The sequence below is a fragment of the Corynebacterium sp. AOP12-C2-36 genome (assembly GCF_052379185.1).
Classification (GTDB): Bacteria; Actinomycetota; Actinomycetes; order Mycobacteriales; family Mycobacteriaceae; genus Corynebacterium.
Genome location: NZ_JBQSYJ010000004.1, coordinates 115344 through 173014 on the forward strand (window position 1 = coordinate 115344; position 57671 = coordinate 173014).

Annotated in this window: 49 protein-coding genes and 1 pseudogene (2 of these 50 cut by a window edge); 23 read left to right on the top strand and 27 right to left on the bottom strand. The window is 70.2% G+C overall.

Annotated features, from left to right (window positions below):
• From ACT3UN_RS04785 to ACT3UN_RS04815, 7 genes are all read right to left on the bottom strand, one after another.
• Window positions 1-342 carry the 5' portion of a hypothetical protein gene (locus ACT3UN_RS04785; RefSeq protein WP_444656533.1) on the bottom strand. The gene continues 51 nt to the left of window position 1, outside the view, so 342 of the gene's 393 nt are visible here — the first part of the coding sequence; the start codon lies at window positions 340-342; its stop codon lies beyond the left edge, outside the window.
• Window positions 343-365: 23 nt separating this feature from the next.
• A complete protein-coding gene (locus ACT3UN_RS04790; RefSeq protein WP_444656535.1) occupies window positions 366-806 on the bottom strand; it encodes a PTS sugar transporter subunit IIA in 441 nt (146 codons plus the stop codon).
• 207 nt (window positions 807-1013) lie between these two features.
• Window positions 1014-1922, bottom strand: a complete 909-nt coding sequence (locus tag ACT3UN_RS04795) for a sulfurtransferase (RefSeq protein WP_444656537.1) — start codon at window positions 1920-1922, stop codon at window positions 1014-1016.
• 80 nt (window positions 1923-2002) lie between these two features.
• Window positions 2003-2614, bottom strand: a complete 612-nt coding sequence (locus ACT3UN_RS04800) for a response regulator transcription factor (RefSeq protein WP_444656539.1) — start codon at window positions 2612-2614, stop codon at window positions 2003-2005.
• 16 nt (window positions 2615-2630) lie between these two features.
• Window positions 2631-3818 carry a histidine kinase gene (locus ACT3UN_RS04805; protein WP_444656541.1) on the bottom strand — a complete coding sequence of 396 codons (1188 nt, stop codon included), beginning with the start codon at window positions 3816-3818 and terminating at the stop codon, window positions 2631-2633.
• A 29-nt stretch (window positions 3819-3847) separates the two neighbouring features.
• Window positions 3848-4699, bottom strand: a complete 852-nt coding sequence (locus ACT3UN_RS04810; protein WP_444656543.1) for an ABC transporter permease — start codon at window positions 4697-4699, stop codon at window positions 3848-3850.
• A gap of 11 nt (window positions 4700-4710) precedes the next feature.
• Window positions 4711-5670 (bottom strand): ABC transporter ATP-binding protein, encoded by a 960-nt coding sequence (locus ACT3UN_RS04815; protein ID WP_444656545.1) that lies wholly within the window; start codon window positions 5668-5670, stop codon window positions 4711-4713.
• A gap of 144 nt (window positions 5671-5814) precedes the next feature.
• Here ACT3UN_RS04815 and ACT3UN_RS04820 point away from each other — a divergent pair, with 144 nt between their 5' ends.
• The 4 genes from ACT3UN_RS04820 to ACT3UN_RS04835 all read left to right on the top strand — a co-directional run bounded on the left by ACT3UN_RS04820 (window position 5815) and on the right by ACT3UN_RS04835 (window position 10326).
• A complete protein-coding gene (locus ACT3UN_RS04820; protein ID WP_444656547.1) occupies window positions 5815-6879 on the top strand; it encodes an iron-siderophore ABC transporter substrate-binding protein in 1065 nt (354 codons plus the stop codon).
• An 8-nt stretch (window positions 6880-6887) separates the two neighbouring features.
• Entirely contained in the window at window positions 6888-7709 is an 822-nt protein-coding gene (locus ACT3UN_RS04825) for an erythromycin esterase family protein (protein WP_444656549.1), read from the top strand.
• A gap of 140 nt (window positions 7710-7849) precedes the next feature.
• A complete protein-coding gene (locus ACT3UN_RS04830; RefSeq protein WP_444656551.1) occupies window positions 7850-9733 on the top strand; it encodes a DEAD/DEAH box helicase in 1884 nt (627 codons plus the stop codon).
• Window positions 9733-10326, top strand: a complete 594-nt coding sequence (locus ACT3UN_RS04835; RefSeq protein ID WP_444656553.1) for an SWIM zinc finger family protein — start codon at window positions 9733-9735, stop codon at window positions 10324-10326. Before ACT3UN_RS04830 ends, ACT3UN_RS04835 begins: the two co-directional genes overlap by 1 nt.
• A gap of 120 nt (window positions 10327-10446) precedes the next feature.
• On the opposite strand, the gene clpB is transcribed toward ACT3UN_RS04835, so the two are convergent.
• The 8 genes from clpB to ACT3UN_RS04875 form a co-directional block, all read right to left on the bottom strand.
• Window positions 10447-13041 (bottom strand): ATP-dependent chaperone ClpB, encoded by a 2595-nt coding sequence (clpB, locus tag ACT3UN_RS04840; protein WP_444656555.1) that lies wholly within the window; start codon window positions 13039-13041, stop codon window positions 10447-10449.
• 130 nt (window positions 13042-13171) lie between these two features.
• Window positions 13172-14998: an FAD/NAD(P)-binding protein gene (locus tag ACT3UN_RS04845; protein WP_444656557.1), complete on the bottom strand. Its 1827-nt coding sequence runs from the start codon at window positions 14996-14998 to the stop codon at window positions 13172-13174.
• Window positions 14995-15762, bottom strand: coding sequence for an LLM class flavin-dependent oxidoreductase (locus ACT3UN_RS04850; protein ID WP_444656559.1), 768 nt, complete (start codon window positions 15760-15762; stop codon window positions 14995-14997). The genes ACT3UN_RS04845 and ACT3UN_RS04850 overlap by 4 nt, the downstream gene beginning before the upstream one ends.
• A complete protein-coding gene (locus ACT3UN_RS04855; RefSeq protein WP_444656561.1) occupies window positions 15759-17105 on the bottom strand; it encodes an NtaA/DmoA family FMN-dependent monooxygenase in 1347 nt (448 codons plus the stop codon). Before ACT3UN_RS04855 ends, ACT3UN_RS04850 begins: the two co-directional genes overlap by 4 nt.
• Window positions 17098-18834 (bottom strand): nickel ABC transporter ATP-binding protein NikE, encoded by a 1737-nt coding sequence (nikE, locus tag ACT3UN_RS04860; RefSeq protein ID WP_444656563.1) that lies wholly within the window; start codon window positions 18832-18834, stop codon window positions 17098-17100. The genes ACT3UN_RS04855 and nikE overlap by 8 nt, the downstream gene beginning before the upstream one ends.
• Complete coding sequence (locus ACT3UN_RS04865) at window positions 18740-19627, bottom strand: ABC transporter permease (RefSeq protein WP_444656565.1); 888 nt, start codon at window positions 19625-19627, stop codon at window positions 18740-18742. Before ACT3UN_RS04865 ends, nikE begins: the two co-directional genes overlap by 95 nt.
• 63 nt (window positions 19628-19690) lie before the next feature.
• The gene (locus ACT3UN_RS04870) at window positions 19691-20686 is read right to left on the bottom strand and encodes an ABC transporter permease (protein ID WP_444656567.1); all 996 of its coding nucleotides are present in this window, start codon (window positions 20684-20686) and stop codon (window positions 19691-19693) included.
• Entirely contained in the window at window positions 20683-22329 is a 1647-nt protein-coding gene (locus ACT3UN_RS04875) for an ABC transporter substrate-binding protein (RefSeq protein ID WP_444656569.1), read from the bottom strand. Before ACT3UN_RS04875 ends, ACT3UN_RS04870 begins: the two co-directional genes overlap by 4 nt.
• A 150-nt stretch (window positions 22330-22479) precedes the next feature.
• Between ACT3UN_RS04875 and ACT3UN_RS04880 the strand changes: the two genes are divergently transcribed.
• The 5 genes from ACT3UN_RS04880 (at window position 22480) to ACT3UN_RS04900 (ending at window position 28753) form a co-directional block, all read left to right on the top strand.
• Window positions 22480-23703, top strand: coding sequence for a hypothetical protein (locus ACT3UN_RS04880; RefSeq protein ID WP_444656571.1), 1224 nt, complete (start codon window positions 22480-22482; stop codon window positions 23701-23703).
• A 10-nt stretch (window positions 23704-23713) separates the two neighbouring features.
• The gene (locus tag ACT3UN_RS04885; protein WP_444656573.1) at window positions 23714-24499 is read left to right on the top strand and encodes an AraC family transcriptional regulator; all 786 of its coding nucleotides are present in this window, start codon (window positions 23714-23716) and stop codon (window positions 24497-24499) included.
• A 99-nt stretch (window positions 24500-24598) separates the two neighbouring features.
• Window positions 24599-25510 (top strand): ABC transporter ATP-binding protein, encoded by a 912-nt coding sequence (locus ACT3UN_RS04890; protein ID WP_444656575.1) that lies wholly within the window; start codon window positions 24599-24601, stop codon window positions 25508-25510.
• 10 nt (window positions 25511-25520) lie between these two features.
• Window positions 25521-26636 (top strand): ABC transporter substrate-binding protein, encoded by a 1116-nt coding sequence (locus tag ACT3UN_RS04895; protein ID WP_444656577.1) that lies wholly within the window; start codon window positions 25521-25523, stop codon window positions 26634-26636.
• Window positions 26637-26644: 8 nt separating this feature from the next.
• Window positions 26645-28753, top strand: coding sequence for an iron ABC transporter permease (locus ACT3UN_RS04900; protein WP_444656579.1), 2109 nt, complete (start codon window positions 26645-26647; stop codon window positions 28751-28753).
• A gap of 30 nt (window positions 28754-28783) precedes the next feature.
• Here ACT3UN_RS04900 and ACT3UN_RS04905 read toward each other — a convergent pair whose 3' ends face one another.
• Window positions 28784-29683 carry a carbon-nitrogen hydrolase family protein gene (locus ACT3UN_RS04905; protein ID WP_441579085.1) on the bottom strand — a complete coding sequence of 300 codons (900 nt, stop codon included), beginning with the start codon at window positions 29681-29683 and terminating at the stop codon, window positions 28784-28786.
• Window positions 29684-29719: 36 nt separating this feature from the next.
• On the opposite strand from ACT3UN_RS04905, the gene ACT3UN_RS04910 reads away from it, so the two are divergent.
• The 5 genes and pseudogenes from ACT3UN_RS04910 to ACT3UN_RS04930 all read left to right on the top strand — a co-directional run.
• Complete coding sequence (locus tag ACT3UN_RS04910; protein WP_301442167.1) at window positions 29720-31195, top strand: SulP family inorganic anion transporter; 1476 nt, start codon at window positions 29720-29722, stop codon at window positions 31193-31195.
• A 183-nt stretch (window positions 31196-31378) separates the two neighbouring features.
• Window positions 31379-31684 (top strand): hypothetical protein, encoded by a 306-nt coding sequence (locus ACT3UN_RS04915; protein WP_301442168.1) that lies wholly within the window; start codon window positions 31379-31381, stop codon window positions 31682-31684.
• The gene (locus ACT3UN_RS04920; RefSeq protein WP_441582452.1) at window positions 31684-33087 is read left to right on the top strand and encodes an alpha/beta hydrolase; all 1404 of its coding nucleotides are present in this window, start codon (window positions 31684-31686) and stop codon (window positions 33085-33087) included. Before ACT3UN_RS04915 ends, ACT3UN_RS04920 begins: the two co-directional genes overlap by 1 nt.
• A complete protein-coding gene (locus tag ACT3UN_RS04925) occupies window positions 33088-34302 on the top strand; it encodes an NAD(P)-binding domain-containing protein (RefSeq protein ID WP_301442170.1) in 1215 nt (404 codons plus the stop codon).
• A 76-nt stretch (window positions 34303-34378) separates the two neighbouring features.
• Window positions 34379-34645, top strand: a pseudogene (locus tag ACT3UN_RS04930) (LLM class flavin-dependent oxidoreductase); the annotation flags it as partial.
• A gap of 143 nt (window positions 34646-34788) precedes the next feature.
• Here ACT3UN_RS04930 and ACT3UN_RS04935 read toward each other — a convergent pair.
• From ACT3UN_RS04935 to ACT3UN_RS04960, 6 genes are all read right to left on the bottom strand, one after another.
• Window positions 34789-35244, bottom strand: a complete 456-nt coding sequence (locus ACT3UN_RS04935) for a GNAT family N-acetyltransferase (RefSeq protein ID WP_096160856.1) — start codon at window positions 35242-35244, stop codon at window positions 34789-34791.
• Between the two features lie 98 nt (window positions 35245-35342).
• Window positions 35343-35867, bottom strand: coding sequence for a hypothetical protein (locus tag ACT3UN_RS04940; RefSeq protein ID WP_226829420.1), 525 nt, complete (start codon window positions 35865-35867; stop codon window positions 35343-35345).
• Window positions 35836-37035 carry a relaxase/mobilization nuclease domain-containing protein gene (locus ACT3UN_RS04945; protein WP_193078988.1) on the bottom strand — a complete coding sequence of 400 codons (1200 nt, stop codon included), beginning with the start codon at window positions 37033-37035 and terminating at the stop codon, window positions 35836-35838. The genes ACT3UN_RS04940 and ACT3UN_RS04945 overlap by 32 nt, the downstream gene beginning before the upstream one ends.
• A complete protein-coding gene (locus ACT3UN_RS04950) occupies window positions 37032-37562 on the bottom strand; it encodes a plasmid mobilization protein (RefSeq protein ID WP_205676990.1) in 531 nt (176 codons plus the stop codon). Before ACT3UN_RS04950 ends, ACT3UN_RS04945 begins: the two co-directional genes overlap by 4 nt.
• The gene (locus tag ACT3UN_RS04955) at window positions 37559-38974 is read right to left on the bottom strand and encodes a Rep family protein (RefSeq protein WP_240518051.1); all 1416 of its coding nucleotides are present in this window, start codon (window positions 38972-38974) and stop codon (window positions 37559-37561) included. Before ACT3UN_RS04955 ends, ACT3UN_RS04950 begins: the two co-directional genes overlap by 4 nt.
• 982 nt (window positions 38975-39956) lie before the next feature.
• Window positions 39957-41366 (bottom strand): recombinase family protein, encoded by a 1410-nt coding sequence (locus tag ACT3UN_RS04960; protein ID WP_096160824.1) that lies wholly within the window; start codon window positions 41364-41366, stop codon window positions 39957-39959.
• A gap of 23 nt (window positions 41367-41389) precedes the next feature.
• Between ACT3UN_RS04960 and ACT3UN_RS04965 the strand changes: the two genes are divergently transcribed.
• Complete coding sequence (locus ACT3UN_RS04965; protein WP_444656584.1) at window positions 41390-42211, top strand: LLM class flavin-dependent oxidoreductase; 822 nt, start codon at window positions 41390-41392, stop codon at window positions 42209-42211.
• On the opposite strand, the gene ACT3UN_RS04970 is transcribed toward ACT3UN_RS04965, so the two are convergent.
• A complete protein-coding gene (locus ACT3UN_RS04970) occupies window positions 42199-42702 on the bottom strand; it encodes a GNAT family N-acetyltransferase (RefSeq protein ID WP_301442172.1) in 504 nt (167 codons plus the stop codon). The two genes, ACT3UN_RS04965 and ACT3UN_RS04970, sit on opposite strands and share 13 nt — an antisense overlap.
• A 97-nt stretch (window positions 42703-42799) precedes the next feature.
• Here ACT3UN_RS04970 and ACT3UN_RS04975 point away from each other — a divergent pair, with 97 nt between their 5' ends.
• The 5 genes from ACT3UN_RS04975 (at window position 42800) to ACT3UN_RS04995 (ending at window position 48306) form a co-directional block, all read left to right on the top strand.
• On the top strand, window positions 42800-43276 hold the full coding sequence (locus ACT3UN_RS04975; RefSeq protein WP_301442173.1) for a GNAT family N-acetyltransferase: 477 nt from the start codon (window positions 42800-42802) through the stop codon (window positions 43274-43276).
• Window positions 43277-43358: 82 nt separating this feature from the next.
• Window positions 43359-44282, top strand: coding sequence for an exodeoxyribonuclease III (locus ACT3UN_RS04980; protein WP_301442180.1), 924 nt, complete (start codon window positions 43359-43361; stop codon window positions 44280-44282).
• A 99-nt stretch (window positions 44283-44381) separates the two neighbouring features.
• Window positions 44382-45731: an alpha/beta fold hydrolase gene (locus tag ACT3UN_RS04985; RefSeq protein WP_301442181.1), complete on the top strand. Its 1350-nt coding sequence runs from the start codon at window positions 44382-44384 to the stop codon at window positions 45729-45731.
• An 83-nt stretch (window positions 45732-45814) separates the two neighbouring features.
• Window positions 45815-47359 (top strand): amino acid permease, encoded by a 1545-nt coding sequence (locus ACT3UN_RS04990; protein ID WP_301442174.1) that lies wholly within the window; start codon window positions 45815-45817, stop codon window positions 47357-47359.
• Window positions 47360-47382: 23 nt separating this feature from the next.
• A complete protein-coding gene (locus ACT3UN_RS04995; protein WP_444656586.1) occupies window positions 47383-48306 on the top strand; it encodes a PhzF family phenazine biosynthesis protein in 924 nt (307 codons plus the stop codon).
• Here ACT3UN_RS04995 and ACT3UN_RS05000 read toward each other — a convergent pair.
• Together ACT3UN_RS05000 and dnaJ are read right to left on the bottom strand one after the other, a co-directional pair.
• Window positions 48297-48788: a heat shock protein transcriptional repressor HspR gene (locus tag ACT3UN_RS05000; RefSeq protein WP_301442176.1), complete on the bottom strand. Its 492-nt coding sequence runs from the start codon at window positions 48786-48788 to the stop codon at window positions 48297-48299. The genes ACT3UN_RS04995 and ACT3UN_RS05000 overlap by 10 nt on opposite strands.
• A gap of 20 nt (window positions 48789-48808) precedes the next feature.
• Window positions 48809-50026: a molecular chaperone DnaJ gene (dnaJ, locus tag ACT3UN_RS05005; protein ID WP_301442177.1), complete on the bottom strand. Its 1218-nt coding sequence runs from the start codon at window positions 50024-50026 to the stop codon at window positions 48809-48811.
• A 176-nt stretch (window positions 50027-50202) separates the two neighbouring features.
• Here dnaJ and ACT3UN_RS05010 point away from each other — a divergent pair, with 176 nt between their 5' ends.
• Genes ACT3UN_RS05010 through ACT3UN_RS05020 form a run of 3 tightly spaced genes read left to right on the top strand, consistent with a single transcriptional unit; the run spans window position 50203 to window position 55148 of the window.
• Entirely contained in the window at window positions 50203-51264 is a 1062-nt protein-coding gene (locus tag ACT3UN_RS05010; RefSeq protein WP_444656588.1) for a hypothetical protein, read from the top strand.
• Window positions 51264-54053 (top strand): hypothetical protein, encoded by a 2790-nt coding sequence (locus ACT3UN_RS05015; RefSeq protein ID WP_444614809.1) that lies wholly within the window; start codon window positions 51264-51266, stop codon window positions 54051-54053. The genes ACT3UN_RS05010 and ACT3UN_RS05015 overlap by 1 nt, the downstream gene beginning before the upstream one ends.
• A 27-nt stretch (window positions 54054-54080) precedes the next feature.
• A complete protein-coding gene (locus ACT3UN_RS05020; RefSeq protein ID WP_301444260.1) occupies window positions 54081-55148 on the top strand; it encodes a hypothetical protein in 1068 nt (355 codons plus the stop codon).
• A 252-nt stretch (window positions 55149-55400) separates the two neighbouring features.
• Here the strand turns inward: ACT3UN_RS05020 and grpE are convergent, their stop codons facing one another.
• Window positions 55401-56063 carry a nucleotide exchange factor GrpE gene (gene grpE / locus ACT3UN_RS05025; protein ID WP_301444224.1) on the bottom strand — a complete coding sequence of 221 codons (663 nt, stop codon included), beginning with the start codon at window positions 56061-56063 and terminating at the stop codon, window positions 55401-55403.
• A 2-nt stretch (window positions 56064-56065) separates the two neighbouring features.
• A protein-coding gene (gene dnaK / locus ACT3UN_RS05030; protein ID WP_444614810.1) for a molecular chaperone DnaK crosses the window boundary here: on the bottom strand, window positions 56066-57671 show its 3' portion. Its footprint extends 257 nt past the window's final position; 1606 of the gene's 1863 nt are visible here — the last part of the coding sequence; its start codon lies off the right edge, out of view; it ends in the stop codon at window positions 56066-56068.

A 57671-nucleotide genomic window follows, 5' to 3' on the forward strand; every position in this document is an offset into this window, starting at 1 on the left:
CACCACCGCGGCGCCGACGATGCCGGTGAACATGCTCGCGCTGGCGATCACGTTGACCCACAGCAACATGGCGTTGCCCAGCACCAGTTCGAGCATCAGCACCAGTGCGCCGATCGTGCCCGACCAACTCAGCCCCACGAACACGCGGTTGACGGGGTGCCGCGCCGGGCCGAAGTAGCCGCGTTCGGTGAACACGATACCGCCGAGCATCAGCAGGAACAGCACCCCGAAGTAGCCGTAGAAGAGCAGTTCCCCCCACTGCGGGTCCAGCCTGTCGCCGAGACGGGTGACTCCCAGGAGCATCAGGAGGACACACGACACGGTGGTGAAACGGCGGAGCATCCCCCCAGCATAGGGGTAAACCTTCAGAACCGGAACAACACGTCCCCTGGCTCGGACGGTTCGCCGGGCATGAGCCCCTCCTCGACGCCACCGTCCTGCTGCATCATCACCACCGCCACGATCGGGTCGAAGCCGAGCCGCCCGATGGACAAGGGTGCGTAGGTGGTGACCCGCTGGCCGACCTGCACGCGCGTGCCCTGTTCGACGTGGGTGGAGTAGCCCTGCCCGTCGAGCTGCGCGGTGTCGATCCCGATGTGCACGAGGACCGGCAGCCCGTCGTCGGTGGTGACGAGGAAGAGGTGCGGCATCAGCCGGGTGAGCACGCCGGCCACCGGCGAGCACACGGTCACGTACTCCACCCCGGGGTCCGGGACCACCGCCATGCCGGGCCCGACCGTGCCCGCGGCGAACAGCGGGTCCGGCACGGCCGACAGTGGCGCGACGGTGCCGGGCATGGGGGTCACCACGTCGAGCGTGCCGGTCCCCGCCCCGGCAACAGATCCCGAGACAGATCCCGAGACGGACCCGGTCACTGACTTCCCTGCGTCCTCCATGTTGCCTCCCGGTCCGTTGCGGTGATGAGCGTCGGTGGCCAAAGGATAGAACGTGCGGCACACGCGTCGGGGCATAACCGCGTTATTTCGTCCAGAAAAGTTCTTCCTTTCCCGAGACTACCCCAACGCCACCGGACGCGAACGGTCGGAGGACCACTGCGACCATCCACCCACGTAGTGGCGCGCCACCGGCAGCCCGGCGTGCTCCATCAGCGCGATGAACAGGGCCGAGCTCACGCCCGACCCGGAGTAGACCACGGTCTCCGCGGCGACGTCGTCGCCGGTGATGCCGTGTTCGGCGAGACGCCCACGCACGACCTCGGGGGACGGGACGCGGCCGTCGTCGAGCAGCTCGGCGACCGGGACGCCGATCGCGCCGGGGATGTGGCCGGCGCGACGGTCCAGCCGCTCGCGGCGTCCCTCGAAGCGGTCCGCCGGACGGGTGTCGATGAGCAGCGGTGCCGCCGCCCCGGTGGACGCCGCGGCAGAGATCTCCTTCACCTCGTCCAGCGACGTCGTCGGCATGGTCGGCGCGCCACCGGCGAGTACCTCGAACGTCCCGCGTCCACGCAGGCAGCCGATACCGGCGGCGATGTCGCCGCCGGCCGCCAGCCAGGCCGGCGTCCCGCCGTCGAGGACGCGCACGTCGGTGACGCCCGCCCACCGCAGGATCCACCACGCGCGGGCGGCGTAGATCAGCCCGCCGCGGTCGTAGATACGCACCGGGACGCCGGGCTGGATGCCCCAGTCGTCGACGAAGTGCTGCAGGACGGCCCGGCTGGGCAGCGGGTTACGCCCGGCGGTCGCCGACGGCGAGCCGGACAGCATGGTGCCGGGGTCGCAGAAGAAGGAACCGGGGATGTGCCTGGTCACGTACAGGTTCCAGGCGGCGTGCTCGCCCCACTCCCAGTCGGAGTCGAGGACGATCATCCGCTCGCCACGGCTGCTGCCCTCGAAGAGGTCGGTGGCGGAGATGAAGGGTTCGGCGGTCGTTGTCGCGGGGGTGTCGGGCTGGCTCAGGGTCATGCGGACCAGTTTACGAGGGAAAGCGTGCCGCCGCCGCCCCGCATAGCGAAGCTCACAACCAGCCCCCTACAACCGGCCCCCTACAACCAGCCACGGTCGCGGGCGATGCGCCAGGCCTCGAAACGCGTGGCCGCCCCCGTCTTCGACATCGCCGAGGACAGGTAGTTGCGGGTGGTGCCCGCCGCCAGGTGCACGGTCTCGGCGATCTGCTCGACGGAGCCGCCCTGCCCGGCGACCTCCAGCAGTTCGGTCTCGCGCTCGGTCAGCGGCGACTCGCCGGCGCCGATCGCCTGGGCGGCGAGCTCCGGGTCGAGGTAGCGGCGTCCGGCGTGCACGGTGCGCACCGCGGTGGCGAACTCCGCGGCGGAGGACGTCTTGGGCACGAAGCCGGCGACGCCGGCGGCCAGCGCCCGCTTGAGCTGGCGGGGACGCCCGTGGCTGGTGACGATCAGCACGGCGACGCCCTCGGGGAGGCCGGCGGCGGTCTCCACCCCGTCGATGCCGCCCATCTGCAGGTCGGTGACGGCGACGTCCGGCGGGTGGTGCGTCCGGCACCAGTCGAGCAGTTCCTCGCCGGAGCCGAGGGTGGCGACGACGTCGAGGTCGTCCTCCAGCGACAGCAGGGTCGACAGTGAGCTGGCGACGAGGGACTCGTCGTCGACGACGACCACCCGGACGGGTTCTGCACTCATGGTTGCTCCTTTTTCTCTACTCACCGGGCAGGCGAAGGGTCACGCGGAAGACGTTACCGTCGCGCTCGGCGACGAGTTCCGCGCCGATCGGCTCGGCGCGACGCCGGATCCCCGCCAGGCCCGACAGCCGTTCGATGCCGCGGGTCACGCCGTCGTTGCTCATCGTCACCGCCTCGGCCGACCCGGGCGTGAAGTCGAGCCGCACGCGCGTGGCCGAGGAGTGACGCACCACGTTCGTCGTCCCCTCGCGCACCAGCCACGCCGCCAGCTCGCGCATCGGCTCGGACAGCGTCGTGGGGTCGCCGTCGACGTCCAGGTGGACGCCGGCGCTGTGCAGCAGCTGCCGCGCGCCGTCGACCTCGGTGGACAGGTTGACCGCCCGGTAGCCGTCCACCACCTCGTGCATCTCGGTGACGGAGGTCCGGGCCAGCTCCTGGAGCTGCGCGAGTTCACCGTCGGCACGCTCGTCGCCGCGCGCGACCAGCGCACGCGCCAGCTCCGCCTTCAACGACATCGCCGCCAGACGCTGACCGAGGGTGTCGTGCAGCTCCTGGGAGAACCGCAGCCGTTCCTCGCTGACCTGCAGGGCGGCGTCCGTCAGGCGGGCGCGGTCGAGCTGCTTGGCGATGTTGACCGTCCACGCCGAGGCCACCACGGTGGTCATCAGGAACGTCCCGAAGAACAACGGCAGCCACTCCAGCTCGTCCCACATGAGCACCGACGTCGCCGCCGAGAGCACCAGGGTGAGCGTCCAGCGCCACGGCAGCCACGGCAGCACCGCCGTCGGGGCGACGATGATGGCGATGAACACCAGGCACAGCCCCGTCACCGCCGTGGTGGACGAACCCGCCACGTACAGCAGGACGCCGAGCGTCCAGACGATCGCGGTGGCCGCGCCCGTCGCGGCCACGAGCCGTCCGGTGGGACGCCGCGGCCGGGTGTTGAACTCCGGGCGCCGCTCCACGACCAGCAGGGCCGCGACGGTCAGCACCAGCCCCGACCCGGCCACCACCGCCTGCTGCCACAGGTTGAGCGCGGGCCCCTGGCCGGCGACGGCCAGCGGGAGAACGACGGCGAGGACGCCGAACATGGCGACCATCAACTGCATGGACAGGCGCGTGTACACGGCGAGCTTCGCGCCGCCGCCGAGCCCGCGCCACGTCCTGCGTGGGCGGGTGACGGACTCCAGCACGGTCGGGTTCATGGTCCCCATTTAAGCAGTGGTGCCGGACGTCAGCGCCGGACGTCCCAGCGGACGTAACGGGCACCGGCCCACACGCACACCGCCGCCCACGCCAGCAGGATCAGCATCATCGGCCACGTCTCGGCGAGGACCTCCCCGGAACTCAACGCGGCGACGCCGTCCATCCGGCCCACGGTGGTACTGCCCGCCCAGCCGTACTGGGCCAGGTCGAAGATCAGGGCGAACGGGGTGCGGGCGAGGACCTCGTCGACACCCTCCGGGTAGAGCTGACGGAAGTTGCCCATCGTGGCGAACATCAGCAGCATCACCGGCATCGAGGTGATCTGCGCGGCCTCCGGGTTCTTCGTGAACCCGCTGGTCACCAGGGCCAGCCCACTGGTGACCGCCAGGCCGAGCAGCACAGCGACGATGAGCGGCAGCACGTTCACCGGCCCCGGCGCGCCGAAGACCATGAGCAGCACCGACATCAGCACCGTGAACACGATGGTCAGCACCGCCCCGGGGAAGGAGGAGGCGCCGAGGATCTCGGCGTCGCGCGCCTCACCGGTGCGCAGGCGTTTGAGCACGCCCTCGTCCCGGCGCGTGGTCACCATGGAGAGCACGGTGTAGAACTGCACGAACATCAGGGCGAAGAGCAGGAAGTACTCCAGCGCCGTGGCCGCGGCCTCGACCTTGGACTGCTCGTCGTCGCCGGAGAGGATGAAGAACATCGCCAGGCCGAAGCCGATGGGGATGAGCGTGGCGTTGACGAGCAGGGTCTTGTTGCGGCGGAACTGGAGGGTCTCCGCGCGGGCCAGGGCGACGAAGCGCCGGAGGGAGGTTCCGGCGGTGCCGGTGGAGTGGACTTCTGTACGGGTGGTTTCACGTGCGGTGGTGGTCATGACGGGTCCTTTCAGACGGCGCTGTCGCGTCCGGCGATCTTGGCGAAGACGCGCTCGAGGCTGGCGGGGCGGGCGGAGAAGTGACCGAGGGTGACGTCGTTGGCGGCGGCCCAGTCGAGCAGGCGGTGGGTGTCCTCCTGCAGCCGGGAGGTCTCGATCCGCAGCCGCACCCCGTCACGGGTGACCTGCGCGCCGGGGAAGGACGGGAAGACGTCCTGCGGGCGTCCTGCGCGGTTCCCGCCGGCGGCGCCGGCGTCCGGCAGGGTGAAGCTGATCTCGGCGCCCTCGGTGGCGGCGAGGTCGTCCAGCCGGCCCTCGACGGCGATCACGCCGGCGTCCATGATGGCGATCCGGTCGGCCAGATGCTCCGCCTCCTCCAGGTAGTGGGTGGTCAGGATCATCGTCACGCCGCGGTCCTTCAACGCCGCGAGCAACTCCCAGGTGCGGGCGCGAGACTCCGGGTCCAGGCCCGTGGTCGGCTCGTCGAGGATCACGATGCCCGGGTCGTTGAGCAGTGCGCAGGCGAGGTCGAGGCGACGCTGCTCGCCACCGGACAGCGAACCGACGCGCACGTCGGTGCGGTGGTTCAGGTCCACCTCGCCGAGCACGTCGTCGACCGGCAACGGGGTGGAGCACGTGCCCGCCCACATGCGCATCGTCTCGGCGACGGTGAGCTCCTTGGGCAGCCCGCCGGACTGCAGCATGATGCCGAGTTCCGGACGGATCCGCGCGCGGTCGGCGACCGGGTCCATGCCCAGGACGCGCACGGTGCCCTGCGACGGGGCGGCGAGCCCCTCGACGATCTCGAGGGTGGAGGTCTTGCCCGCACCGTTGGTGCCGAGCAGGCCGTAGACCTCGCCCTTGTCCACGTCGAAGGAGATCCCCTTGACGGCGGTGTAGGCGTCCTTGGACTTCTTCGCCTGGTAGGTGCGGGTCAGGTCGGTGACGCTGATGACGGGTGCTGTACTCATACCCCTGATCCTGCCGGGACAGGGTCGGTGCAGGTAGAGGGGTTTGTCATGAGCTGGCGCGCGGATGTCACGGGATCGACGTGACAGATGTCATGTCCGCGGTGAAGTGTAGGCTATCCTCTTGACTATTCACCGTCCCGAACAATGAGGATCACCATGACCGTCAGCTTCGTCCCCCTGCGCCGCGTCTCCGCGGCCCTCTGCGCCACGGCGGTCGCCGTCTCGCTCGTCGCCTGCTCCGATGATTCAGACGACTCTGGCTCTTCAGGATCCTCGAGTTCCGCGAACGCCGACGCCTTCCCCGTCACCATCGACTCCGCCCTCGGCGCCGCCACCATCGAGGAGGAGCCCGAGCGAGTCGTCACCATCGGGTGGAGCAGCCAGGACGTGGCCCTCGCCCTCGGCGTGACCCCCGTCGGCATGCAGGACATGAGCGGCGACACCGGCGACGACACCGGCGTGCTGCCCTGGGACCGGGAGGCGCTCGACGGCAGCGACGACGCAGACGGCGCCGAGCCGGAACTGCTCGACGCGTCGTCCGACGACCTGCCCTTCGAGGACATCCTCAACCTCGAGCCGGACGTGATCCTCGCCGTGAACTCCGGCGTCACCGACGAGCAGTACTCACGCCTCAGCGACATCGCCCCCACCGTGGCCTACCCCGGTGAGGCGTGGCAGACCAGCTGGGAGGACCAGACCACCACCGTGGGCCAGGCCCTGGGACGCGGCGACGAGGCCGAGCAGCTCGTCGAGGACACCAACCAGCTCATCGCCGACGCCAAGGACGAGCACCCCGAGTTCGACGGGAAGACCATCGCCTTCGCCTCCGGGACCAGCACCGACGGCCTGAACACCTACCTCGCCACCGACTCCCGGGTGACGCTGCTCGAGCAGCTCGGTTTCAGCATCGCCCCGAGCGTGCCGACCTCCGGGGAGTCCTTCTCCGTGCCGGTGAGCAAGGAGAACTGGTCCTCCATCGACTCCGACGTCCTGGTCTCCTGGTACCTCAGCGAGGACATCCAGGAGGAGCTGGAGTCCGACGCCGGCTTCGCCCGCATCCCCGCCGTCGAACGCGGCGGCTACGTGCCCCTCGTCGACCCGCCGATGGTATACGCCACCAGCGCGATCTCGGTGCTGAGCCTGCCGTGGATGCTGGACAACTACCTGCCGCTGCTGCAGTCCGCCGCGCAGGGCGACTCCCCCCTGTGACGGACCCTGTGACGGACGCTGTGACGGACGGCGACCTGCTGCCCGTCGCTCACCCGGCCGGCGTGGCCGCCGTCGACGCACTCGTCGCCGACGCCCGCGTCATCGGCTGGGCCGAGGGCCTGCACAACTGCGCCGAGTATCTCGCCGCCCGCAACGCGGTGATCGTGCACGGCGTGACCTCCCGGGCGTTCCGCCTCATCGCCGCGGAGACCAACGCCGAACGGGCCCGCGACGTGGACCGCTACTTCGCCGGCGACGGGCCGGACGCACCGCCGGACGCTCCGCCGGACGCGCTGGTCACCGCGATGTGGTCCTGGTACCGCACGCCGCTGGCGCACAACGCCGCGCTGCTGCGGTGGTTACGCACCTACAACGCCGGCGTCGCGTCCTCACGCCGTGTCGTCTTCACCGGGCTCGACTCCTTCGACGGGGACCACCGCGACCTCGCCGCGCGCGACCGCGTGCAGTACGACAACCTGCGCCGTCTCGCCGACGGACACCCGGGAGAACGCATCCTGCTGTTCGAGCAGACCGAGCACCTCGACCCCACGCTCGACGGCTCCCTCGGCTCCCACCTGGTCGGCGGCGGTCTCGGCGCCTACCGGGTCGCCGGCGCACTGTGGACCCCGGGCGACCCACGCGCCCGCTACCCGCTGGGCCCCTACGCTCCGCTGGCGGAGGCGGCTGCGGCTACAGCTACGGACCCGACAGCGGCCGGCGACGGGCCGACACCGCTCGTCGACGGCATCACCGTGTTCCCTCAGTCCTGGGCCGGCCCGTTCGACCTCCTGCTGATGTCCGACCGTTTACACGACGCCCCCCACTCCTGACTGTCCTCCCCCGACTCCCCAGTCGTCGACGGCAGGCACCCCGCACCCCCGAAAGTGTTGTACCCAGCCGCGTCGCCATATGCGCGGCGTGCGGCGCGTCCCGTAGCCTTGCCCGGCACCCGCCCCCGCCTGCACGAAGGATGATCGTCCTGCCACGTCCTGTCTCTTCTGCCTCCCGCCTCCAGGCCACGTACCTCCCCGCAGAACACGGCTTCGCCTGGTGGGGCGTCGACGACCTTCCCGCCACGATGGACGCCGCAGGGCTTCCCACCGGGCGTGCGACGACCGCGCGTCTCGTCGTGCCGGACGGCGAGAGTCTGCAGGTGGAGGACGTGGAGGTGTGCGTCACCGACCTGCTCACCACCGCGCGGTGCCTGTCCACGCTCACGCGCGTGCGCCAACTGGACGCCTCGGCGCGGGCGTGGCGCACGGCGTCCCGCAACGTCCTGCGTCCCCGTGCGGGACGCGACACGGACGCCGCACTCGCCGAGGTCGCGGGCGTCCTTCCGCCCGCCGGGCACGCCGTCCCGGACGAGGACGCCGCGGCGATCCCGTCCGCCGCCGCCCACCTCGCCCGGTTCCGCGACGACCTGGACACCGCAGGACGCCTCGACGGGCAGGTCGTCGCCGACCTGCGCCCCTACCAGGCGCAGGGCGTGGCCTGGCTGCGCGCCCGCGTACGCGACGACGGCGGCGCGCTGCTCGCCGACGACATGGGTCTCGGCAAGACGCTGCAGGTCATCGCACTGCTCGCGACGTCCTACCCGACGCGCGCCCACCTGGTCGTCTGCCCGACCTCGCTGCTGGGCAACTGGGCACGCGAACTGCACCGCTTCGCGCCACAGCTGCCGGTGCTGCGCTACCACGGCAGCACCCGCGAGCTGCCCGACGACATCGCCGCCGGGACCGTGGTGCTCACCAGCTACCCGCTGGTGCGCTCCGACTCCGCGCTGCGCGCCCGGACGTGGGGCGTCGCCGTGTTCGACGAGGCCCAGCAGCTCAAGAACCCGTCCTCGCAGGTCACGCGCGCCGCCGTGTCGTTGGACGCCGAGGCACGGGTGCTGATGACCGGCACGCCGGTGGAGAACGACCTCGACGAACTGTGGTCGCTGTTCTCCGTCGCGGTGCCGCAGCTCCTGGGCACGCGCGCACGCTTCCGCACCCGCTTCGCCACCCCGATCCGGCAGCGGCAGTCGCGCACGGCGGCGGCGCGGCTGTCCACGACGATCGCGCCGCACATGCTGCGTCGGACGAAGGACGGCGTGGCGCTCGAACTCCCGCCGCGCCTCGACACCACCGTGTACTGCGGCCTCACCGCCGCGCAGCGCGGCCTCTACCGCGACGCGGTCACCGCCGCCTTCAGCACCGGCTTCCACCACGGCGCAGGACGCAGCGGGCAGATCCTCGCGCTGCTGACCTCCCTGAAGCAGATCTGCAACCACCCCGACCAGTACCTTCATTCCGAGGGCACGCCTGCGCCGGGACAGTCGGGCAAGTTCGACCGGGTCGCCGAGATGCTCGCCGAGATCACCGCCGGCGGCGAGCGCGCCCTGGTGTTCACCCAGTACCGGGCGATGGGCGAACTGCTGTCCGACGGGCTCGCCGACCACCTCGGCTGCGCTGCCCTGCCCTTCCTCCACGGCGGGATGTCCGCCGCCGACCGCGACGAGATGGTCCGACGCTTCCAGGAGGACGACGACGCGCCGCCCGTGCTCATCCTCAGCCTGCGCGCCGCCGGATTCGGCCTGAACCTGACCCGCGCCTCACACGTCATCCACTACGACCGGTGGTGGAACCCGGCGGTGGAGGAACAGGCCACCGCGCGAGCCCACCGCATCGGCCAGAAGAACCGGCTGAGCGTGCACACCATGGTCGTCGGCGGGACGTTCGAGGAGCACATCGAGAAGATGCACCGGGCGAAGAAGGGCCTGGCCGACGCCGTGACCGGCGACGACAGCGCCGAGCTGACCAGCATGTCCGACGAGGAACTGCGCGACGTGGTCGACCTGAAGGAGGAGTACTGATGGCCGAGGCCGAGTTCGGGGCGACGCTGTGGGGACGCGCCTGGCTACGCACCGTGGAACGCACCGACGGGACACCGCGCGCCCAGCTGCCCAAGGCCCGCAGCCTCTCCCGCAACCACAAGGTGGACCTGGTCCTGCCGGGCGCGGATGCGGCGGATGGGTCGCCTGCTGTGACTGCGGCGGTGCGCGACGGGTCCTCCACCCACACCGTGACGCTCGCCCCCTGCGGCTGGAGCGCCGCCGAGCAGGACGCTGCGGGGAACGTCCTGGCCGGCCTGCGTCCGGACCCCAGCGGCGACCTGCCGGACGACCTGATCGGTCGCTTCGGCGACGCCGGCGTCCCGGTCGTCCCCGCTGCACCGGACGAGACGGCGACCTGCACGTGCCGTGCCCGGTCGAGGCCGTGCGCGCACATTCTGGCGACGTTGTACACCCTGGTGTCGACCATCGACGAACGTCCGGTCACGGCACTGGAACTGCGCTGCCCCGACGGTGTCGGCAACGGTGGCGGGGCGGGTGCCGGTTCAGACGCCGACTGGATCGCGCTGGAGGACATCGACCCGGCGACCTTCTTCGACCCGCCGGTGCGCTGAGCCTGCTCCCTGCCCCCCCCTGCCCCCTAACGCCAACGACGGTTCCTGTCCGGAATGACCGGCGAAGTGGAGACTTCGTCAGTCAGACCAGACAGAAACCGTCGGTTCGTCCGGGTCGGACTACGCCTCGTGCGCGACCGACTCGATGGTGAGCGCGTCGGTGGTCGGGTCGGCGACCCCGGAGGCGTCGCGCGGCAGGTCCACCTTCACGGTGTCGCCGTCGCGGACCTCGCCGGCGAGCAGCTTCTTCGCCAACGCGTCGCCGATCGCCTTCTGGATCAGGCGGCGCAGCGGCCGGGCACCGTAGGCCGGTTCGTAGCCGCGCTCGGCGAGCCACGCCTTGGCGTCCTCGGTGACCTGCAGGTCGAGCCGTCGGGCGGCGAGCCGCTCGGCGAGCTGGGCGACCTGGATGTCCACGATGGAGGTCAGCTGCTCCTGCGACAGGGCATCGAAGATGACCACGTCGTCGAGCCGGTTGATGAACTCCGGCTTGAACGCCGCCTTCACCGCGTTCATCACCTGCTCGTCACTGCCACCGGCGCCCAGGTTGGAGGTCAGGATGAGGATGGTGTTGCGGAAGTCCACCGTCCTGCCCTGCCCGTCGGTCAGGCGTCCTTCGTCGAGGACCTGCAGCAGCACGTCGAAGACGTCCGGGTGCGCCTTCTCGACCTCGTCGAACAGCACCACCGTGTAGGGGCGGCGCCGGACGGCCTCGGTCAGCTGGCCACCGGCGTCGTAGCCGACGTATCCGGGGGGCGCGCCGACGAGACGGGCGACGGAGTGCTTCTCGCCGTACTCCGACATGTCGATGCGCACCATGGCGTGCTCGTCGTCGAAGAGGAACTCCGCCAGCGACTTCGCCAGCTCCGTCTTGCCGACACCGGTCGGCCCGAGGAACAGGAAGGAGCCGGTCGGACGGTCCGGGTCGGCGACGCCGGCGCGGGAGCGACGCACCGCGTCGGAGACGGCGGTGACCGCCTCGTCCTGCCCGACGACACGTCCACCGATGACCTTCTCCATGGCCAGCAGCTTCTCGGTCTCGCCCTCCAGCATCTTGCCGGCGGGCACACCGGTCCACGCGGAGACGACCTCGGCGATGGTGTCCGGGGTGACCTCCTCGGTGAGCATGCGCTGCTCCTCGGCCTGGGCGGCCTCGTACTCCGCCTCGCCGACCTGCTTCTCGAGCTCCGGGATGCGGCCGTAGCGCAGCTCGGCGACGCGGGCGTAGTCACCGTCGCGCTCGGCGATCTCGGACTCGGTGCGCAGGCCGTCGAGTTCCTCCTTCAGCTCGCGCAGCCGGTCGATGGAGCCACGCTCGTTCTCCCAGCGGGCCATGAGCCCGTTGAGCTTCTCGCGCTCGTCCTCGAGTTCGGCACGCAGCTTGACCAGGCGGTCCTTGGAGGCGTCGTCGGTCTCCTGGCTCAGGGCCATCTCCTCGATCTCGAGGCGTCGGACGATGCGCTCGGCGTCGTCGATCTCCTCGGGGCGCGAGTCGATCTCCATGCGCAGACGCGACGCGGCCTCGTCGACCAGGTCGATGGCCTTGTCCGGCAGGAACCGGCTGGTGATGTAGCGGTCCGACAGGGACGCGGCACTGACCAGCGCGGAGTCCTGGATCCGTACGCCGTGGTGGACCTCGTAGCGCTCCTTGAGCCCACGCAGGATGCCGACGGTGTCCTCCACGGTCGGCTCACCGACGTAGACCTGCTGGAAACGACGCTCCAGGGCGGCGTCCTTCTCGATGTACTTGCGGTACTCGTCGAGGGTGGTGGCGCCGACGAGGCGCAGTTCACCGCGGGCGAGCAGCGGCTTGATCATGTTGCCGGCGTCCATCGCGGACTCGCCGGTGGCACCGGCGCCGACGATGGTGTGCAGCTCGTCGATGAAGGTGACGACCTCGCCGTCGGCCTCCTTGATCTCGTCGAGGACGGCCTTGAGGCGCTCCTCGAACTCGCCGCGGTACTTCGCGCCGGCGACCATGGAGCCCAGGTCGAGGCTGATCAGCTTCTTTCCGCGCAGGGACTCGGGCACGTCGCCGGCGACAATGCGCCGGGCGAGGCCCTCGACGATGGCGGTCTTGCCCACACCGGGTTCGCCGATGAGCACGGGGTTGTTCTTCGTACGCCGCGACAGCACCTGGACGACACGGCGGATCTCCTGGTCACGTCCGATGACCGGGTCGATCTTGCCTTCGCGGGCACGGGCGGTCAGGTCGGTGGAGTACTTCTCCAGCGCCTGGAACTGGCCTTCGGGCTCCTCGGTGGTGACCTTGCGGTTGCCGCGGACGGACTCGAAGGCGCCACGGATGGCGTCGAACGTGCCGCCGCGGTCGTGCAGGGCCTTGGCCGCCTCGGAATCGCCCTTGGCGATGCCGGCGAGCAGCACCTCGGTGGAGACGTAGGTGTCGCCGAGTTCCTCGGCGAGTTCCTGTGCGGCGGTCAGGGAGTTGAGGGCGTCCCGGTTGAAGTTGGGGTTGGCCATCCCGGAGCCGGACGCCTGCGGGTAGCCGGCGACGAGGTCGCGGGCGTCGCGCAGGACGTCGTCGGCGTCGACGCCGGCGGCCTGCAGGACGGGGCGGGCGATGGAGTCCTCCTGGTCGAGGATCGCCACGAGGAGGTGCGCCGGACGGATGTCCGGGTTACCGTTGGCGCTGGCCGACTGCAGTGCAGCCTGCATGGCCTCCTGGGTTCGGGTGGTGGGGGTGAATCCGCTCATCGTCAGTCTCCTTCTCTGCGTGTGCGTGCCGGTATCTACTTTAGCGCGTTCGTGTCAACTTTCGCTTACGGTAGTTCCAACGTCGGAAACCTTGAGTCTGTTCCACTCAACCTAGAGTTCTCACTGTGATCTAGATCACATTGTTGAGCAGACGGGTCCCCTCCAGCGACCTGGCCACAGACCGCGCCACCGACCTGTTCGCGACGAAGACCCGGGCGTCCGTGCCGGGCCTGGCGAAACCCTCCCGCACCGGGGAGGACGTCGCCGGACCGACGAGGAAGAGGTCGTCCCGCACCTGCCCGTCCCGTCCGACCGCCCGACCCTCCGCGTCGACGAGGAACACCTCCGCACCGGCCTCGCCGGTGTCCCCGTGGCCCGTGGCCACCTCGCCGGACGCCAGGAGCCCACGCAGGAGTCCGTCCGACACCTGCGAGGCCGTGACGTCCGCCAGGCGTGCGTCGACGAGACGGGTGGCCTCCACCGCCTCACCGGGGAGCGACGGACTGGTGGCACGGAAACCTCCACCGCGGTGCCCGGGCAGCTCCACCACCCGGGCGTCGGCCCCGAGGAAACGCACGAGACCGGCGCGGTGCAGGGCCAGGAGGTTGCCGAGCCGCTCCGGCGGCGGCCCGGAGCACACGTAGGAAAACGAGGCGCAGACCTGCCGGACGAACGCCTCGTCCTGCGCGGAAAGACGTGCCCCGTCTGCGGCGCGCAGTAGCCCCCGCAGCACCGGGAGAACCCCCACCAGCGTGGCGTACAGCGCGGCGTCCTGCGGGTGGCGTCCCCCCGTGGCGCGGTGAAGGTTGGTCAGGGTGTTGCCGACCACCGCATCCTCGAGGGCCTCCCGGTCGGCGAACACGCGTCCGGCGAGCGGGCGGTCCAACCGGTCGGGCCGTAGCCGGTCGGCCGGGTCGGGGACGGCGTGCCCGAGTGACGCGGAGACCGTTCGTGCCGTGACACCGGCAGTGCCCGCTGCCCAGGCGTCGGTGAGTTCGTGGACGCCTCCGGCATCCACCGCACACCTGCCGCGGTCGCCCAGGTCGGCCAGTGCCGTGTAGTGGGCGGCGGTGACCTCCGCAGACAGCAGCCTGCGCACCGCACCGTCGGCGAGCGCACCGTCCGGCGTCCGTGGCAGGCGTGCCACCGCGTCGGTGGTGAGGTAGCGGGGACTGCGCGGCGTCACACCCCCGGCGATCTTCGACCGGTACGGCACACCACGGCGGGACCCGACCCACAGCACCGGCTCCTCCCCGGAGGGCCGGTAGGTGGGCACCGGGCCGCCGTCGCGACGGTCGAACCGGCCACCGCGCCCTTCACTGAGCAGCATCATCAGGTCGATGAACGCCAGACCGAAACCACGCACCAGGACGTCCGCACCCGCCGGAACCCCGGTGAGGTCCTGGTCGGCGGTGTAGCCCGGCGGCGTGTAGCCCGGCGGCGTGTGGCCCTGACCGGGAACCGCACCGGACCGGACGTCCAGATGCCCCTGGGCCAGGACGACGACGTCGGCGCGCAGCACCGTCCCGTCCTGCAGGGTGACCTGCCGGCCCGCGCCGGGACCGGGTACCGACACCTGCACCGCACGCGTGCGCCAGGTGCACACGGCGACACACTCCGGCAACGCGTCGACCGCACGGGCGAAGGCGTCGCGCAGGTAGGACGCCACCTCCCGGCGCGGCAGGAACGTCCCCGGCGACCCGGACCAGTCGGCGAGCGTGGGGCCGGTCCCGTCCGGGTGCACGGTGATCTCGTCGGCGGTGTTGTTCATCCACAGTTGACCGGGCTGGTCCGCCCGCCAGATCCGTCCCGCACCGCAGGGGTACGGGTCGACGACGTGCACGGTCAGCCGTCGGGAGCCGTCGAGTTCACCGGCCAGGGCCTGCAGCACCCCGGTGGCGCGCGGCCCCGCTCCGACCAGTACGACGGAGTCGACCGGGGGTCCGAGGTCCCTCACCGTGTTGCCCGGGAGTACCGGGAGGCCGCGGCGAGGACGTCGGCGGTGTCGGCGAGCCGCAGGACCTCGCCGGTGCCACCGTCGCCGGTGACGAACCGGTCACCGACGATCAGGACGCCGGACGCCTCCCCCGCCACCTCCCCGGCCACCGTCACCGACGCCGGCTCGGCGACCGTCACCACCGTGGGCAGTTCGCCCTGTGGCGGGCGGGGCACGATCGACGGGCCCTTCACCGTGAACACCTCCCCCACCGAGTCCGTGACCTCGACGTCGACGTAGTGGACCTTGTCACGGTCGATGAAACGCGCGGTCGCCGCGTCACGGATCTCGGCGTCCGGTTCCCAGGACGTCCACAATCTGCGCACGGCGGAGACGATGTCCCCGAACTCACGCCACACACCGTCCGGCGAGGCGGGACGCCGGCCCACCAGCGCGGCGGACGTGGTGTCGGTCTGCACCGTCGGCGACCAGCCGGCGCGTCCCCTGCTGACGTGGTCGAGCGTGGCGGTGGACGTGGCGACGTGGAAAGGTTCGGTGTGGGTCAGCGGCACCTCCGGCACGATCCTCAGGTCCGTGGTCTGCCCGGCCAGCCAGGCGGCGACGGTGACCGCGTTCTGCCCGGAGGAGAAGTCGTCCTCGAGCAGCAGGATGTCGGTGGGACCTGCACCGTCTGCACCGCCTGCACCGTCGAGCGCGAGCGCCAGCGCGCGCAGCGCCGGGAGGTCGAGGGCGGCCTGCGGGGCCACCCGGATCACCACGGTCATGCCGGCACCTCCGCGTGCTGGTGGTCGTAGGCGGGCAGGCCGAGGTTGCCGCGCAGGGTGTTGTCCGGGAACGTGTCCGGGTAGGACTCCCGGTACACGCCACGGTCCTGGAGTTCAGGGACCACACGGTCCACCACCCCGTCCAACCCGCCCGGCGAGAGGTGCGGAACCAGGATGAAGCCGTCCGCCGCTCGTGCCTGGGTCAGCTCGTCGAACTGCTCGGCGACCTGGTGTGGCGTCCCCACCAGCGTGCCGCCACGTCCGGACACCTCGGTGACGAGGTCGCGGATCGACAGGTCGCGCTCCCGTGCCAGCTCGCGCCACCGGTCGGCGACCGCGCGGGGGTCCTTGTCGTGGCGCACCCGACCGCGGGTGATGTCGGCGTTGCCGGTGTCGGGGTCCTGCTCCGGCAGGGGCCCGTCCGGGTCGAGGTGGGTGAGGTCGGTGCCCCAGACCTGTTCGAGGAAGGCGATCGCACCGGGCCCGGTGACCTGGCGACGCCGGACGTCCTCGTGGAGCTCCTGCGCCTCGGCGGCGGTGTCACCGAGGATGACGGAGATCCCGGGGTAGATCTTCAGGTCCCCGGCATCGCGTCCGACGGCGGCGAGACGCCGGTCGATGTCCTTCCGGAACTCCCGTCCCGCCTCTGCCTCGGAGTGTCGGGAGAAGATCACCTCCGCGTTGCGTGCGGCGAAGTCCCGCCCTTCAGGGGAGTCGCCCGCCTGGAAGATGACCGGGCTGACCTGGGGCGTCGTGGGCACCGGGAAGTGCCCGCGGACGTCGAAGAACTCCGAGGTGTGCGCGAAGGAGCCGTCGGCGCCGTGGTCGTGGGAGTGCCAGAGCGTCCTGGCCAGGGCGAGGAAGTCCTCGGCCCGACGGTAGCGGTCGGCGCCGTCGAGGAAGCCGCCGCGCCGGAAGTTCGCCCCGGTGAAGGCGTTGTGGGTGGTCACCAGGTTCCACGCCGCCCGTCCCCCGGACACCCGGTCCAGGGTGGCCAGTGTACGGGCCAGGTCATAGGGCTCGTTGAAGGTGGAGGAGAAGGTCCCGGTCAACCCGATGTGCCCGGTGACCGCGGCGAGCCCGGCGAGCACCGTGGCGGTCTCGGGGCGTCCAACCACGTCCTGGTCGAAGATCCTGCCCTTGTGCTCCCGCAGCCTGAGTCCCTCGGCGAGGAAGAGGAAGTCGAAGAGGCCGCGTTCGGCGCTGCGGGCGAAGTGCTCGAAACTGTCGAAGTCGATGTGGGAGCCGGACTCGGGGTCGGACCAGACGGAGTGGTTGTTGACGCCCGGGAAGTGGGCGGCCAGGTGAACCTGGCGTTTCGTGGTGTTCGTGCTGTCAGACATGGTGGGTCTCCTTCCGGGGGATGCTGGGGGCCGCCGCGAGCAGCGCCCTGGTGACCTCGTCGGTCGGGTCGTCGAAGACCTGCGCCGTGGTTCCGTACTCGACCACCCGACCCGCCGCCATGACGGCGACCTCGTCGGCGATGGAGCGGACGACGGCGAGGTCGTGGCTGATGAACAGGTAGGTCAACCCCAGTTCGTCGCGCAGGTCCACCAGCAGGTCCAGGATGCGGGCCTGCACGGAGACGTCGAGGGCGGAGACCGGTTCGTCGAGGACGAGGAGTTCGGGGTCGACCGCCAGACCGCGGGCGAGGGCGACGCGTTGGCGCTGTCCACCGGACAGTTCGGACGGACGCCGGTCCACGGTGTCCCGTGGCAGGGCGACGAGGTCCAGCAGCTCCGCGACCCGCCGTCGACGCCAGGCGCGGTCACCGATGCCGAATCCGTCGAGGGGCTCGGCGACGGACCGTCCGACGGTGAACCTGGGGTCGAGCTCCCCGGTGGGGTCCTGGCGGATCAGCCGTGCGCGTCGCGACAGGGCGACGGCGTCCCCGCCTTTCCGACCCCGACTCCCCCTGCCGTCGAGCCTGCGGCCGAGCACCTCCGCGGCGCCGCCGTCGAACGGCTCGAGCCCGAGCAGGATCCGCGCGGTCGTTGACTTGCCCGACCCGGATTCACCGACGATACCCAGCGTGCTGCCGGAACGGACCGTGAGGTCGACGGCGTCGACCGCCGGGGCGGCTCCGGGGACGAACACCCTGGTAAGACCACTCGCCCTGATCACCGCGGGGGCGTCCGGACGTCGCAGCGGCGCCTCGGGTCGGGCCTCGGGTCGGGCCTCGGGGACGGCGGCGACGAGCTCCCGGGTGTAAGCGTGCCGCGGGGAGCTCAGCACGGTGGCCGTCTCCCCCTCCTCGACCACGCGGCCGTCCTTGAGGACCACGACGCGGTCCGCCCGGCCGTGGGCCACACCCAGGTCGTGGGTGATCAGCAGCAGGGCGGCGCCGGAATCCCGTACGCGGGCCTCCAGCAGGTCGAGGACCTTCTTCTGGACGGTGACGTCGAGGGCGGAGGTGGGTTCATCGGCGACGACGAGCGCCGGGTCGCCGATCAGCGCCAGGGCGATGAGTACGCGTTGGCGTTGCCCACCGGAGAGCTGGTGCGGGTGGCGGCGCGCGTGCACCGCCGCGTCCAGGCCGACGTCGCGCAGGGCTTCGGCGGTCCGACGGACCGCGTCCCTGCGTCCCCCGCCGTGCAGGCGGAACGCCTCGGCGAGTTGGCTGCCGACCGTGCGCACGGGGTTGAGCCCCTCGCCGGCGTCCTGCGGGACGTAGCCGACGTGCGAACGGTGGAGCCTGTTCCACGCCGCCGGCCCTGCGGTGGAGACGTCGCGACCCAGGATGCGGTGGTGTGAGGTCGTCACGGCGAGTCCGTCGGGACCGCCGGGGCCGTCCTGTGCCAGGCCCGCCGCAACGCGCGCGGTGGTGGACTTGCCGGACCCGGACTCGCCGATGAGGGCCACCGTCTCCCCCACCCCGACGGCCAGGTCGACGTCCTCGACGGCCGCGGAGGACCCGGCACGGGTGCGGTAGGTGGCGGTCAGGCCCGCCAGGTCGAGGGCCGGTGGCCGGGCCGTCTCAGGCGGGACGTGCCGGTTCTGATTCTGTTTGCTTGTCTCCGCCGGTCGGACGGACTCTTCGGGGTGTGCTTCGGGATGCAGTACGACGGTCATGGTGATCTCCTTGTGGTGGGGACGCCGCGCGGCGTGTCACCGCGTTGGCGAGGATGTTGACGGAGAGGACGGCGGCCGCGACGACGAGCCCCGGGAGCGTCGTCAGCCACCAGGCGCTGGAGAGGTAGCTGCGTCCGTCGGCGACGAGCAGCCCCCACTCCGGTGCCGGTGGTGGTGCTCCCAGCCCGAGGAAGCTCAGTGCCGCCACGGCGAGCAGGGCGGAACCGAACTGGAGGATCGCCAGGCCCGCCAGGGGCCCCAGGGCGTGCGGTGCCACGTGCCGGGAGAGGATCCGGGCGGACCCCACACCGTTGAGGCGGGCGGCCTCGACGAAGGCGCTTGTCCGCCACCGCAGCACCTCGCCGCGGGCGACGCGGGCGAACGTCGGCAGCGCCGCGACACCGACGGCCACGGCAACCTTTCCGGGGCCGAAGCCGAGCCCGGCGACCACCGCGATCGACAACAGCAGCCCGGGGACCGACTGCAGGACGTCGGTGCCGCGGGACAGGACGGTGTCGACGGCACCACCGGCGTATCCGGCGACCGCCCCCACCAGGCTTCCTGCGCCGGCGCCGACCGCCACGGCGAGGGCTGCGGTGCCCAGCGAGCCGCGTGCGCCGTGGACGACCCGCCCCCACACGTCACGACCCAGGTGGTCGGTGCCGAAGGGGTGTCCGGTCCCCGGCGCCTGCAGCCGGTCGAGCGGCTGCCCGGTCAACGGGTCGGCGGAGGTGAACAGGCCCGGCACGAGGACCCAGGCGATCAGCACCAGGACGACCCCGGAAGCCGCCACAGAGGCCACCACCGGAGCCACCGCGGTGGCCGGGCGGGCGCGGGGGAGGTGTGCGGGGGGCGCTCATGCGGTTGCCTTTCCGGTGGTCACGGCGGACGGGCGGGGTGCCCGGGCACCTGCGGTGCGTGGTTGGGCCGTCCTGGCGTCCACCAGCGGTCGCAGGAGGTCGGCGGCGACGACCACGGCCACGAAGACGACCGAGGAGAACAGCACCACGCCCAGCACGACCGGGACGTCCTGCGAGGTCACCGCGGTGGTGAGCAGGCGTCCGACGCCGTTGCGGGTGAACACGGTCTCCACGACGACCGCGCCGCCGAGCAGTTCCCCGGTGAGCACGCCGGCGACGGAGAGCACCGGGCCCAGGGACGCCCGCAGGGCGTGTGTGACGGTCAGCCGCCACCGGGGGAACCCGGCGGCGCGGAAGGTGCCGATGAACTGTGAACGCCAGGTGGCGGTCAGGCTGCGCAGCAGGACCTGTGCCACGGTGGCGGCCACCGGGACCGCGAGGGTCAGTGCCGGCAGGACGGCACCGGTGACGCCGCCACCGCCGAGGGCCGGTACCCAGCCCAGGCGGAAGGAGAAGACCTGCAGCAGCAACAGGCCCACCCAGAACGTCGGCAGCGAGATCCCCAGTACTGGCAGGGCGGCGAGCAGCCCGGCCACCCGGGGCCGCCGGGTGTACACCGCCCCGACGGCGGTGAGGACCCCGACGCCGACCCCGATGACCAGGGCCGTGAGGGCGAGCAGGACGGTGCCGGGGACCGTCTGCGCCAGCTGTGTAGTCACGGCCTCACCGGTGAGGTAGGACGTCCCGAGGTCGCCGGTGAGCACGCCGCCGAGCGAGCGCAGGTACTGCGACGGCAGGGACCCGTCGAGCCCGTAGGCCGCGCGTAGTTCGGCGACCTGCTCCGGGGTGGCCTCGACCTGACCGGTACCGCTGAGCATCGTGGTCACCGGGTCACCCGGCAGGACGTAGAGCAGCAGGAACGTCAGGGTGTACGCGGCCCACACCACGAGGATGCCGTGGATGGTCCGGCGGACGATCTCACGGGCGTTCACGTCGGGTCCCCCTCGGTGACGGCGGTGCTCAACCAGGTGTCGTGGAGCTGCAGCCGACTGGACCCCTCGTACCGGAATCCGTGCACCTCAGGGGCGGTGGCGGAGATGCCGGAAAGCTCCGTGAGGGGGATCACGTGGCCTTGTTCGACGAGTTCGGTGGTGGTGTCGGCGACGATGTCGGCGCGTTCCCGGGGGTCCAGGGTGGTGAGGCTGCTCTCCAGCAGGTCGTCGGCGCGACCTGGTCCGCGGTTGTTGACGTTGCGGCCGGACGCGTCGAAGACGGTGCGCAGCACGTCCGGGTCCGACCTGGTCAGGTTGTAGAAGTCGATGTCGTTGGTGTCGGACTCCTGGTCGGCGGCGCTCTCGCTCATCGTCTGCCTGCGCAGCTGCAGGTCCACGCCGACGGCCCGGAGCTGCTGCTGCACGACCTCGAGGAACGGCGCGGTCTGCCAGTAGCCCACGGGGATCTCCAGGGCTTCGCCGTCGCGGGTGCGTGTCGAGGTGTCGTCGTCGCGCGTCCAGCCGGCCTCGTCGAGCAACGTCGACGCGGCCTCGGGGTCGTAGGTGAGCAGGTCGGACTGGTCGGTGTAGCCCGGGGTGGTGCTCGCCAGCACGGAGGTCGCCGGGTTCTGCCGTGAGGAGAGCACGGCGGTGAGTTCCTCACGGTTGATCGCCTTGTTCACCGCCTGCCGCACACGCACGTCCTGGAACGGCCCTGTCGACCAGTTGGGGAAGAAGGAGTAGTTCACCCCGGGGTTGGGCCGTTCGACCAGCGGGTAGCCGGACTGCTCCAGCAGCTCCTCGTCCTGGGGTTGTACGGCGGTGTCCACGTCGATCTGCCCGGAGGCGAGACTGCCGTTTCGCACCCCCGCCTCCGGCACCACGGTGAACTCGATCCCGTCGAGGTAGGCGGGCCCGGCGTGGTCGGCCAGGAAGGACGGCCAGTCGTAGTCGTCGTTGCGTTCCAGGGTGGCGTTGGCGGAGGCGTTGAAGTCCGTGAGGGAGAAGGGACCGGTGCCGACCAGGTCCCCGGTGCACCGTTGTTCCGGTGTCTTCCCGAAGGTCGCCGGGGAGTAGAAACCCAGGGTCATCGTGGAGCTGGCCTGCAGGAACTGTGCGTTCGGTCGTGCGAAGCGCACGGTGACGGTGTGCGGGTCCGGGGTGTCGACGCCCTCGAGTCCGGCGAGGTAGGTCGACCCGAGGGAGGACTTCGCGCCGAGGTCCACGATCTGCCTGAAGTTCTCCTTGACCGAGGCGGAGGTGAAGGCGGTGCCGTCCTGGAACGTCACCCCGTCGCGGAGGTGGAAGGTGAATTCGGTGGAATCGTCGTTGATGTCCCAGGAGGTGGCGAGCCAGGGGACGATCTCCCCGGTCTCGGGGTCCTGGTCGGTCAGCGAGTCCGTGATCTGCCGGGACACGTTCAGGGCCGTGTTGTTGCCGACCTGTTGGCCGTCCGCGCACTTGATGTCGGTGTCGAAGGCCGCCCGGAGCGTCCCGCCGCTGACCGGTGGACCGTCGTAGTCGTCTCCGTGGTCGGCACCTGCCTCGCCACAGGCCACGAGGGCCCCGTTGACGAGGACGGACGACAGGAGCACCGCGCCGGTGATGAGGAGGGGCCTTCGTGTAGACCGAGCTGTCTGCATGACGGGTCACGCTAGCGGGCGGAGACGGTCCGGGGAAACACCTCGATTCCCGACGAATGGAAATAACCCGACCCCCTGAACCCCACGGGTCTCAACGGGACTCGACGAGACCCGACATTCCGGGCAGTGGAACATGCCACAATGGTCCCCATGACAGAGGAGAGCCACGGCACCACCGCCACCACCGGCCCCGCCGACCTCGGCAGTGCGGTCGCCACCGCCCGCGGACGCCTCGACGACGGCGCGGACGGTACCGCCGGCATTGTCGCGCGCACCCGCGCCCACTTCGCCCGCCTCGCCGAGCCCCTCTCCCCCACCGCCGTACCGTCCCACCCGGCAGGAGCAGACGGTACAGCCGGCACGCCCGTACCACCACCGGCCGTGGACCCGGCGATGCTGCGCCGCGCGGCCCTCTACGCCGCCGACGGACTCGTCGGCGACAGTGCGGAGTTCACCGAGGAGTGCACCTTCCACCTCGCCACGCTGGGCCGTGACCTGCGCAAGTACGGGGTGACGACCGCCCACTACGGGGCCGCCGCGGAGGCCGCCGGCCGGGCGGTGTGCGAGGCCTTCGACGTGCCCTACCCGGGCGCGGACCTGACCTACCGTCGCGCCGAGGAGCTCGACATCCCCGACGGACTGACCGAGCTCCTGCAGGCCGTGGACAACGCGGTGCGCATCGTCGCGCTCGGGGCGGTGGAGGACGACGAGGCCGGCGTGCCCGCCAGCATCACCGCCGAGGTCCTGGAGGTCGTGCCGCGCACCCCGCAGGTCACGGTGGTGAGACTGCAGGCGTCGTCGCCGCAGACCGGCTGGCCGGGGCAGAGCCTGGAGGTCCGCACCCCGTCCGACCCGGACGTCTGGCACCAGTTCGCCTCCACGCTGCCGCCGAACGACGCCGGCTACCTGGAGTTCCACTGCCCCGGGCTCACCGCGCACGTCGGCGAGACCTGGGTCGTCGCCAACCCGGCCGGCGGGCTGGGCGTGCCCACCGGGCAGGACGCCCCGGACGCCGTGGCCATGGTCGCCCTCGGCGCCGGCCTCGCCGCGCTGCGCGCCCTCGTACTGGACGTCTCGGCGATGGACGACTCACCGCCGGTGCACCTGTTCTGGGGCGTGGATCACTCCCGCGACCTGCACGGACTGACCGACCTTCGCGGTCTGGCGCAGGGCTTCCCGTGGTTGACGTTCACTCCGCTGGTCGCCGACGAGGGCGACCCCGGCGCCGCCGCGGCGGCCGCCGACGACCCGGTCACCCACCGTCCCGGCACCCTCGTGCTGGTCTCCGGGGAGGACGTCGCGGGCGTCCGCGACGCGGTCGGCGTCCTCACGCGTGCCGGCGTGGACGCCGAGCAGATCATCGCGGAACCGTGAGCGGCGAACCGTGAGCGCAGGGACGTCCTCCATCGTCACGGCCGGGGCGACGAACCCGCCGACGAGCTGGCCGGCGCACAGCCACGACTCCCACGAGCTGGTGTGGGTGCGCCGTGGGGCGATGATCACCCGCGCACACGACCGCATCTTCGCCGTGCCCGAGGGCCGCGGCATCTGGTTGCCCGCCGGCACCGAGCACTCCGGTGAGGTCACCTCGGGCGTCACCCTCTACGGCACCCTGTTCGCGCCCGACCGCACGCCCGGCGACTTCACCGCGCCCGCCCAGGTCACGGTGGTGGTGATGACCCCGGTGCTGGAGTCGCTGCTGACGTACCTCGGCCAGGACACCCTGAGCGACGCCGCACGTGGCCGCGCCGAAGCCGTCGTCTTCGACGTCCTGCACCCCACCGACACCCCGCTGGACCTGCCGGTCCCCGACGACCCGCGTATCGCCCCGGTGGTGCGCGCGCTGCTGGAGAACCCCGGCGACCACTCCGGACTGGACGTGTGGGCCAGGCGCCTGGGCACCAGCGAACGCACCGTGACCCGGGCCTTCCGCGAGTCCACCGGCCTGCCGTTCGGACGCTGGCGCATGACGCTGCGCATCCAGCGCGCCCTCACCCTGCTCGGCGACGGGACGCCGGTGCAGGACGTGGCGGTACAGCTCGGCTACGCGCAGACCAGCACCTTCATCGACACCTTCCGCCGCACGATGGGCACCACGCCCGGCACGCACCTCCCCGCGAGCACGTCCGGCGCGTCCGGTATGTCCGAAAACCAGGATCGAATGTCCTGAAAACGAGATTGCGGACACGGATTACGTTCCCCTACGCTTCTTGAGGTTAGGCTAAAGAAGCCACCGGAACCCCACCTCCCGAAGGACCCCAGCACACCCATGTCCCCTGCCCCTGAAGACGGCCCCGAGACAGGCCCCGAGACAGGCACTGACGACGCCCGGACCCTGGCAGGCGACGACCTCACCCTCGGCTACGGCCGCTCCACGGTGGTCCACGGGGTCTCGGTCACCCTCGAGCCCGGCACGGTCACCGCGCTCGTCGGCCCGAACGGTTCCGGCAAGTCCACGCTGCTGCGCTCCCTGGCGCGCCTGCACCCGGTCGATCAGGGCAGCGTCCGGCTCGGCGACGGTGAGACCGCCCGCGACGTCCACCTGCTCAGCCCCCGCGAGTTCGCCACCCGCGTCACCCTCTTCTCCCAGTCGCGTCCCACCCCGGACGGGCTGAGCGTGCGCGAGGTCGTCAGCTTCGGACGCCACCCGCACCGGCGTCGCTTCGCCGGGCTCGGCGCCGAGGACGTCGCCGCCGTCGACCACGCCCTGCAGGTCACGGGCATGGCCGACAAGGCCGACCGCAGCGCCGGCGAACTCTCCGGCGGCGAGGTCCAGCGCGCCTGGCTGGCCGCCTGCCTCGCCCAGGACACCGGCGTGGTCCTGCTCGACGAGCCCACCAACCACCTCGACCTGCGCTTCCAGACCGAGATCCTCGACCTCGTCCGCGACCTCGCGGACGGGGCCGACGGCACCGGCGGCACTAGCGGCGACCAGCCCGTCACCATCGGCGTCGTCCTGCACGACCTCGACCACGCCCTGCGCGTCGCCGACCGGCTCGTCCTGCTCGCCGGCGGCCGCGTGCTGGCCACCGGGCCACCGCAGGACGTCCTGACCGCCGAGAACATCGCCGCCGCCTACGACATCCCCGTCGACGTCGGTGTGGACCCCCGCACCGGCCGCCTGCGCATCGACCCCATCGGACGACACGCCGACCGCGGACGCGTCCGCACCACCCCCTGAAAGGACCACCATGCACCTCCCGAGAAACCGACGGCGCACCACGCTCACCGCGCTCACCGCCGCCGTCGCCACCGCGACGCTCACCCTCGCCGCCTGCGGCACCACCGACACCGGCTCGTCCGACGGTGACTCCGAGGCACCGACCTCCAACGCCGAGGGCTGCGACGCCGACGTCGAGACCAGCACCGACCCGGTGTCGATGACCGACGGCCTGGGCCGCACCGTGGAACTCGACAAGCCCGCCAGCCGCGTCGCCGTGCTGGAGTGGCAGGAGATCGAGGACGCGATCAGCCTCTGCGTCGACCCCGTCGCCGTGGCGTCCCCCGACGACTACGGCACCTACGTCAGCGCCGAGGCCCTGCCGGACGACGTCGTCAACGCCGGTGAGCGCGGTGAACCCGACCTCGACGCCATCTACGGCGCCGACCCCGACCTCATCATCGTCGAGGCCTACAGCGAGGACGACGCCGTGCTCACCCAGCTCGAGGACCGCGACGTGCCCGTCCTGGCCGTCACCGGCGCGGACGCCGAGGACCAGATCGGCACCGTGAAGAACACCCTGTCCATGATCGGTGAGGCCACCGGGCGTTCCGCGCGTGCCGAGGAGGTAAACCAGGAGTTCGACGACCACCTCGCCGCCGCCCGCGAGGAGTTGGCCGACACCGTGGCCACCCTCGAGGACCGCGACCAGACCGACTTCCTCTACTTCGACGGCTGGGTCGAGAGCGGCAACCTCACCATCCGCCCCTACACCAGCGGCGCGCTGATGACGCAGCTCGGCGAGGAGCTCGGCATGACCTCGGCCTGGACCGACGACGTCAACGAGTCCTACGGTGACGGCGGCGTCGACCCGGCGTACGGCCTGGCCCAGACCGACATCGAGGGCCTCACCGCCGTCGGCGACGCCAACCTGTTCTACACCGGCTCCCAGGGCGGCGCGGACGACTACGTCGCCGCCATGACGTCCAACCCGATCTGGAACAACCTCTCCGCCGTGGAGGAGGACCGCACCTACGAGTTCCCCAACGACCTGTGGGCCGCCGGCGGACCGCGCTCCTGCATCCAGCTGATCGACGCCTTCGTCGAGGCCGTCAAGGCCGTCGAGGCTGCCTCCGACGCAGAGTGACACGGCAGGTGACCCGCGGCAGGACGCACGCCGCACCGCTCGTCGCGCCGCTGGCGCTCATCGTCGCGCTCGTCGTGGCGATCACCGTCGTCGGACTGTGGCACCTCACCCAGGGCACCTCCGGACTGGGCATGCGTGAGCTGGTGCTCTACGCCGTCGGCCACCCGGACGCCCCGCAGAGCGTCAACGGTGTGCCGGTGGACAGCGTGCTGTCGGGTTCGCGGGTGCCACGCCTGCTCGCCGGGATCACCGTCGGATTCGCCCTGGGTGTCGCCGGCATCCTGCTGCAGTCGGTGACCCGCAACCAGCTGGCCTCCCCCGACACCCTCGCGGTCACCGCCGGCTCCTACGTGGCGCTGACCGCGGTGGCGGCGTTCGGCCTCACCGTGCCGTTCTGGGCGTCCGGCCTGGTCGCCTTCTGCGGTGGCCTGGCCAGCGCGGCCCTGGTGCTCAGCCTCACCGGCGCCGGCTCCGGACGCGGCGGGGCCACCGGCACCACGAAACTCATCCTCGCCGGCTCGGCGATCGCCATGGCGCTCGACGCGGTCACCGGCATGCTGCTGATCCTGTTCAAGCAGAACACCACCGGCCTGTTCGCCTGGGGTTCCGGCTCCCTGTCACAGCTCAGCGTGGACGCCTCCGCCCGCGCCGTCCCGGTCATCGTGGCGGTGCTGCTCGCCGCCGTGCTGCTGTCGCGACGTCTGGACGTCCTGTCCCTCGGCGACGACGACACCGCCACCACCCTCGGTGTGCCGGTGCGCGCCACGCGCACCGTCGCCGTGGTGCTCGCCGTCCTGCTCACCGCCCTGTCCGTGACCGTCGCCGGGCCGCTGGGCTTCATCGGGCTCGGCGCGCCCGTGCTCGCCCGCCTGCTGTCGACGAAGGTGCCCGGACTGCGCCGCCATGCCGTGCTCATCCCGGTGACCGGGCTGGTCGGCGCCCTGATCGTCCTGCTCGCCGACGCACTGCTGCGCGCCGTGCTCGGCGCCGAACAGGCCGCGTCCATCCCCACCGGCATCCCCACCGCCCTGCTCGGCGCGGTGGTGATCGTGGTGCTGGCGATGCGCATGCGTGACCAGGGCGTGGTGCGCGCCGCGCGCGCCAACGCCGGTGCCCGCGGCGGGACGTCCACCCCCGCCCAGGCACGACGACGCTTCCTCGTCGTCCTGGTCGCCGCCGTGGTCCTGCTCGTCGCCGCGGTGGTCTACGGACTGCTCGCCGGCAGCCTGTGGCTGCGCCTCGGTGACATCGCCCTGTGGCTGCGCGACGCCGCCCCCGGACTCGTCGGCGGCGCCCTGGACACCCGCGCCCCGCGCGTGACCGCCGCAGTGCTGGCCGGTGCCGCCCTCGGCGTGGCGGGCACCGTGGTGCAGGGCACCGTGCGCAACCCGCTGGCCGAACCCGGGCTGCTCGGCATCACCGCCGGCGCGGGCCTGGGCGCGGTCATCGCCACCACCATGCTGCCCGGCTCCGGACGCACCGTGCTGGTGGCCCTCGCCGTGACCACCGGCCTGGCGACGTTCGCCCTGGTCGCTGCCCTGTCGTGGCGTGGTGGCCTGCTGCCCGACCGTTTCGTGCTCATCGGCATCGGCTGCGGCTACGGGATCTCCTCGGTGACCACCTTCCTGCTGCTGCGCGCCAACCCCTACGACACCCCGCGCATCTTCACCTGGCTGTCCGGCACCACCTACGGCAGGACGTTCCCCGACGTGGTGCCCGTCGCCGTGGTGCTGCTGCTCACCCTGCCGGTGCTGCTGGCCATGCGCCGGCAGATCGACCTGATGTCCGTCGACGAGGACACCCCGCGCATCCTCGACGTGCCCGTGGAACGCACCCGCCTGGGCCTGCTGACCCTGGCCGCCGTGCTCGCCGCGGTGAGCGTGGTGGCCGTCGGTGTCGTCGGCTTCGTGGGCCTGGTCGCCCCGCACCTGGCCCGCTCCCTGGTGGGAGGACGCCACGGGCGCGTCCTGCCGGTGGCGATGGTGCTCGGCGCGGCGATGGTCTGCCTCGCCGACGGGTTGGGCCGCTCCGTGATCGCGCCGGCCCAGATCCCCGCCGGCCTGATGATCGCCCTCGTCGGCGCGCCGTACTTCGTGTGGCTGCTGCGCCGCACGTGAGGAAGGGCGGGGCGCCGCCGGTGCCGCCCGCTACTCGCCGGCGGCACCGGCCTTCCCGATCTCGCGGTCCTGCCGGTGCCCCTTGAGCACGGGCAGGCCCTTGCGGACCTTCTCCACGTGGTTCGGGTCGATGTCGACCATGAGGATCTGGGCGACGTAGCCGGTCTCCGCCAGGCGCGCCCCGCCCGGGCTGACGATCACGGAGTGGCCGATGCCCGTCGGCCCGTCGTTCTGCCCGTAACGGTCCGGGGAACCGGGACGCGCCTGACCGGCGGCGACCACGTAGCTGGTGGTGTCCAGCGCGCGGGCGGCGGTGAGCGTGCGCCACTGGTCGAGCTTGCCCGGCCCGTCCGTCCACGCCGTGGGCACCACCATCACCGAGGCGCCGGCCTCCGCCAGGGCGTAGAAGTGCCCGGGGAAGCGGATGTCGTAGCAGGTAGCCAGGCCGATGGTCACGCCGTTGACGTCGTAGGTGACCCGGCGGGTGCCGGGCTTGACGGTGTCGGACTCCCGGTAGCCGAAGGCGTCGAAGGTGTGGATCTTGTGGTAGTGCTCGGTTCCCCCGGGACCGGTGATGAGCAGGGTGTTGTGCACGCGGCGGAACTTGTTCGCCTCACCGGAGCCCTCCACCGGGTCGGTCTGCAACTCACCGGACGGCAGGCGGTACACGGTGTCGGCCGGGGTGAACATGCCGACCACGGCGGTGGTCCCGGCGTCCTTCGCGGCCTTCTCCACGGCGCGGGCGAACGGGCCGTCCAGCGGTTGGGCGATGATGTCGAGGCGTCCCGCGTCGAAGGGGAACATCGCAGCCTCAGGGAAGACCACCAGGTCAGCACCATTCTCGGCGGACCCGGCGATATAGGATCTGATTTTCTCGAGGTTCTTGTCGACGTCCGGCACGGAGTTCATCTGGATGACGGCGATGCGCATGCTGCCAAGGGTACGTCACCGACCTAGGATTGTCGGGTGAGCTCCTCTCCCGCCGAACGTTCCCCGGCCAGCGTCCTGGGCGCGCTGCGCAGCCCGAAACTGCTCACCGTCGAGGTCCTCGGCGGGTTGGTGACCGCGTTCGCCCTGATCCCGGAGTCGTTGAGTTTCGCCATCGTGGCGGGCCTGGACCCGATGATGGGCCTCTACGCGGCCTTCACCATGGCGTGCGTGACCGCGGTGCTGGGCGGACGCCCGGGCATGGTGTCCGGCGCGGCGGGTTCGATCGCCCTGGTCGTCTTCCCCGTCGCCCGCGACCACGGGGTGGAGTACCTGCTGGCCACGGTGATCCTCGGCGGTGTACTGCAGATGGTCATGGGTGCGCTCGGGGTGGCGAAGCTGATGCGGTTCATCCCGCGGTCGGTGATGGTGGGTTTCGTGGACGCGCTGGCGATCCTGATCTTCTCCGCGCAACTGCAGCACCTCTTCGACGTGCCGTGGCTGGTCTACCCGCTCACGGCCGTGGGCCTGCTGGTGATTATCGGCTTCCCACGGTTGACCTCGAAGTTCCCCGCGCCGTTGGCGTCGATCCTGCTGATCACGCTGGCGGTGGTGGTCTTCGGCTGGGACGTGCCGACGGTGGGTGACCAGGGCGAACTGCCGTCGTCGTTCCCCGGCTTCGGGGTGCCGGACGTGCCGTTGTCGATGGGGACGCTGGGGATCATCGCCCCGTACGCGGTGGCGTTGGCGCTGGTGGGGCTGCTGGAGTCGTTGTTGACGGCGAAGCTGGTCGACGACCTCACGGACACCCACTCCGACAAGACCCGCGAGTCACTGGGCCAGGGTGTGGCGAACGTGGTCACCGGTTTCTTCGGCGGCATGGGCGGTTGCGCGATGATCGGCCAGACGATGATCAACGTGAAGCAGGCCGGTGCGCGCACCCGGGTGAGTTCCTTCCTGGCCGGGGCGTTTCTGATCGTGTTGTCGGTGTCGCTGTCGGACGTGGTGGGGCGCATCCCGATGGCGGCGTTGGTGGCGGTGATGCTGGTGGTGGCGTTCACCACCTTCGACTGGAACAGTGTGCGCACTCTACGGGTGATGCCGGTCTCCGAGACGGTGGTGCTGCTGGTCACGGTGGTGTCCACGGTGCTGACGGACAACCTGGCCGTCGGGGTGATTCTGGGTGTGCTCACCGCGATGGTGGCCTTCGCCCGGCGCGTGGCGCACCTGACGCGCGTCGAGCGGGTCGGGGACACCGGTGCCGGCCGCTACCGGGTGACGGGCCAGCTGTTCTTCGCCTCGTCGAATGACCTGGTGTACCAGTTCGACTACGCCGGCGACCCGGCACAGGTCACGGTGGACTTCACCGACGCCACGGTGTGGGACTCCTCCACGGTGGCCGCGCTGCAGGGCGTGCGTGAGCAGTACGAACGCCGCGGCAAGTCGGTGACGTTCACGGGATTGGACGCCACGAGCCGCGCCTACGTGGAGCGGTTGGAGGGCCGTCTCGGCTGAGCGTGCCCCGGGTCGGTCGCCGAAGGTTTATCCACAGCCCTGCGGGGTCGGAGGTGAAACCTGACGAAAGTTGTCCACAGCTTTCCCGCCCCTGGGGACCACGCTTCCCCACGACCACCGCCGCGTCGTACTCTCCTGGGACCGCAGGCAGCACCGCACCAGCGCATCAGCCCAGGAGGCACCATGACCGTGTTCGGCATCGACCTGTCCCAGGTCAGAACCACCTCACAGGCGTTGGACGCCGAGGCGTCCGCGGTGGCCGGCGCCGCGCGCGCCGTCGCCGGCTCGCTGCCCGCGGCGTCCTGCCTGCCCGGGGGCCGGACGTTCGCCGCCCTGGCGGCGGGCACCACGCGGGTCGCCGAGGCCGTCGACGGGGAGTCGGTGGTGGTGGACGTCATCGCCACCGACCTGCTGACCTTCGCCGGGGTGGTCGGCACCGCCGAGCAGGACGCCGCGAGGTCCCTCTCCGGTACGGCGGGAGCGCGCTGATGGACATGCAGGAGTTGGCCGACGCCCCGCTGGAGCAGGCGGCCGCCACCGCCCGGCAGTGGGCCACGGCGTCCGGGCAGATGCGCGAGGCAGCTGGCGCGGTGCGCGGGCACGGCCGGTTGCCGGGCTGGTCGGGTGGTGCGGCCGAGGCGATGGGCCACCGTATCGACAGTTGCGCCAACCGGGTCCTGGCGTCCTGCATCGCCGCGCACTGGGTGGGGGTCGTGCTGGGCCACCACGCCACCCTGCTCGCCGCGGCGCGCAATCAGGCCGCGCCCGTGCTGGGGATGGCGCGAACCTTCCGGATGCGCGTTTCGGCGGACGGCACAGTAACCCCGCCGGCGCCCTTACCTCCGCTACTCACTCTGGCCGCGGCGTGGTCGATGGTCCTGCACGCCTGCCGGATGCTCGCCGACGCCCTGGACACCGCGACCGCCGCCGTCGTCGAGGCGGCGAGCGCAGTGGGTCAGGCCCCGACAGTCACGGCGGTGGACCGTACGGCGCTGGACGCCGCGACGGTGGCCGAACTCGTCGACCCGGCCGCCGCGCAGGCCGCCGCCGCGGCGGTGACCATGCCCTCCGGCCTGGCCGTCCCGCTGGACGCCGCCACCGAGGACTCCCTGCGTCAGGCGGTCGGCGCCGCGCGCCGGGAGCTGGCCTTACGCGGCCTGGACCCGGACGCCGTCGGGGTCACGGTGCAGGAACTCGACGGGCAGCCGGTGGTCGTCGTCGGCGACCTGCACACCGCACCGAAGGTCACCACGCTGGTCAGCGGCGTCGGATCGTCCGGCGACGGGGCACTGCCGGGTTCCGCGGGGAACGCCGGACGCATCGGCGGCACAGGCCACGCCGTCGTCGCCTGGCACGGCTACCGGGCGCCGGCGGACCTGGGGCAGGGACTGAACCCGTCCTACGCCGGGGTCGGTGCACCAGCACTGCGTGGGGCGCAGTCGGCGCTGCGCGAACGCTCCGCCGACGGTGCCGAGCTGCAGGTCGTGGCGCACAGCTACGGCACCACCCTGCTCGGCGCGGCGGCACGCGACCCGTCCACCCCACTGGATGCCGACACCATCCACCTGCTCGGCAGCCCCGGCACCGGGGTCCGCGACACCGGGGAGCTGCACGTCGACGCCCTGGACGGGCACGCCGAGGTCCACGCCTGGCGCGCGCCGGGAGACCTGATCGGGGCGACGACGGGCGCCAACGGCGGGGTGCACGGCCGCGACCCGACGTCCGCGGGGTTCGGGGCGGACACCGTCAACGGTGCACCGGCGGGGCAGCAGGACGGGTGGGCCGGACGTATCCTGGGCCGCATGACCGACGGTTACCTGTGGACGCAGGGCGAGTGGGACTCGCACAGCAGCTACCTCGCCGACGACCTCGTGCTGGAGCAGGTCCGGTAGATGGGCGCGGACGCGGGACCACCGGTGGAGAGCTACGAGGTGGTCGTCCTCGGTGCGGGGCAGGCCGGGCTCGCCGCCGCCCACGCCCTGGTCCGCAAGGGCTACACCCCCGGCGGGGACCTGCTCGTGCTCGACGGCAACGACGGGCCCGGCGGTGCGTGGCGTCACCGGTGGGACTCGTTGACGTTGGGCCGCGCCCACGGTATCGCCGACCTGCCGGGCATGCCGATGCCACGACCGGACGAGGGTGTGCCGGCGTCCTCCCTGGTCGCCGACTACTACGGCAACTACGAGGAGGCCTTCGACCTGAGGGTGCGGCGCCCGGCGCGGGTCATCCGTGTCGAGGACGAGGAGGGCGGTGAGGGTGGTGAAAGTGGCCCGCTGACCTTGACCGTGGTGCTGGACGGGCGGTGCACCCGCATCACCACCCGCCTGCTCATCAACGCCACCGGCACGTGGACTCACCCCTACATCCCCTACGTCCCCGGCATCGAGCGTTTCGCCGGACGGCAGCTGCACACCGCGGACTACCATCGTCGCGAGGACTTCGCCGGCGAGAAGGTGCTGGTCGTCGGCGGTGGGCTCAGTGCGGTGCAGTTCCTGCTGGAACTCGCGCCGGGATCCGGTAGCGCCGGCAGTGCGCTGTCGACGGTGTGGGCCACGCGCCGTCCGCCGAACTTCGTGGACTACACCTTCGACAACTCGAAGGCCTCCTGGGGCCGGGACGTGGAACGTCACGTGCGCGAGGACACCGAGCACGGGCGGCGTCCGGCCTCGGTGGTGGCCAACACCGGTATCCCGGCGTTGCCCGAGTACCTGGCGGGTGTGGCGGACGGGACGCTGGTCTCCCGCGGCATGTTCACCCGCATCAACGAGCACTCGGTGACCTTCGGTGGTGCTGGTGGCGCAGACGGTGGCGGCAGTGAAGGCACGGCCGGCCTGGTCCAGCCGGACAGTTGGAGTCCCTTCCCCGACGGGCACGAGGAGGCGGTGGACGTGATCTTCTGGAACACCGGTTTCCGCCCGGCGTTGACCCATCTCGCCCCACTGCACCTGCGCGAACCCGGCGGTGGGATCACCGTGACCAACGAGGTGGAGGTGGTGCGCGACGACCGGGTGCTGCTCGCCGGCTACGGGTCGACGGCCTCGACGGTAGGCGCGAACCGTGCCGGGCGTCTCGCCGGGCAGGTCGCCGCGCGGCGCCTGGCGGGGTAGGCGCCGACCCTTGCGCCGTCCGCACCCGCAGGCATATAGTTGACGTGTCAACTACTTCCCTCCTCCAGGAGACACCATGAAGGCATTCGGCTTCCTCAGCTTCGGCCACTACGACCTCGCCGCGTCCGGGGCGTCCACCCCGGGCCGCGGCATGCCCGGCGCGAAGGAGAACATCCGCAACGCCGTGGACATCGCCGTCGGCGCCGACGAGATCGGTGTCAACGGCGCGTACTGGCGGGTGCACCACTTCGCCCCGCAGCACGCCGCCCCGATGCCGATCCTCTCCGCCGCGGCCGCCCGCACCAGCCGCATCGAGGTCGGCACCGGCGTGATCGACCTACGCTAGCGCATGTCCAAGCTGTGGCGCTTGTACACCAATGACTCTCGCAGATTTTCTGTGGTCATATGGCGGACAGGTCAGGAATGGGAACCAAACAGAAAGACGACAGCGACTAGAACTCGTCGCTGTCGTCTGGGACCTGGTATTTACTGACTGAACTTCAGGTGGAGCGTCGGGTACGGTCGACCATCGCCGTCCAGCTCGTCGCGTCCAATCTGCACGAATCCGCGACTGAGATAGAAGCCATGCGCGCCCTCGTTCTGTTCATTCACGTCAACCTTGGTTACGCCGAGGCTAGAGATCGCCTCGCGGAGCAGCAACGTTCCGACACCGCCACCTCGCACCTCGTTCGTTACGAACAGCATTTCAAGATTGCCCTCGGCGACTCCGGCAAAGCCGACCGGCGCGCCGTCTCGCTCCGCAACGATGAGGGCCACCGCCGGGAAATACATCGAGGCGAGGTTGTCCTCGATTCGCCCAAAGTCCTCCTCTTGGAGGAAATCGTGAGTTGCGCGTACGGCGCTGCGCCAAATTTTGACGAGTTCTGGGTATTCACCTTCGCCTTTCGAAGGGCGAATTAAAGTTTCAGGATTGTTCTGCATGCAATTATCGTCGCAGAGTTGTGTCCTCGACACCAAGCTGTTCGCCAGCCGTGTGGCCTGCCGCACGCGCTCTGCGCGCTTGCCCTCGGGAATCGCAGTCACCTCTTCCGCCAGCTCGGCCAGTTCGGCATCCCGCGGCCCTTCCAGGTCTCGACGAGACGAGCCACCCAGCGGGCGGACGCGAACAGGCCGTAGCCCGCCCCGGCGAGGCCCACGGCGAACACGAGCCAGCGCCCGATGCTCAGCCACACGCTCCCGTCCACGTCGAGCGCCCACTGAGCGCCCGCGATGAGCCCGGCGATTCCCATCCAGAGCCCGGCGACGACCACGACCACCGGCAGGAGCGCGAGGCACATCGCGGCTGCTGCCGACCAGAGCTGACGGGCCTCCAGCTTCGCCGTCGCCTGCATGATCCGCTCGGCGCGCTCGTTCGACGCGTCGAGGTTCGCCGTCATCGTGGCCGAGGCCTCCCCGGCGACCTGCTCGACGGCCTTCTCGACCCGCTCCTCTGTGCGCTTATCGATCCGCTGCACGGCACCGCCGACCTGGCTCACGAGCTTCTGGTTGTCCTCGGCCAGGGACTGGAGCTTCTCAGTCGCCGAGGCCGTAGCTGCTCGATTCATTTGCGCTTCGGCGATCAAGCTCTGCGAGGCGCTCTGCAGCTGCTTCCCGTCGAGACTCTGCGCGAACACTCTGAGCGTGCTCTCGATCTCGCTCAGTCTGCTCTCGACGCTCTCGATCTGCGACGACCTGTTGACGGACGGCTGCGAGGTCGACGGCAGGGCCTTCAGCTCCTCCTTGACGGTTTCCTCGATCGCGAATCGCAGATACGACTTCAGTCCGTTCACGGCCTTCGTCTGCCTGTTGACCGCTGCGATGACGTCGGCGTTCGTAGGCTCCGACAGATTCGACGCCGTCGAGCTCGGCTCGGTCTCCTGCTGCTCGTTCCTCATCTCGTCGAGAATGCTCATTGCTCTGCTCCTTCTGTCGGTTGTTTTCGTGGAACTCGAAGATTTGCTGTGCGCCCTCGGCGGTGAACTCGGGCGTCAGCCCGGATGCTTTCTTCCGGCCGAGCTTGCCGTTGTCGGCCCGGCGCATCTTGTACGTCCAGCCGTCACGCTGGGTCTCTGCGAGGGCGACGCCATGCTCGTCGAGTACCTCGGTGAATCCCGCCCGGTCCACTGACCGCTTGTCCCGCAGCGAGGCGGCGACCTTGTCCCCGAGGATGCGCTCGAATCCGCCTGACGCGAAGTCCTCCCGGCGCTGCGACCAGTCCGGCTTTGCTTGCTCCGGCGACGGGAGGACCTGGCACCCCTCGTCTTGCATCAGTTCGTCGTTGGCCTGGCGCAGGCCGTTCTTCCACGACGTGTTCCGCTGCAGCGACTTCCCGGTGAGGTTGTCGTGGTTGATGACGTAGATGTGGTTGTGCAGGTGCCCGCCGGCCGAGTCGGCGTGGGTGACCACGAGGTGATCGGCCGAGTGCATCCGCTCCGCGAGCTTCACGCCCAGCTCATTGACCCGCTGCACGTGCCCCCGGTCGTTCTTGCCGAACTCGTCCGGCGAGAAATTCTGCGTGTACGAGTACAGCTCGTTCTTCCGCCCGTGGGCCCTCGCCAGAGCCTCTGCGCGGGCGACGAAGGCCCACGGCGACTCCACCGAGCACGACATCGCTGCGGCACGATCGGTGCCGGTCTGGACGTGCTCTGTGCGCTTGTCCTTGTCGTTGCCGTACAGCGCGTACCCGACCGAGTCGCTGGCGGACCGCGACGGCTTCACGTTGACCGTACTCATAGCGCCGTCCGATCCCCGAGCTGTGCCCGCACGGCATCCATCGATTCCATGACCTCGCGCAGCAGATCGTCGTCGAGGGCACCACCGCGACGCACCGCCTGGTTCAGGTTGATCCCGATTCGGCGCACCTGCTCGACCGCCTGACCCAGCTCCGGCGACGGCGTGGAGGCCGCCGCGACCTCTAGATGCCCGAGACCGTCCCGGCGGGAGTCCAGGGCGTCGAGAATGACCGTGCGTACCCATTTGCTCGGCTTCACGCCGAGCCTGCGAGCACGTCGCCGAACCGCTTCGCGCTCCGCCTTCGTGACCCGCACGTCGATGCTCACGTCGCGATTCGCCTGGGGCTCATCGACTCCATGACCATCATTGGTGTTGGGAGCCGTACGGTCAGGGCCAGCAGGGTACTTGTCCGACAATTCGCTGGCGCTCTTGTCGTCCAAGTACCGCTGGCCTCCGTCCTCGGTCGCTTCGCTCCCTGCGGGCGGAGGGGAAAGCCGATCCTCATCGAGGGCATGGAACGTGTTCATGACGCACCTCCCGCAGCCATCGCCAACGGCACGTCGGGGCTACGCACCGCGAGCCCGCTGAGCAGCTCGACGACCGCGCTCTCGGCGTCGTGCTCGGCCGAAGTCTCGGGGCCGTACGTCAGCTCGCGCGAGCCGACTGCCTGGTGGTACATGTTGCCGTTCACACCGGGCGAGTGCGCGGCAGCCGGGAGGCTGCACTGATGCCACTCGTAGGGTTCGATCTTCCCGATGTGCTGCACGAGGTAGCGGTTGATGTCATCGGCGCGGAAGACCTTCACGACCGAGGCCAGGCGGCGGATAAACTGGTCCAGCGCCTCGTCTACGTTGCCCTTCTGTCGGGCATAGTAGAAGAACTCGACCGGCTCGATCGTTGCCGTGATGACGATCAGGCGCGGTGCCACCTCGCCCTTGTTCCTGTAACGCGCCTTCGCGGGTGAGGCGTTGTACGGATCGAGCAGCAGCAACCAGTCGTTCGCGTCCATAGCCGAAGCGCGCAGATCGTCGAGCAGCAGGACCTCCTCTCCACGCCAGTCATCGAGCGGATTCCCGGTCGCGGCGCGGTAGACCTGCCACCGCTCGCCATGGGCGTTCGCAGCATTGATCGAGGCCGTGATGAAGTCCGTGGCGAACCGGGTCTTGCCGATCCCGGCGTCCCCGTGAACGAACACGACATGCGTCGAGAAGGCACCGGCCCGAAGATTCGCTGCCGCCCGGTACGCTCGGCGCTGGCCGTAGGCCGAGAGAGCATCGTCGATCTCTCGCTGATGCCGCGAGTAGATGTCGAACAGCTCATCGGTGAGCATGATCTGATCACGCGTGATCTCGCCCTGGAGCACCCGATCGCGCATGTCCTCGAAGTCCTCGGCCACCCGCTTCTTCTTCAGGTGGGCACGGCCCTTCAGCCATGCCTCACGGCGCTGGGCGTCGATCCCGAGGTAGTCAGGCCCGCGCACCGTGGCGACCTCGGCGGGCGCGTACTGGTGCTTGTCCGCGTACTTCGCATGCGTGAGGTAGCTCAGCATGTTGTCATGCGCGTACCGCCCGGCCTTCGGCTTCTCGACGTACTGCGGCTCGACTCCGAGCAAATCGGCAAGCCGAGCGATCGGCGCACTCTTCGAGCGGTTCTTGAACTTGATGACTGCATGCAGGTGCGCGGGCTTCGGCTCCATCACGAGTGCCTGCTGGGCTTCGCTCCAGACCTCACGCTCGTCCTTGTCGTGGATGATCCCGTAGGCCTCGACGACCTCGCCCCCGCCAGCCTCCAACCGCTGCACGAGGTAGGTGAGGATCGTCCCGGCATCCTGCTGGAGCAATGCAGCGCCGTTCGGATCGTTCACCGCCCAGGTCCAGTACTCCCGATCGAGGTACTGGGTAACGCCGATGCTCGTGGGATTGTTCTCCTGCTTAGCCACGGCGACCACCCCCGACCAGGGCAGCACAACTAGGTACTTTGAGAGCAAGGCGCCTAATTGACCCCCTATTGACCCCCAAATGAGACCCCAAATGACCCCGCGTATTCTCGGGGAGGCGGAACATGGGAACAGTCCTCTGACCAGGCAGTTCGTTGCAAAGCGCGGCAATCGACAAGCCCTTGCCGCGCCCGTAGGAACAAGTAGAACTCCCGAAACTCTTGGAGGCTGAAACACCAGCGGGCAGCCCGCCTGCGGCGGGTGCCAGGTCAGGCCCTTCGGGCGAGGTCAGGTCGGCGAGAGCGATGGAACGGGGGTGGGGGTCGGCGCTCATCGGCGATCACCCCCAGAACGCTTCCCATAACGCTTGATGACGGCCTGGTGGGTAACGTCCAGGGCATCACCGATCCTCGCCCAGGTGACCCCGTCTGTACGGGCGTCAGCGACCGACAGCTCTACGACTTCTTCAAGGACGGAGCGGAGCACTCCGAGGTCGTGGAGTCGAGCCTCACTGTCGGCAAGGGACGAATCGCCCTGACGCCAACGGAAACCAAGGACATGGTCGAATGCAGAGGCGTTGGCGCTCATGACCGACCACCCCCGACCAGGGAGGCGATGACAGCCCTCTGTCGAGGGGTCAATGGGGTCTTAGCCAGGCGCTTACCGGCACGATGGCCAGCGGCGCGGGCAGCGGCGATGACGGGATCGTCACCATCATGGCGGGAAGGGAACCCCTCAGACCCCACTGGGGTCAGGGGAGGAAACAGATCGCTGGTGCAAGGGTCGTCGAGAACGACAGAAGACATGACGGAAAACCTCACGAATGAGTTCTTCCGGATCCCGTCGAGCGCTTACGACTGTGTTTACCGGCTAATTATCGGGGGCTCGTGCCGAGTTACTACCTCGGACCCCGGGGGATTCTCTATGTCTGCAACCATTCTCCCACGACTCGACTCACCATTGCAATGACGAGTCGACTCGTGAATCAGTTGCGACTCGGATCGATCCGAATGAGGTCAGGGTCGAACTTCACGTGACCTGGGCGGATCGGCTCGATGGTCACCGTCACCAGCTCGTCCACGAGTAGCCGACGACGGTCCATGTCCCATGCATCCCACTTCCGCTCTACGGCTTCGCGGCGCTGCACGGTGCCAACGGGATCGGCAATGTCGACCATGAAGTCCGACGTCTGCGACACTGACCGATCATGCAGTTCGGCGTCGATCTCGACGATGCGGGCCTTCACATCGTTGATCGCTTGCGTGATCTCGATAACGGGCTGACTGACGTCGCTCAGCATGGGGCTCAGCTCGTTCACGCGTTCGATCAGGGCGTTGCGCTCCGTCAGTAGTGTCTCGCGGTCGACCCCGACGTCCTCCTTGGGTACGACCAGGTCGTGCACGTCCCCCGCGGATAGTCTGGTGAGGACGGCTTCGGTCACCATCGCATCGACAGGCGTGCGCTGGCGCGAGAGGTGGAAGTGGTCGCCGCACCTGTAGGTGCCTACCCCTTGACTGTTGGTCCCAGAGACGAGCGTCGCGCCGCACTTCCCGCACAGCCCGACCGACGACAGCAGGTACTTCGGCTGATTGCCCTGCCTGGCCGCCCGCCTCACGTTGTCCTCCAGCTTCGCCAACGCTGCCCGCCATGTCTGTTCGGCGACGATAGGCGGGAACCGTTCATCCGTGACAGGGTGCAGCTCGCCCGTGGAGTACTTCTTGATGAAGCCTGCGTAGAGCGGGTTCCCGAGCAAGTAACGGACAGCGTCGGTGGAGAACTCGGATCCTCGGGCAGTGCGGTGACCGGCTGCGTTGAGGTCCTCGCGAATGCGGCGGATGGACAGCGACGGCTCGCCGAGAAAGGAGTCGAACGCCCTGCGGACCGCCTCCGCCTGATCAGGGACAACCTTGCCGTCCTTCGTCCAGCCGAACGGCGTCCAGGCCGAGGCAGGCAGGCCCTCTGCCCGTCGACGCGCATTCGACCTGAGCTGGCGCTCGGACTTCCGCCTTGTCTCGAACCTCGCGATGGACGCCAGCATCGTCGCCCTGAACTCGCCGTCAGCCGTGGACAGGTCGATTTCGCCGTCCAGCGTGACGATCTTGAGCCCGTGGTCGATCAGGGTGTTGAGATCCTTCGTGCTCCGAAGCAGTCGATCCACGTCCACTGCGACGACCATGTCGATGTGGCCCGCATCGGCGTCGCGAAGCATTCTCGCCCAGTCAGTCTTGGGACCGCGCGCCTTGGATGCGGACACTCCACTGTCCTCATAGACGTCGACGATCTTCCAACCGCGTTCCTTGGCTCGACGTGCGATGACCTCCTTCTGAGTGCCGACCGACCAGCGCTCACCGGTGAAATCGACGGATGCTCGGACGTACGCCGCAACTTTAGTCATAACTCCAAGGTTACAACTACGCGATGCACTACGAGAACCCGTTGCACCTGGCCGAGGAAGCCGCCCAGCTCGACCTCCTCGCCGACGGACGGGTCGCCCTCGGCGTCTCCCGGGGATCACCCGAACCCGTCGACCGTGGCTACGCCGAGTTCGGCTACGTCCCCGAGCCGGACGACCCCAAGGGGGCGGCCATGGCACGGCAGAAGTTCGACCGTTTCATGTCCGCCGTGGACGGTGAAGGCATCGCCACCTCACTCCCCCTCGACGAGCAGTACCCACGCATGTACCAGCCGAACGTGCAGGTCCCGGTGATGCCGAACTCCCCGACGCTGCGCCGGCACGTCTGGTGGGGTGCGGGCTCACGCGACACCGCGGTGTGGGCCGCACAGCAGGGTGTGAACCTCATGAGCTCCACGCTGCTCACCGAGGCCAACGGCGAGGAGTTCGCCGACCTGCAGGCCGACCAGCTGCGACTGTTCCGCACCGCGTGGAAGGAGGCCGGCCACACCTGGACGCCGCGGACCTCGGTGTCCCGATCGATCTTCCCGATCCTCTCGGAGACCGACCGGCGCATGTTCGGTTCCGGCGACTCCGGAGGCGTGGGGTACATCGACGACAGCACCGCCACCTTCGGACGCACCTACGCCGACGAGCCCGACAAACTGGTCGAGGCGTTGAAGAACGACGCCGCGGTGATGGAGGCCGACACCCTGATGCTCACCATCCCCAGCCAGCTGGGCGTGGACGCCAACCTGCGGATCCTCTCCGCCTTCGCCGAGCACGTCGCCCCGGAACTCGGCTGGCAGCCCAACACCGCCGGCCCGGTCACCGGCTACCCGCTCTGAGCCGACCGCGATAGGTGACTCCCGGTGACCTCGACCGTCATGAAGACGCTGTTCGCGTCCTCGCCGTAGTCACCGAACGGGGCACACTCCAGGAACCCCGACCTGCGGTAGAGCCTTCGGGCCGGTGCGAAGAAGTCCCCGCTCCCGGTCTCCAACGACACCCGCCCCACGCCTCTCCGTCCTGCATCAGCGAGCGCATGTCCAAGCAGCTTGGCGGCGATCCCCTCACCGCGCCGGGCGGGATCGGTCCGCATGCTCTTGAGCTCCTCATGGCCCACGCCCACCGGCGCAAGCGCCACCGAGCCGACCACACCATGACCACGGTCGTCGCTGACGGCGACCCACACCCTCACCCCGGGAGCCTTCAGTTCAGCCAGACCCAGCGCATGCTGACTCTCGACAGGAGCTGTCGGAGCCAGATCCCGCAGGTGTTCACCGATGAATTGCACGACACGTGGGTCGTCGAGGTCCGCCGCGGAGATGCTGTACACCGGGCCGACGATACCTCCACGCCCCTGTACTCCACACCGAGCACAGCATCCCCCGGTCCCGTAGGATCACGATCACCCCAAGGACTGGAGTCACGGTATGCCGAAGACAACCACGTACACGATCACCGCGCTGGGCGACGCCGACGCCGGGGAAGTCATGACCCTCCAGCGCGCCGCCTACGTCACAGAGGCTCGGGCACACCAGGATCTCGACCTGCCACCACTGACCCAGACCCTCGACGAGCTACGCACCGAACTGGCCGCCCCGGACGTCGCCGCACTCGGCGTCCGGTACAACGGACGCCTGATCGGAGCTGTGCGACTTCGTCGGATCGGTTCCACCGTTGAGTTGGGACGCCTGACCGTGGTTCCTGACATGCAGGGAAAGGGGGTCGGGAGCTTCCTGCTCGACGAGGCAGAGACGGCGTTCCCCCACGCCCTGGAGATGCGGCTCTTCACCGGCGAACACTCGACGGCAAACATCCGCCTGTACGAGCGCAGCGGGTACGTCGAGACGGCTCGCACGCTTGTCGGGGACTATTCACTCATCCACCTCTCCAAGAGGCTCTCCTAGCTTTCCGGTGCTTTCCGGTGCTTTCCGGTGCCTTCCAGCCTCTCGAGAGCTCCCGGCCCACGGGAGGTAACCTCAGGGAATGCTGCGCATCGCGACCGCCAACGTCAACGGCATCCGCGCCACCCACCGACGTGGTTTCGGCGACTGGTTGGCCGGACGCGACTGCGACGTCGTCGCCCTCCAGGAGGTCCGCGCCCAGGCCGACAAAGTGCCGGACGCCGCCTTCGGCGACTACCACGTCGCCCTGGAGACCGGCTCCATCGCAGGACGCAACGGCGTCGCCGTACTCACCCGCCGCCCGCCGGTGGCCGTTCGCACGTGGAGCGGTTCGGCACTGCGCGGCACCCCGCACTGCACTGCCGCTGACCTCCGGGACATCCCCGCGGACGACCGGGTGCCGCTGGCGAGGAAGCTACGGCCCTTCACCACCCAGGGCCGCTACATCGAGGTCGATCTCGCCGATGCCCCGGTCACCATCGCGTGCCTCTACCTGCCCAAAGGTGGGCTCCCTGCGGAGCTGCAACGCCCCGGGCGAATGCGTGAGGCACCGGACGGCGGTGCCCGCTACGACCGGAAGATGGGGTTCCTGGCGGGGTTCGCCCGCTACCTCACACTCACCCGGCGCGCCGCGATGGCCGACGGCAGGGAGTTCCTGCTGATGGGTGACCTCAACATCGCGCACACCAGGCAGGACCTCGCGGCGTGGCGTCGGAACCAGCAGAACGACGGTTTCCTCCCGGAGGAACGCGAGTGGTTCGGCCAACAGCTCTCGGCCCGCACACTGGTGGACGTCGTCCGCCGGTTGCACCCGGACGAGGACGGCCCGTACTCGTGGTGGTCGTGGGCCGGCCAGTCCTTCGCGAAGGATGCGGGATGGCGCCTCGACTACCACCTGGCGTCGCCGCGCCTGGCCCGCGCCGCGGTCACCACGCAGGTCGACCGTGACTTCCGCGGGGTCCGGCTCTCCGACCACTCACCGGTGGTCGTGGACTACGACCTGGGGTGATCCCGGTCAACAAGTGTCGCTATGAGTCAGCTCCGTCCATGTCCGTGCTCTCGGGTAGAACTTGAGGGCATGAACTCCCCCGCCTCCTCCGGTACCGACCTGCACACGACCTCCACCCGGCGTCACGGGCACACCGTGCGCGAGCACGTGCTCACCGCACCGCTCGTCCACGGCGGTACCGACCCCCGCACCATCGACATCTACGCCCGCGAGTACGTCCCGGACGGCGGTGAGGACCGCCCCGCCCTGCTCTTCCTGCAGGGCGGCCCCGGCCACGGCTCGCCGCGCCCTGTCGCCAACGGGGACGGAGGCGTGCTGTCCGGCTGGCTCGGCGAGGCGCTCAAGAACTACCGGGTGATCCTGTTCGACCAGCGCGGCACCGGCCGCTCCACCCCGGTCGACGTCGCCGCACCCGAAGCCCTCGGCCCCACACCCCACGACCAGGCCGAATACCTCACCCACCTGCGCGCCGACAGCATCGTGGAGGACGCCGAACTGCTACGCCACGCCCTCGGCGAGCAGCCGTGGACACTGCTCGGGCAGTCCTTCGGCGGTTTCTGCATCACCACCTACCTCTCCTTCCGCCCCGAGGGCGTCCGCGAGGCGTTCTTCACCGGCGGCCTGCCGGGCTACGTCGGTGCCCCGCACACCAGCGTCGACGACATCTACCGGGCGACCTTCGCCAAGACCGCCGTGCGCAACGAGCGTTTCTACGAGCGCTTCCCCTGGGCCGCCGACCGTGTCGCCGAGATCTGCCGGCACCTGGACGACACGGAGGAGACGCTGCCCACCGGGGAACGTCTGACGTCCCGCCGTTTCCGCACCGTGGGCATGAACCTGGGCCGCACCGGTGGCTTCGACATGCTCGCATACCTGCTGGAGGACCCCTTCCGCGCGGTGCCCGGCGGCCCGGGCATCGCGGGACGTCGCCGGCTGCGCACCCCCTTCCTCACCGAACTCGCCGGTCACCTCTCCGTGTCGGACGCACCGCTGTACGCGGTGGTCCACGAGACGATCTACGGCATCGACACCGCGACGAACTGGGCCGCCGACCGCATCCGCGAGGAGGTCCCCGGCTTCGCCGAGAACGCAGGACGCACCGACGGTGACACCGACGCTCCGCTCTACCTCACCGCGGAGCACTTCTTCCCCTGGCAGTTCGACGAGGACCCCGCGCTGCGCCCGTGGAAGGCCGTCGCCGACCTGCTCGCCGCGAAGGACGACTGGACGCCCCTGTACGACGCCGCGCAGCTGCGCCGCACCGAGGTCCCGACCGCCGCCGCGGTGTACCTCGACGACATCTTCGTCCCCTTCGAACTGTCCATGGAGACCGCCGCCACGATCCGTGGCCTGCGCCCCCACGTGACCAACCGGTGGGAGCACAACGGGATCAGCCAGGACGGTGCCGCCATCCTGCGCCACCTGCGTGCGCTGACCAGCGACCACTGACCACCTGGAGCGACGTCCCTCCCCGGCCACCACCTCGCACCGCATTCGTGTGCACCACGGCACTCGGGATACTCTGACTCCCCGTGACTGACACCTCCGCCGACCCCGGCCTCTCCGCCGACCCCGACACCCGGGGGTCCACAGCCCGCAGGGACACCGTCCGCCTGCCGACGCTGGTCTCGCTCATCGTCGGCTCCTGCGTGGGTGCCGGCATCTTCGCCCTGCCCCAGAACATCTCCGCCGTCGCCTCACCCGGCGCCGCGGTCATCGGCTGGGTCGTCACCGGCATCGGCATGCTGTGCATCGCCTTCGTCTTCCAGGCTCTGGCGCACCGCAAACCCAACCTCGACTCCGGGGTGTACAGCTACGTCCGCGGCGGACTCGGCGACTTCGTCGGCTTCGCCTCCGGCTGGGGCTACTGGTTGGGCAGCATCATCGCCCAGGTCGGCTACGCCACCCTCTTCTTCGGCTCACTCGGCCACTTCCTCCCCCTGTTCTCCGACGGGCAGTCACTCGTGCAGGCGTTCTTCGTCTCCGGACTGAACTGGGTGATCTTCCTGGCCCTGTCCCGCGGCGTGCACCAGGCCGCGGTACTCAACGTGGTCACCACCGCGGCGAAGCTGCTGCCGATCCTCGCCTTCCTCGGCATCGTCGCCTTCGCCGGGTTCCACACCGAGGTCTTCACCGCCGACTTCTGGGGCTCCGCCGAGACCTTCGGAGACAACGCCGACCAGGCGTCCAGCCTGTCCGACCAGGTCAAGGGCATGATGCTGTTCACCGTGTGGGCGTTCATCGGTGTCGAGGGCGCGTCAACGTACTCGCGCCGCGCACGCCGCCGCAAGGACGTCTCACTGGCCACCCTGCTCGGATTCCTCACCGTCTTCCTGCTGCTGGTGATGGTGAGCTTCCTGTCCTACGGTGTCGCCCCGCGCGAGGAACTCGCCGCGATGGGCGACAACTCCATGGCCGAGGTGCTCGAACTCGTCGTCGGCCCGTGGGGGGCCGGGCTGGTGTCGATCGGCCTGTGCATCTCAGTGCTGGGCGCCTACGTCTCCTGGCAGATGCTGTGCGCCGAACCGATCACCCTGATGGCGCAGGACGGTCTGCTGCCCCGCAAACTCGGCTACATCAACCACCGCGGCGCCCCGGTGGTCGCCCAGCTGTTCTCCGCGGTGGTCATCCAGCTGTTCATCGTGGTGTTCTACCTCAACGAGTCCGCCTACACCACGATGGTGCAGCTCGCGACGTCGTTGTACCTGATCCCCTACCTGTTCTCCGCGCTGTACCTAGTGTTCCTGTGCACCCGCGGCGCCGGATTGTCGCACCCGGACGCCGGTACGAAGTTCGACCTCTCCGGCCCCTCGGTCGACCGCCGGACCAACCGCGTCCACCTGCTCACCGGCGTGCTGGCGTTGGTCTACTCGCTGTGGCTGTTCTACGCCGCGGACGTGAAGTACGTGCTCATGGGCATGGTGCTGATCGTGCCGGGCATGATCGCCTACGTGGTGACCCGTCGCCGCGCCGGCGGCCGGGTGTTCAACGCCTTCGAGTGGGTCATCGCCACCGGGGTCTCGGTGGCGGCGATCGTCGCGATCGTGCTCATCGCGCAGGGGACGCTGAGCCTGTAACTGCCCCGCTGTACGATGCGTGCATGCCTCACGACCCCGCACGCCAGCACCGTTTCGCCCAGGTCGACGTCTTCTCCGCCGAGCCCTACCGCGGCAACCCGGTCGCCGTGATCCTCGACGCCGACGACCTCGACGACGAGCAGATGCAGCGCATCGCCTGCTGGACGAACCTTTCCGAGACCACCTTCGTCCTCTCCCCGTCCACCCCGGATCCGGCGCAGGACGCACCGGCACCGCAGGCCGACTACCGGGTGCGCATCTTCACGCCAGAAGGCGAGCTCCCCTTCGCCGGACACCCCACCCTCGGCACCGCGCACGCCTGGCTCGAAGTCGGCGGCGAGCCGCACCAGGACGATGTGATCATCCAGGAGTGCGCCGCCGGCCTGGTGGAGGTCCACCGCAATCCCGGCACCGGCGCACTGTCCTTCACCGCCCCGCCGACGACCCGCACCGGGCCGCTGGAGGAGGAACACCTCGCCCGGATCAGCGAGGCGCTGCGGATCGACCGGTCGCTGATCGTCGACCACCAGTGGGCCGACAACGGCCCCGGGTGGGCGGCGGTGCAGCTGCCCCACGCGCAGGACGTCCTGGACCTGCGTCCGGACTTCAGCGCCCACCCCGACCTAAAGGTCGGCGTCTTCGGCCTCTACCCGGACGGTGCGGCGTGCCGACTGGAGATCCGCGCCTTCGTGCCCGGCGCCGCCGGTGCGGAGGACCCGGTCACCGGGTCGCTCAACGCCTCGGTCGGCCAGTGGTTGCTGCGCAGCGGGAAGATCACCGAGGCCTACACCGCCGCCCAGGGCACCGTCCTGGGCCGCACGGGACGCACGGGACGCACGGGACGCATCAGCGTCACCCCGGTCGGGTCAGGACGCAACGTCCTGGTCGGTGGCGCCACGACCACCCTGTTCCACGGTCACGCGGAATTCCCCCAGCCTCAGCCCTGACGGCCGTCGGACCCGTTGCCGCCGCGCCCGTCGCGACCGTCACGGCCATCCCGTCCCCGGCGTCGGCGCTGCTCCCACAGGACCACCGCGGTGGAACGCGGGACGTGGACGATCTCGCCACGGCGGCGCCCGCCGCCGGAGCGTCCCGCCTCGTCGGCGTCGTGCTCGGCGGCGGCGAGGCGGACCTGCAGCACGTCCACCTCGTCACGCAGGTCACGGACCTTGTTTTGCAGGCCGATGATCGCCTTGATGCCGGCGAGGTTCACACCCTCGTCGTGGCTGAGCCGCTGGATCTCCAGGAGCTGCTCGATGTCGTCGCGCGAGTAGCGCCGCCCCCCGCCGCTGGTGCGCTCCGGGGAGACCAGCCCCAACCTGTCGTAGGTGCGCAGCGTCTGCGCGTGCATGCCCGTGATCTCCGCGGCGACGGAGATCACGAACACCTCCCGGGGCTCACCCGGGACGTCTCCGTTCCTGTCACTCATCTTCAACCACCAACTGTCCGTCAGTTCCCGGACCAGCCCGCACGGGGGTCGAAACCGGTCCGCTTCTCTTCCTCAGCGTAGTGACGCAACGCACTCGCCGCGCCCTCGTCGAGATTCTTCGGCACCGCGACCTTCACCGTCACCAACAGGTCGCCGGACGCGCCATTGCGCTTGGTCACGCCGCGGCCGCGCACGCGCAGCGTGGTGCCGTCCGCCGTCCCAGCTGGGATCTTTACCCGCACGCGGGTGTCCAGGGTCGGCACGGTGACCGCCCCGCCGAGGGCGAGCTCGGTGAAGCTGACCGGCACGGTCATCTTCAGGTCGTCGCCGTTGCGGGTGAACAGCTTGTCCGCGCGCACGTGCACGGTGACGAAGAGGTCACCGGACGGACGCCCACGCTCACCGGCCTCACCCTGCCCGGCGAGGCGGACCTTCTGGCCGTCCACCACACCGGCGGGCACGCGCACGGTGATCGTGCGGGTACGGGTCACCCGGCCTGACCCGCTGCAGTCGGCACACGGGTCCTCGATACGGGTACCGGTGCCGTTGCAGTCCGGGCAGGGGCGGGAGAACCCGAACGCGCCGCGGTTCTCCGAGACGACCCCGGCACCCGAACAGGTGCCGCACCTCGCGCTCGAGGTCCCCGGCGTGGCGCCGGAGCCGTGGCAGGTCGTGCACGCCGCGGGGCTGGTCAGCCGGATCGGGACGGTGACGCCCTTCGTGGCCTCCCGGAAGTCCAGGGTGATCTCGGTCTCCACGTCCGCACCACGGGTGCGACGCTGGGTACGACCACCGCCACCACCGCCGGAGCCGCCGCCGAACATGTCGCCGAAGACGTCACCGAACCCACCTGCACCGCCACCGGATCCACCGGCACGGTTGAAGAGGTCACCGAGGTCGAAACCGCCGGTGCCGCCGGCACCGCCGCCGAACCCGCCGAAACCGCCGGACGTCCCGCCCGGGGTGCCGTACCCGCCGCCCGGCGCGCCGTAGCCGCCCGAGGCGACCATCTGCTTGAGCTCGTCGTACTCGGCGCGCTTGTCCTTGTCGCCGAGCACGGAGTAGGCCTCGGAGGCGGTCTTGAACCGGTTCTCCGCCGCGGTGTCGCCCGGGTGCGCGTCAGGGTGGTTCTCGCGCGCGAGCTTACGGTAGGCCTTTTTGATCTCGTCGGCCTCCGCGGTGGACGACACGCCGAGGTCGGCGTAGTAGTCCTTGTCGATCCACTCCTTCTGGGCCACCTGGTTCCTCTCTTCCTGGGTTCTGTCTCGGCTCTATTTCAGGGCCTGGCTGCCGCCGTGGGCCCCACAGGACCCCACGGGACCCGTCACATGAAACTTGAGCCTATCACGCTAAGGTCTATCTCCTGCAACGCATGACGCGCAGCAGACATTCCCGGCTGTTAGGGTAAGTTCCCATGTTCTCCAGAGACGGCCGTAAGCGCCCCACACCGCGGCGGGTCGTCGACCCGGAGGCGCCGGACGCGATGTTCCCCCACCTGCCCCGGCACCGCGCCGACCTGCTGCGCGAGGAGACGATGCGCCGCCTGCACGCCGAAGGATACGACACCTCCTGGCGCCCCGACGGCTACATCGCCGCCACCCCCGCGACGGAGCCGGCAACGGGCACAGGGACAGAGCCGGACACACCCCCGTCACGCCGCCTCATCGGCCTCGACAACCTCTCCCTCCAGATCGCCGCCGCCCCGGGGTCCACCCCGGCCCAGGTCGTGGAGATGATCCACCACTTCCTCGGCACCGTGCTCACCGACATCGACGTCGACGGGCTGGACGAGGCGGAGTTCCTGCGCCAGCTCCGCGTCCGGCTGGTGTCCCGCAACACCCTTGACGCCGCGTCGGGCACCGTCGAGGACTCCTCCCGCGAGTTCACCGGCGACCTGCTGGTCTCCCTGGTCCTGGACACCCCGGACGCGGTCGTGACCCTCAACGACGACACACTCGCCGCCCACGGGACCGCCACCCGCGAACAGCTCGCCGACCTTTACCAGGTCGGCTACCGCAACACCTGGCAGGAGCTGCTCGACGCCGACGTCGAGGTCAACGAGGTGCGCGCCGAGGCCCGCCAGGAATCCCCCGCCGCACACTTCCACGTGGCGGAGTCCGACTCCTACTTCCTGGCCAGCGCACCGCTGTTCCTCGACGAACTGCTGCCACGCTGGCTGCCGGAGCTGGACGCCTCCGCCGGGGTGATGGTGACCGTGCCGCACCGTCACCTCATGCTCGTCCGCGAGGTCACCACCGGCCAGGACCTGCTCGACGGCATCAACACCATGACCTCCGTCGCCCTGGGCCAGTTGGCCGCGAACCCGGGACCGTTGACCGCGCGCCTGCACCTGGCGCACGAGGGGGAGTTCCGCGTGTTCACCAACGTCACCACCGGTGAGGACGGAGAACAGGTGCTGCAGGTCGAACCCGACGACTACCTGATGTCCCGGCTCGAGAGCGAGGACCAGGAGTAGTGAGCACCCAGAAGAACGGCATCAGCCGCCGCTCCTTCCTCATCGGTGGCGGCGTGCTCGGCGCCGGTGCCGTGGCCACCGTCGGCGGCGTCGCCGTGCTGCGCAACCGCGACGACGAGGCGTCCGGCCCGCCCCCGGCCGTGGATCCCGGACCGTTGCAGCTGCAGGTCGGCGACGCCGACCACCCCGGACGCGTCACCGTGCTGACCAGCGCCGGACGACAGCTCGTCCACTTCGACGGTTACCGGTTGTCGTCCTCCACCGGCACCCGCGGCGCCACCGTGGACGACCCGGGTGACGGCGCACCGTCCTCCGGGCCGGTGCGCGTGGAGTTCGAGGTCACCGACCCCGACTACACCGCCGCGGTCACCTACCGCGCCGACGGCGGGCGCGTCACCGCCGACTGGGAGTTCACCGTCCCGGGTGACGGTCTCGACGACTCCGACCGTGCCCTGTTGCGCGGTGGGCGGATCTACCGCACCCTCGTCGACGCCCGGGAGGACACCGAGTTCCACGTCCCCGCCACGAAATGGGTCCACGACACCGGCGGCGGCGTGCCCGTCCAGGAGCGCGTCACCGAGCTCAACTTCGTGGAGTGGGACGTCCCCGACACCACCGACGACGACCCGAAACGACTCTACGGCTGCATCACCACGCGCAACAGCATGTCGCGCAGTTCCTCGATGCTGCACGCCGCGCCGTCCGCCCCCGGCGACACAGGCTCCGATGACGGTGTGTGGCGCGCCCAGGTCGAGTTCCGCGCCGACACCACCGTCGGCACCGCCCGCCGCCTCGTCGACGACGGACGCACCCTGCTCGCCGGCGCGGTCCTCGGCGGCACCGGCCTGCCCGACCCCACCGTGGACGTGACCACCTCCGCCACCTACAACGTCTTCACCGACGACGGGCGCAGGACGTTCACCGTCGGGCTCGCCGGACGCTCCGCACGCAGCACCACGGTGCTCGAGGTCACCGCCCGCGACTTCGACGGCGCGGAGTTCCACCGCTCCCGCCACGAGGTCGCCATCCCGCAGGACGCCGCCTACGCCGACACCGCGGTCAACATCGACCTGCCCGGCCCGCGCTCCTGGTGCTCGGTGGAGGTCACCTGCGCCGACTCCTTCGCCCGCACCACCGCCGCGGTGTGGCCCGGTCACGACTTCGGCCCCGCCGACCAGTCCATCGTGGGTCTCGGCGGCTTCGCCTCCACCGCCTCCGCCGGCAGTTCCCAGGCAGACGGGCTGGAGTCCCGCAGTGCCGAGCGGGCGATGTGGCGCCGTCTGGGCATCCGCCACCTGCGCAACCCCTGGCTCACCGCCGAGGAGTCCGAGGACCTCGGCATCAACACCGGCTCCCAGCCCGGCGGTGCCCCCGGCAAGTTCGACGACGACGGTGACGGTGAGAGCAGCGGTGAGACCTTCACCGAGTGGGCCGGCAAGGCCCTCGACCGCGGGGAGGACGCCGGGGTGGAGCACTACGAACTGCTCAACGAGTGGAGCCTCTCCGACGCCGACACCGTGGAACTGGCCACCGAGTACACCGACCAGTGGCTCAAGCCCTTCCGCGCGGAGATGGACCGCCGCGGCACCGACGCCAAACTGCTGGCCATGCCCCTGGCCGGCTGGGACGCCGATTTCCTCGACACCATCCGCGACCGCGACGGCTGGGACCTGCTCGACGGCATCGCCGAACACGCCGGACGCGGCAACTACGTGGTCGACTACGACGGCGGCAAGTGGAACTTCCTCGGCCAGGTGCGCACCGCCCGCGCCTACCTCGACGGCCACGGTGCCGGCGACGGTGGGGACGCACCCAGCGAACTCTGGCTCACCGAGACCTACGCCTGCACCCGCCCCAACGCCTGGTGGTACGACGACGAGCGCACCGCCGCCGACTCCGTCCTGCTCACGCTCATGCTCGCCAAGGCCGAGGGCGTCACCGGCGTGCACTGGTTCCAGCTCACCGACGGGCTCTGGCACGACAAGTACGGGGTGAACCCCACCGAACCCGAGTACCACTACGGGCTCGTGCACGTGGACCGCTCCCCGAAGCCCGCCCTCCCCGCCTTCGCCTTCGCCGCCGAGATGCTCGACGGCGCGACCTTCCTCGGCTGGCTGGAGTCCCCCCACCCCGACCTGCGTGGACTGCGCTTCTCGCGTGACGACTCCACCTACTGGGTCCTGTGGAGCAGGCAGGACGGCTACCTCAACAACGCCGCCCACGGCACCGACAGCTACTTCCCCCACCCCGAGGCGTGGATCCGGCCGGACGCCTCGTCGCTGCAGGTCACCGTCCCCGGGGTGAAGACGGTGCGCGACGTGCTGGGTCGCGAGGGCGCCCGCGACGGCAGCACCGTCACCGTCACCGCGTCCCCCGTGGTCGTCACCGGTGACATCGACGCCGACCTCACCGGCCCCGAGGACGTCACCGGCGACATGTCCGTCGCCCTGCGCGAGGTCACCGTGCGCCGCGGTGACGAGAACGGACAGGACGCGCTGATCGTCGAGGGCGTCAACGACACCGACGGACGGCTCGTCCTGCGCGTACTCGGCCGCCAGGTCGACGGCGCCCTCGACGAGAAGACCGTCACCGTGCCCACCGGTGAGTTCTCCGAGACCGTGGACATGGGTGAGGCGATGCCCGAGGACTCCGAGAACCCGACCGCCACCACCGTCGGCGCCCGTGAGGCCCGCCCGCAGGTGCGCGTCCTGGCGCAGCGTCGGGAGAAGGTGCACGCCGACGCCGCCGAGGCGCAGGCCTACCGGGCGGAGTTCTACCGCACGGTGTGACCGCCCGGGCTGTTAGTGTTGGTGAACATGTTCCGCCGCGACCACAGGAGACACGCCCCGCGGAACTCCGGTGCCCACACCGCGCCCACGGCGCCCGACCGGATGTTCCCGCACCTGCCACGGCACCGCGCGGACTTCCTCCGGGACCAGACGATCCGCCTGCTCCACGAGGAAGGCTTCACCACCACCTGGCTGCCCGACGGACGCATCCGCGCCCGCGGCACCACCACCCTGACCGTCAGCCTGCACACCCTCTCCCTGCAGCTCGCCGACGCCGGGGCCCACGCCAACCTCTCCGAACTGCTGGAACTCATCCGCCGGCACGTCCGTGACGTCACCGACCTGGACGACGCGGGTGTGGAAGGTGGATCCGACACGGTCGGCGCGTCCGGCCCGTCCGGCGCCTCAACACTGACGGACGCGGAGTTCCTGCGCCGTCTGCGCGTCCGGCTCGCCCCACGCGACATCCTCGACGCGTTGGACGGCCCCGTCGACGACGCCTCCCGCGACTTCGCCGGCGACCTGTGCACCTCCCTCGTCCTCGACGGCCCCGACGCCGTGACCGTGCTCGACGACCCCGCCCTCGCCACCCACGGCACCGCCACCAGCACCGAGCTCGCCGACCTCCACCATGTGGCGCGCCGCAACACCTGGCAGGAACTCGCCGACGCCCGCGTCACCGTCACCCCGCTGCACGCACCCGTCCAGGACCGTGGCACCACCGCGCACCTCTGGACCGTGGAGTCCGACTCCTTCTTCCTCGCCAGCGCCCCACTGTTCCTCGACGAACTGCTGCCGAGCTGGGTGCCGGGGCTCGACGCCACCGACGGGGTGATCTTCGCCGTGCCGCACCGTCACCTGATGCTGGTACGCGGTGTCGACAGTGGCCAGGACCTGCTCGACGGCATCACCGCGATGTCCACCGTGGCCCTCGAACGCCACGGGTCGAACCCGGGCCCGCTGAGCCCCCGGCTGCACCTGCACCACGACGGTGCCACCGCCGCGTTCACCACCGTCACCACCGACCGACGCGGCCGTCGGACCGTGGGCATCCATCCGGACGCCCACCTCACCGCCCTCATCACCGGCAGGTAGGGGCCGTGCCGGGTCCCTGATGCTCCTGGGCCCCTCATGTCATCTGACTCATGCCCCAGGTAGGAAAACGGCCGAGAATCAGCCTGGGGCATGGCTCAGGTGACATCGGCCGGTACAGGCACAGCACGACGCGCGGCCCCGGGGCACCTTCATGTGGTGAAGGTGTCCCGGGGCCGCGCGTCGTGTCGATGAGGGGTGGGGCACGAGGCCCCTACGAGGCCCCTACGAGGCCCCTACGAGGCCCCGACCGGTCTACCGGTCCGCGATGACCACCATGGCGCTGCGCAGAACGCGGTCGCCGAGCCGGTAGCCCTTGCGCAGGACGGTACCGACCACGGTGTCGTCGCCGCTGGAGGTGTCCTGCACGGCCTCGTGCATCGACGGGTCGAACTCGTCGCCCTCGTTGCCGAAGGTCTCGACCTTCAGGCCGCCGAGCACGGAGTCCAACTTGTCAGCGACGGCCTTCAGCGGGCCGGTGAGGTCGCCGTGCTGCTCGGCGAGGTCCAGGTCGTCCCGGATCGGGAGCAGCGAAGACGCCACGTCCGCCTTCGCGGCCTCACCGATACCCACCCGGTCACGCTCGGTACGGCGACGGTAGTTCGCGTACTCGGCGTTGACGCGCTGCAGGTCGGCGGTGCGCTCGGCGAGCTGGGCCTCGGCGTCGGAGAGTTCCCCGGAGCCGTCGAGGTCGGCGTCGGCGGTGTCGGCGACACCGTCCTCGACATCACCGGCGAGAGCCTCGGTCGCCTCCTCGGCGGCCTCCTCCGCGTCCACCGTCTCGGCGTCGACGGTCACACCGTCGGCGTCCATGGATTCAGCGTCGATCACGGCATCCTCCTCAGGGGTCGTCTCGGCCATCTCCGGCGCCGTGTACTCCTCGTCGGTCGCGGCGGGGTCGCCGGGGTTGTCGGGCATGGTCACTTGGCATCATCCCCGGACTTGCCGTCGGTCTCGTCGTCGACGACCTCGGCGTCCACGACGTCGTCCTCGGCCTGAGCACCCTCGGCACCCTCGGCGCCTTCGGCGTTGGCGGCCTCGGCCTCGTAGATGGCCTTGCCCATCTCCTGGCTCTCGGCGGACAGCTTCTCGACGGCGTCCTTGATCGCCTCGATGTCGTCACCCTTGAGTGCCTCGTCGACGGCGGTCGCGGCTTCCTCGACCTTGGTCTTGGTCTCCTCGGAGACCTTGTCCTCGCTGTCGGAGAGGAACTTGCGGGTCTGGTAGGCCATCGACTCTGCCGAGTTGCGGACCTCCTGCTCCTCGCGGCGCTTCTTGTCCTCGTCGGCGTGGGCCTCGGCGTCCTTCACCATCTGGTCGATCTCCTCCTGGCTGAGGCCGGAGCCGTCCTGGATGGTGATGGAGGTTTCCTTGCCGGTGCCCTTGTCCTTGGCGGTGACGTGGACGATGCCGTTGGCGTCGATGTCGAAGGTGACCTCGATCTGCGGCACGCCGCGCGGGGCGGGTGCGATGCCGCCGAGCTCGAAGGAGCCGAGCAGCTTGTTCTGCTGGGCCATCTCGCGCTCACCCTGGAAGACCTGGATCTGCACGGAGGGCTGGGAGTCCTCTGCGGTGGTGAAGGTCTCCGACCGCTTGGTCGGGATGGTGGTGTTGCGCTCGATGAGCTTGGTCATCACGCCACCCTTGGTCTCGATACCGAGGGACAGCGGGGTGACGTCGAGCAGCAGCACGTCCTTGACCTCACCGCGCAGGACGCCGGCCTGCAGGGCGGCGCCGACGGCGACGACCTCGTCCGGGTTGACGCCCTTGTTGGGCTCCTTGCCGCCGGTGAGCTCCTTGACGAGCTCGGAGACGGCGGGCATGCGGGTCGAGCCACCGACGAGCACGACGTGGTCGATGTCGGCGAGCTTGAAGTCCGCGTCGCGCAGCACGGCCTCGAAGGGCTTCTTGGTGCGGTCCAGGAGGTCCTGGGTGATGCGCTGGAACTCGGTGCGGGTCAGGGTCTCGTCGAGGAACAGGGGGTTCTTGTCCTGGTCGACGGTGATGTAGGGAAGGTTGATGCTGGCCTGCTGGGAGCTGGACAGCTCGATCTTCGCCTTCTCGGCGGCCTCACGCAGACGCTGCAGGGCCATCTTGTCCTTGGACAGGTCGACGCCGTTGGCGGTCTTGAACTTCTCGACCAGCCAGTCGACGACGCGCTGGTCCCAGTCGTCGCCACCGAGCGAGTTGTCGCCGGAGGTGGCGCGCACCTCGACGACACCGTCGCCGATCTCCAGCAGGGAGACGTCGAAGGTACCGCCACCGAGGTCGAAGACCAGGATGGTCTGCTCGGCGTCGCCCTTCTCCAGGCCGTAGGCCAGGGCGGCCGCGGTGGGCTCGTTGACGATGCGCAGGACGTTCATGCCGGCGATCTGGCCGGCGTCCTTGGTGGCCTGACGCTGTGCGTCGTTGAAGTAGGCGGGCACGGTGATGACGGCGTCGGTGACGTCCTCACCGAGGTAGGCCTCGGCGTCCCTCTTGAGCTTCTGGAGGGTACGCGCGGAGATCTCCTGCGCGGTGTACTTC

Coding starts and splice junctions, on each gene's coding strand:
- ACT3UN_RS04795 (WP_444656537.1), bottom strand. CDS start 1,922: ATGACCCTGAGCCAGCCCGACACCCCCGCGACAACGACCGCCGAACCC.
- ACT3UN_RS04800 (WP_444656539.1), bottom strand. CDS start 2,614: ATGAGTGCAGAACCCGTCCGGGTGGTCGTCGTCGACGACGAGTCCCTC.
- ACT3UN_RS04805 (WP_444656541.1), bottom strand. CDS start 3,818: ATGAACCCGACCGTGCTGGAGTCCGTCACCCGCCCACGCAGGACGTGG.
- ACT3UN_RS04810 (WP_444656543.1), bottom strand. CDS start 4,699: ATGACCACCACCGCACGTGAAACCACCCGTACAGAAGTCCACTCCACC.
- ACT3UN_RS04815 (WP_444656545.1), bottom strand. CDS start 5,670: ATGAGTACAGCACCCGTCATCAGCGTCACCGACCTGACCCGCACCTAC.
- ACT3UN_RS04820 (WP_444656547.1), top strand. CDS start 5,815: ATGAGGATCACCATGACCGTCAGCTTCGTCCCCCTGCGCCGCGTCTCC.
- ACT3UN_RS04830 (WP_444656551.1), top strand. CDS start 7,850: ATGATCGTCCTGCCACGTCCTGTCTCTTCTGCCTCCCGCCTCCAGGCC.
- ACT3UN_RS04835 (WP_444656553.1), top strand. CDS start 9,733: ATGGCCGAGGCCGAGTTCGGGGCGACGCTGTGGGGACGCGCCTGGCTA.
- clpB (WP_444656555.1), bottom strand. CDS start 13,041: ATGAGCGGATTCACCCCCACCACCCGAACCCAGGAGGCCATGCAGGCT.
- ACT3UN_RS04850 (WP_444656559.1), bottom strand. CDS start 15,762: ATGACCGTGGTGATCCGGGTGGCCCCGCAGGCCGCCCTCGACCTCCCG.
- ACT3UN_RS04855 (WP_444656561.1), bottom strand. CDS start 17,105: ATGTCTGACAGCACGAACACCACGAAACGCCAGGTTCACCTGGCCGCC.
- nikE (WP_444656563.1), bottom strand. CDS start 18,834: ATGACCGTCGTACTGCATCCCGAAGCACACCCCGAAGAGTCCGTCCGA.
- ACT3UN_RS04875 (WP_444656569.1), bottom strand. CDS start 22,329: ATGCAGACAGCTCGGTCTACACGAAGGCCCCTCCTCATCACCGGCGCG.
- ACT3UN_RS04880 (WP_444656571.1), top strand. CDS start 22,480: ATGACAGAGGAGAGCCACGGCACCACCGCCACCACCGGCCCCGCCGAC.
- ACT3UN_RS04890 (WP_444656575.1), top strand. CDS start 24,599: ATGTCCCCTGCCCCTGAAGACGGCCCCGAGACAGGCCCCGAGACAGGC.
- ACT3UN_RS04895 (WP_444656577.1), top strand. CDS start 25,521: ATGCACCTCCCGAGAAACCGACGGCGCACCACGCTCACCGCGCTCACC.
- ACT3UN_RS04905 (WP_441579085.1), bottom strand. CDS start 29,683: ATGCGCATCGCCGTCATCCAGATGAACTCCGTGCCGGACGTCGACAAG.
- ACT3UN_RS04915 (WP_301442168.1), top strand. CDS start 31,379: ATGACCGTGTTCGGCATCGACCTGTCCCAGGTCAGAACCACCTCACAG.
- ACT3UN_RS04920 (WP_441582452.1), top strand. CDS start 31,684: ATGGACATGCAGGAGTTGGCCGACGCCCCGCTGGAGCAGGCGGCCGCC.
- ACT3UN_RS04925 (WP_301442170.1), top strand. CDS start 33,088: ATGGGCGCGGACGCGGGACCACCGGTGGAGAGCTACGAGGTGGTCGTC.
- ACT3UN_RS04935 (WP_096160856.1), bottom strand. CDS start 35,244: ATGCAGAACAATCCTGAAACTTTAATTCGCCCTTCGAAAGGCGAAGGT.
- ACT3UN_RS04940 (WP_226829420.1), bottom strand. CDS start 35,867: ATGAATCGAGCAGCTACGGCCTCGGCGACTGAGAAGCTCCAGTCCCTG.
- ACT3UN_RS04945 (WP_193078988.1), bottom strand. CDS start 37,035: ATGAGTACGGTCAACGTGAAGCCGTCGCGGTCCGCCAGCGACTCGGTC.
- ACT3UN_RS04950 (WP_205676990.1), bottom strand. CDS start 37,562: ATGAACACGTTCCATGCCCTCGATGAGGATCGGCTTTCCCCTCCGCCC.
- ACT3UN_RS04960 (WP_096160824.1), bottom strand. CDS start 41,366: ATGACTAAAGTTGCGGCGTACGTCCGAGCATCCGTCGATTTCACCGGT.
- ACT3UN_RS04965 (WP_444656584.1), top strand. CDS start 41,390: ATGCACTACGAGAACCCGTTGCACCTGGCCGAGGAAGCCGCCCAGCTC.
- ACT3UN_RS04975 (WP_301442173.1), top strand. CDS start 42,800: ATGCCGAAGACAACCACGTACACGATCACCGCGCTGGGCGACGCCGAC.
- ACT3UN_RS04995 (WP_444656586.1), top strand. CDS start 47,383: ATGCCTCACGACCCCGCACGCCAGCACCGTTTCGCCCAGGTCGACGTC.
- ACT3UN_RS05000 (WP_301442176.1), bottom strand. CDS start 48,788: ATGAGTGACAGGAACGGAGACGTCCCGGGTGAGCCCCGGGAGGTGTTC.
- ACT3UN_RS05010 (WP_444656588.1), top strand. CDS start 50,203: ATGTTCTCCAGAGACGGCCGTAAGCGCCCCACACCGCGGCGGGTCGTC.
- ACT3UN_RS05020 (WP_301444260.1), top strand. CDS start 54,081: ATGTTCCGCCGCGACCACAGGAGACACGCCCCGCGGAACTCCGGTGCC.
- grpE (WP_301444224.1), bottom strand. CDS start 56,063: ATGCCCGACAACCCCGGCGACCCCGCCGCGACCGACGAGGAGTACACG.